Source organism: Lysinibacillus sp. VIII_CA, from assembly GCF_049943995.1.
Classification (GTDB): domain Bacteria; phylum Bacillota; class Bacilli; order Bacillales_A; family Planococcaceae; genus Lysinibacillus; species Lysinibacillus pinottii.
Window position 1 is genome coordinate 1 of sequence record NZ_JBNFXM010000003.1, and the last position, 57671, is coordinate 57671.

Annotated in this window: 56 protein-coding genes, 3 pseudogenes and 1 riboswitch (1 of these 60 running past the window's edge); of the genes and pseudogenes, 50 read left to right on the forward strand and 9 right to left on the reverse strand. The window is 36.7% G+C overall.

The window, feature by feature from the left end; all coding sequences use genetic code 11:
- The 5 genes and pseudogenes from ACP3VS_RS05395 to ACP3VS_RS05415 all read left to right on the forward strand — a co-directional run.
- Positions 1–435: pseudogene (locus ACP3VS_RS05395) on the forward strand (T7SS effector LXG polymorphic toxin); the annotation flags it as partial.
- 3 nt (positions 436–438) lie between these two features.
- A complete protein-coding gene (locus ACP3VS_RS05400) occupies positions 439–861 on the forward strand; it encodes a hypothetical protein (protein WP_426388439.1) in 423 nt (140 codons plus the stop codon).
- 1156 nt (positions 862–2017) lie between these two features.
- Positions 2018–2362, forward strand: a pseudogene (locus ACP3VS_RS05405) (deaminase domain-containing protein); the annotation flags it as partial.
- Between the two features lie 19 nt (positions 2363–2381).
- Complete coding sequence (locus tag ACP3VS_RS05410; protein ID WP_426388440.1) at positions 2382–2600, forward strand: hypothetical protein; 219 nt, start codon at positions 2382–2384, stop codon at positions 2598–2600.
- Positions 2601–2972: 372 nt separating this feature from the next.
- Positions 2973–3179 (forward strand): annotated as a pseudogene (locus ACP3VS_RS05415) (transposase); the annotation flags it as partial.
- A 123-nt stretch (positions 3180–3302) separates the two neighbouring features.
- Here the strand turns inward: ACP3VS_RS05415 and ACP3VS_RS05420 are convergent.
- The 3 genes from ACP3VS_RS05420 to ACP3VS_RS05430 all read right to left on the reverse strand — a co-directional run bounded on the left by ACP3VS_RS05420 (position 3303) and on the right by ACP3VS_RS05430 (position 4863).
- Complete coding sequence (locus ACP3VS_RS05420; protein WP_206700958.1) at positions 3303–3638, reverse strand: histidine kinase; 336 nt, start codon at positions 3636–3638, stop codon at positions 3303–3305.
- Positions 3639–3763: 125 nt separating this feature from the next.
- Positions 3764–4357, reverse strand: a complete 594-nt coding sequence (locus ACP3VS_RS05425) for a C39 family peptidase (RefSeq protein ID WP_426388442.1) — start codon at positions 4355–4357, stop codon at positions 3764–3766.
- Positions 4358–4527: 170 nt separating this feature from the next.
- Entirely contained in the window at positions 4528–4863 is a 336-nt protein-coding gene (locus ACP3VS_RS05430; protein ID WP_426388443.1) for a hypothetical protein, read from the reverse strand.
- Between the two features lie 1236 nt (positions 4864–6099).
- On the opposite strand from ACP3VS_RS05430, the gene ACP3VS_RS05435 reads away from it, so the two are divergent.
- The 11 genes from ACP3VS_RS05435 to ACP3VS_RS05485 all read left to right on the forward strand — a co-directional run bounded on the left by ACP3VS_RS05435 (position 6100) and on the right by ACP3VS_RS05485 (position 20145).
- Complete coding sequence (locus tag ACP3VS_RS05435; RefSeq protein WP_426388444.1) at positions 6100–6543, forward strand: SMI1/KNR4 family protein; 444 nt, start codon at positions 6100–6102, stop codon at positions 6541–6543.
- A gap of 155 nt (positions 6544–6698) precedes the next feature.
- Complete coding sequence (locus ACP3VS_RS05440; RefSeq protein ID WP_426388445.1) at positions 6699–7121, forward strand: hypothetical protein; 423 nt, start codon at positions 6699–6701, stop codon at positions 7119–7121.
- 337 nt (positions 7122–7458) lie between these two features.
- Positions 7459–8406 carry an ADP-ribosylglycohydrolase family protein gene (locus ACP3VS_RS05445; protein ID WP_426388446.1) on the forward strand — a complete coding sequence of 316 codons (948 nt, stop codon included), beginning with the start codon at positions 7459–7461 and terminating at the stop codon, positions 8404–8406.
- A gap of 26 nt (positions 8407–8432) precedes the next feature.
- Positions 8433–8807, forward strand: a complete 375-nt coding sequence (locus ACP3VS_RS05450; protein ID WP_012295114.1) for an SMI1/KNR4 family protein — start codon at positions 8433–8435, stop codon at positions 8805–8807.
- A gap of 261 nt (positions 8808–9068) precedes the next feature.
- Entirely contained in the window at positions 9069–9227 is a 159-nt protein-coding gene (comX, locus tag ACP3VS_RS05455) for a competence pheromone ComX (protein WP_031417376.1), read from the forward strand.
- On the forward strand, positions 9200–11554 hold the full coding sequence (locus tag ACP3VS_RS05460) for an ATP-binding protein (protein WP_051890862.1): 2355 nt from the start codon (positions 9200–9202) through the stop codon (positions 11552–11554). Before comX ends, ACP3VS_RS05460 begins: the two co-directional genes overlap by 28 nt.
- A gap of 241 nt (positions 11555–11795) precedes the next feature.
- The gene (locus tag ACP3VS_RS05465; protein WP_012295111.1) at positions 11796–14666 is read left to right on the forward strand and encodes a hypothetical protein; all 2871 of its coding nucleotides are present in this window, start codon (positions 11796–11798) and stop codon (positions 14664–14666) included.
- A gap of 144 nt (positions 14667–14810) precedes the next feature.
- Positions 14811–16112 (forward strand): hypothetical protein, encoded by a 1302-nt coding sequence (locus ACP3VS_RS05470; RefSeq protein ID WP_012295110.1) that lies wholly within the window; start codon positions 14811–14813, stop codon positions 16110–16112.
- Between the two features lie 324 nt (positions 16113–16436).
- A complete protein-coding gene (locus ACP3VS_RS05475; RefSeq protein WP_426388447.1) occupies positions 16437–17660 on the forward strand; it encodes an MFS transporter in 1224 nt (407 codons plus the stop codon).
- 22 nt (positions 17661–17682) lie between these two features.
- Positions 17683–19098 (forward strand): M20 family metallopeptidase, encoded by a 1416-nt coding sequence (locus tag ACP3VS_RS05480; protein ID WP_031417383.1) that lies wholly within the window; start codon positions 17683–17685, stop codon positions 19096–19098.
- Between the two features lie 84 nt (positions 19099–19182).
- Complete coding sequence (locus ACP3VS_RS05485; protein ID WP_036162080.1) at positions 19183–20145, forward strand: glutaminase; 963 nt, start codon at positions 19183–19185, stop codon at positions 20143–20145.
- Between the two features lie 34 nt (positions 20146–20179).
- Here ACP3VS_RS05485 and ACP3VS_RS05490 read toward each other — a convergent pair whose 3' ends face one another.
- Entirely contained in the window at positions 20180–21517 is a 1338-nt protein-coding gene (locus ACP3VS_RS05490; protein WP_031417385.1) for an amino acid permease, read from the reverse strand.
- A gap of 163 nt (positions 21518–21680) precedes the next feature.
- Positions 21681–21756, reverse strand: a riboswitch (glycine riboswitch).
- Between the two features lie 424 nt (positions 21757–22180).
- Positions 22181–22567, reverse strand: coding sequence for a rhodanese-like domain-containing protein (locus tag ACP3VS_RS05495; RefSeq protein ID WP_031417387.1), 387 nt, complete (start codon positions 22565–22567; stop codon positions 22181–22183).
- Positions 22568–22771: 204 nt separating this feature from the next.
- Here ACP3VS_RS05495 and ACP3VS_RS05500 point away from each other — a divergent pair, with 204 nt between their 5' ends.
- The 6 genes from ACP3VS_RS05500 (at position 22772) to ACP3VS_RS05525 (ending at position 29693) form a co-directional block, all read left to right on the forward strand.
- A complete protein-coding gene (locus ACP3VS_RS05500; RefSeq protein ID WP_031417388.1) occupies positions 22772–23602 on the forward strand; it encodes a lipoate--protein ligase family protein in 831 nt (276 codons plus the stop codon).
- 188 nt (positions 23603–23790) lie between these two features.
- Positions 23791–26361 (forward strand): vitamin B12-dependent ribonucleotide reductase, encoded by a 2571-nt coding sequence (locus ACP3VS_RS05505; protein WP_031417389.1) that lies wholly within the window; start codon positions 23791–23793, stop codon positions 26359–26361.
- 694 nt (positions 26362–27055) lie between these two features.
- Complete coding sequence (locus ACP3VS_RS05510) at positions 27056–27340, forward strand: hypothetical protein (RefSeq protein ID WP_031417391.1); 285 nt, start codon at positions 27056–27058, stop codon at positions 27338–27340.
- Between the two features lie 479 nt (positions 27341–27819).
- On the forward strand, positions 27820–28758 hold the full coding sequence (locus tag ACP3VS_RS05515) for an alpha/beta hydrolase fold domain-containing protein (RefSeq protein WP_426388448.1): 939 nt from the start codon (positions 27820–27822) through the stop codon (positions 28756–28758).
- A 246-nt stretch (positions 28759–29004) separates the two neighbouring features.
- Entirely contained in the window at positions 29005–29211 is a 207-nt protein-coding gene (locus ACP3VS_RS05520) for a helix-turn-helix transcriptional regulator (RefSeq protein ID WP_012295098.1), read from the forward strand.
- Positions 29211–29693, forward strand: coding sequence for a hypothetical protein (locus ACP3VS_RS05525; protein WP_036164106.1), 483 nt, complete (start codon positions 29211–29213; stop codon positions 29691–29693). The genes ACP3VS_RS05520 and ACP3VS_RS05525 overlap by 1 nt, the downstream gene beginning before the upstream one ends.
- A 131-nt stretch (positions 29694–29824) precedes the next feature.
- Here ACP3VS_RS05525 and ACP3VS_RS05530 read toward each other — a convergent pair whose 3' ends face one another.
- Positions 29825–30796: a DUF1385 domain-containing protein gene (locus ACP3VS_RS05530; protein ID WP_012295096.1), complete on the reverse strand. Its 972-nt coding sequence runs from the start codon at positions 30794–30796 to the stop codon at positions 29825–29827.
- 109 nt (positions 30797–30905) lie between these two features.
- On the opposite strand from ACP3VS_RS05530, the gene ACP3VS_RS05535 reads away from it, so the two are divergent.
- From ACP3VS_RS05535 to ACP3VS_RS05605, 15 genes are all read left to right on the forward strand, one after another.
- Complete coding sequence (locus tag ACP3VS_RS05535; protein ID WP_012295095.1) at positions 30906–31331, forward strand: hypothetical protein; 426 nt, start codon at positions 30906–30908, stop codon at positions 31329–31331.
- Positions 31332–31394: 63 nt separating this feature from the next.
- Positions 31395–31829 (forward strand): type II 3-dehydroquinate dehydratase, encoded by a 435-nt coding sequence (aroQ, locus tag ACP3VS_RS05540; RefSeq protein WP_031417397.1) that lies wholly within the window; start codon positions 31395–31397, stop codon positions 31827–31829.
- 2 nt (positions 31830–31831) lie between these two features.
- Complete coding sequence (locus ACP3VS_RS05545) at positions 31832–32893, forward strand: M24 family metallopeptidase (protein WP_012295093.1); 1062 nt, start codon at positions 31832–31834, stop codon at positions 32891–32893.
- A 17-nt stretch (positions 32894–32910) separates the two neighbouring features.
- Complete coding sequence (gene efp / locus ACP3VS_RS05550) at positions 32911–33468, forward strand: elongation factor P (RefSeq protein ID WP_031417398.1); 558 nt, start codon at positions 32911–32913, stop codon at positions 33466–33468.
- Between the two features lie 206 nt (positions 33469–33674).
- Positions 33675–34682, forward strand: coding sequence for an NAD(P)H-dependent flavin oxidoreductase (locus tag ACP3VS_RS05555; RefSeq protein ID WP_012295090.1), 1008 nt, complete (start codon positions 33675–33677; stop codon positions 34680–34682).
- A gap of 90 nt (positions 34683–34772) precedes the next feature.
- Positions 34773–34982 carry a hypothetical protein gene (locus ACP3VS_RS05560; protein WP_012295089.1) on the forward strand — a complete coding sequence of 70 codons (210 nt, stop codon included), beginning with the start codon at positions 34773–34775 and terminating at the stop codon, positions 34980–34982.
- 5 nt (positions 34983–34987) lie between these two features.
- Positions 34988–35365 (forward strand): hypothetical protein, encoded by a 378-nt coding sequence (locus tag ACP3VS_RS05565; RefSeq protein WP_325881644.1) that lies wholly within the window; start codon positions 34988–34990, stop codon positions 35363–35365.
- Positions 35366–35377: 12 nt separating this feature from the next.
- A complete protein-coding gene (locus ACP3VS_RS05570; RefSeq protein ID WP_031417399.1) occupies positions 35378–36289 on the forward strand; it encodes a stage III sporulation protein AE in 912 nt (303 codons plus the stop codon).
- Between the two features lie 207 nt (positions 36290–36496).
- Positions 36497–36916, forward strand: coding sequence for a hypothetical protein (locus tag ACP3VS_RS05575; RefSeq protein ID WP_031417400.1), 420 nt, complete (start codon positions 36497–36499; stop codon positions 36914–36916).
- On the forward strand, positions 36917–37471 hold the full coding sequence (locus ACP3VS_RS05580) for a SpoIIIAH-like family protein (protein ID WP_325881643.1): 555 nt from the start codon (positions 36917–36919) through the stop codon (positions 37469–37471).
- Between the two features lie 199 nt (positions 37472–37670).
- Entirely contained in the window at positions 37671–38168 is a 498-nt protein-coding gene (accB, locus tag ACP3VS_RS05585; protein ID WP_012295084.1) for an acetyl-CoA carboxylase biotin carboxyl carrier protein, read from the forward strand.
- A gap of 13 nt (positions 38169–38181) precedes the next feature.
- Positions 38182–39549 carry an acetyl-CoA carboxylase biotin carboxylase subunit gene (gene accC / locus ACP3VS_RS05590; RefSeq protein WP_031417401.1) on the forward strand — a complete coding sequence of 456 codons (1368 nt, stop codon included), beginning with the start codon at positions 38182–38184 and terminating at the stop codon, positions 39547–39549.
- A gap of 376 nt (positions 39550–39925) precedes the next feature.
- On the forward strand, positions 39926–40516 hold the full coding sequence (locus ACP3VS_RS05595; RefSeq protein WP_200990483.1) for a hypothetical protein: 591 nt from the start codon (positions 39926–39928) through the stop codon (positions 40514–40516).
- Positions 40517–40691: 175 nt separating this feature from the next.
- A complete protein-coding gene (locus ACP3VS_RS05600; protein WP_036162060.1) occupies positions 40692–41018 on the forward strand; it encodes a nucleoside triphosphate pyrophosphohydrolase in 327 nt (108 codons plus the stop codon).
- A gap of 127 nt (positions 41019–41145) precedes the next feature.
- Complete coding sequence (locus ACP3VS_RS05605) at positions 41146–41556, forward strand: Asp23/Gls24 family envelope stress response protein (protein WP_012295066.1); 411 nt, start codon at positions 41146–41148, stop codon at positions 41554–41556.
- A gap of 91 nt (positions 41557–41647) precedes the next feature.
- On the opposite strand, the gene ACP3VS_RS05610 is transcribed toward ACP3VS_RS05605, so the two are convergent.
- From ACP3VS_RS05610 to ACP3VS_RS05620, 3 genes are all read right to left on the reverse strand, one after another.
- On the reverse strand, positions 41648–42817 hold the full coding sequence (locus ACP3VS_RS05610) for an MFS transporter (protein ID WP_197150118.1): 1170 nt from the start codon (positions 42815–42817) through the stop codon (positions 41648–41650).
- 176 nt (positions 42818–42993) lie between these two features.
- A complete protein-coding gene (locus ACP3VS_RS05615; RefSeq protein ID WP_036164103.1) occupies positions 42994–43830 on the reverse strand; it encodes a MerR family transcriptional regulator in 837 nt (278 codons plus the stop codon).
- 15 nt (positions 43831–43845) lie between these two features.
- Positions 43846–44010 carry a DUF2197 domain-containing protein gene (locus ACP3VS_RS05620; protein ID WP_012295063.1) on the reverse strand — a complete coding sequence of 55 codons (165 nt, stop codon included), beginning with the start codon at positions 44008–44010 and terminating at the stop codon, positions 43846–43848.
- A gap of 211 nt (positions 44011–44221) precedes the next feature.
- Between ACP3VS_RS05620 and nusB the strand changes: the two genes are divergently transcribed.
- The 13 genes from nusB to ACP3VS_RS05685 form a co-directional block, all read left to right on the forward strand.
- Entirely contained in the window at positions 44222–44605 is a 384-nt protein-coding gene (nusB, locus tag ACP3VS_RS05625) for a transcription antitermination factor NusB (RefSeq protein WP_012295062.1), read from the forward strand.
- Positions 44606–44636: 31 nt separating this feature from the next.
- A complete protein-coding gene (gene folD, locus ACP3VS_RS05630; protein WP_012295061.1) occupies positions 44637–45491 on the forward strand; it encodes a bifunctional methylenetetrahydrofolate dehydrogenase/methenyltetrahydrofolate cyclohydrolase FolD in 855 nt (284 codons plus the stop codon).
- 131 nt (positions 45492–45622) lie between these two features.
- Entirely contained in the window at positions 45623–46438 is an 816-nt protein-coding gene (locus tag ACP3VS_RS05635; RefSeq protein ID WP_012295060.1) for an undecaprenyl-diphosphate phosphatase, read from the forward strand.
- A gap of 231 nt (positions 46439–46669) precedes the next feature.
- Positions 46670–48028 (forward strand): exodeoxyribonuclease VII large subunit, encoded by a 1359-nt coding sequence (gene xseA / locus ACP3VS_RS05640; protein ID WP_031417408.1) that lies wholly within the window; start codon positions 46670–46672, stop codon positions 48026–48028.
- A complete protein-coding gene (gene xseB / locus ACP3VS_RS05645; RefSeq protein WP_008179899.1) occupies positions 48025–48258 on the forward strand; it encodes an exodeoxyribonuclease VII small subunit in 234 nt (77 codons plus the stop codon). Before xseA ends, xseB begins: the two co-directional genes overlap by 4 nt.
- Positions 48259–48261: 3 nt before the next feature.
- Complete coding sequence (locus tag ACP3VS_RS05650) at positions 48262–49143, forward strand: polyprenyl synthetase family protein (RefSeq protein WP_012295058.1); 882 nt, start codon at positions 48262–48264, stop codon at positions 49141–49143.
- 161 nt (positions 49144–49304) lie between these two features.
- Positions 49305–51206 carry a 1-deoxy-D-xylulose-5-phosphate synthase gene (dxs, locus tag ACP3VS_RS05655; RefSeq protein WP_012295057.1) on the forward strand — a complete coding sequence of 634 codons (1902 nt, stop codon included), beginning with the start codon at positions 49305–49307 and terminating at the stop codon, positions 51204–51206.
- Entirely contained in the window at positions 51206–52024 is an 819-nt protein-coding gene (locus ACP3VS_RS05660) for a TlyA family RNA methyltransferase (RefSeq protein WP_012295056.1), read from the forward strand. The genes dxs and ACP3VS_RS05660 overlap by 1 nt, the downstream gene beginning before the upstream one ends.
- Positions 52025–52124: 100 nt before the next feature.
- On the forward strand, positions 52125–52574 hold the full coding sequence (gene ahrC / locus ACP3VS_RS05665) for a transcriptional regulator AhrC/ArgR (protein ID WP_426388495.1): 450 nt from the start codon (positions 52125–52127) through the stop codon (positions 52572–52574).
- A gap of 33 nt (positions 52575–52607) precedes the next feature.
- Positions 52608–54299: a DNA repair protein RecN gene (gene recN, locus ACP3VS_RS05670; RefSeq protein WP_036164101.1), complete on the forward strand. Its 1692-nt coding sequence runs from the start codon at positions 52608–52610 to the stop codon at positions 54297–54299.
- A gap of 124 nt (positions 54300–54423) precedes the next feature.
- Positions 54424–55371 (forward strand): SpoIVB peptidase S55 domain-containing protein, encoded by a 948-nt coding sequence (locus tag ACP3VS_RS05675; protein ID WP_036162057.1) that lies wholly within the window; start codon positions 54424–54426, stop codon positions 55369–55371.
- Positions 55372–55763: 392 nt separating this feature from the next.
- Entirely contained in the window at positions 55764–56555 is a 792-nt protein-coding gene (gene spo0A, locus ACP3VS_RS05680) for a sporulation transcription factor Spo0A (protein ID WP_031417414.1), read from the forward strand.
- Positions 56556–56817: 262 nt separating this feature from the next.
- Positions 56818–57671: the 5' portion of an S-layer homology domain-containing protein gene (locus ACP3VS_RS05685; protein ID WP_031417416.1), read on the forward strand. 139 nt of this gene lie beyond the right edge of the window; the window shows 854 of its 993 coding nt (coding positions 1–854); the start codon lies at positions 56818–56820; its stop codon lies beyond the right edge, outside the window.

The following is a 57671-nucleotide window of genomic DNA, read 5'->3' on the forward strand; positions in this document are numbered from 1 at the left end:
AGTCCGAAGCCGTCTAATACCCAACCATCACAAAATGGCTCGAATAAAAAGCCTACTGAGGATAAGGGTACGGGTAATATCGGGAATCAGACCAGAGATCAGGCCAGACATACTGCTCAAAATCAACTAAAAAATGGAGAAATTAGTATGTCAAATTTGGAATCAATGATTCCTTCGAATATTCCAAATTCATTTAAACCAACCGATACTATTACTGATGGAGCAAAATATGAATTTACTCTTGCCGATGGACAAAAGGCTATTATTCGGTGGCATTCTCCAGATCCTATAGCGGCAAGCAAATATCCAGGATCAGCATCAGGTTCAAGATGGACTGCACAGATAAAAATCGGAAATAAACAGCTAAAATCAGACGGAACATGGACAAAAAATCAATCTTTAAATGAGGTTCATATTCCAATAGAAGGGAAATAAAATATGGATATAAATGAAATTGAGAATCTACCTGATAGAATACCAAATGGAACACTAATATCAATGTTTCAAAATGCATTAGATCAATTTAGAAATAATAAAATAGAAAAAGATGGTTTTTTATTAATCCTTAGTCAACTAACAGACAGGCAAGTTATGACATACGAGTTATTAAGAAGTGATATACGAAATGATATTGATAGAACTCTCTCTAGATTATGGAATACAGATTCCTATGATGAAGTAGATATTATTCTTTCTATTGTAGTAAATCTCGGTCTAGAAATTTGCTTTAATAAAATAAAAGAATCACTGGAACAGTATAAGGATATAGATAAATCAATCCTAGATGAAATACAGGAAACAATAGATGAAGTAGGCGAGAATATCTCTAATCCGTATTATAGTTTGGAAAAATTTAAATAGTCTGTCACTAGTGTGGAATACCGTAAAATCCAAACTTACAATGTTTAAAGTCTTGATATCTTTGATCTAGGGAAGATAGTAATTAAAGATCCATTTTAAAGTATACAAATTGCTGAGGAGTACATGGATTAAATTTGAGGTACAAATAATGATATTTTGTATCAAGAGAGATTAATCTTGGTTTCCAAGCAAACACCTTGATTGGCTAAATGCCTTTCAAGGTTTTTTCTTAACCCAAAGAAGTTTGTGGTTAAAAAGTAATCTGATATTTGATTCGAAAACTCATGAAGGCTGGGCTATCAAGGAGTTCTATGTAAACATTGGTCTAGGAAGAAAAGTGTGAGAATTAGGCGAGATGACATTTTATATGCAGGAGGTAGTTTTGTATGGAATAGTGACTAAATAAACGATAATGACAAAGCTCTTGGCGACAAGGATATAAATAGTTTTTTAATTGTGTACAGTTAAAGATATCCTTGAATTTGAATTAATAACCCATGAAGGCTAGACCATCAAGGAGTGCTATTTTAACAATAAAGCAATAAGAGCGAGAATAGGCGAGATGACATTTTACTTACAAGGACCACTTATGGATGTCACAAGCAACAACACACGAGATTAAACAAGCTAAAGGGTTTAAACGTTACACTTGCCATGTGGTAAAAAAGATGTCATAATGTCAATACTAAAATAACTTATAAAACTTGCAAATATTAATAAACTTAGAAAATTTATAAACTTAGAAAATTTATAAACTTAAAGCACTTGATTGTCTATAACAGGCGACAAGTGCTTTTTTTGCATGTTTAAATACGTAAATTTAAAAAATTACCATTTAAGAGCATCAGTAAAATGCGAATAAAGGTCTCTTAGGCAGTGTAAAAGAAAAAGTCAAAAAGCAACTGCGTCAGCAGCTACGATCACCTCAGCAATTGGAGTTGGAACAGTGGAAGAAACACAACAACTTCAAGTCCGAAACCATCTAGACCCAACCATCACAAAATGGCTCGAATAACAAGCCTGATGAAGCGAATAAGGGGACGGGTAATCTTTCATATGCGCAAAAAGTAGATAAATATCAAGAAAGGACCCAGGTTATCCGTGATAATTTACCATCAAAATATAAGAAATATGGTAACGTTGGGTAGCAGATGTTAATATTTCTGGACTTAAGTCAGAATTTAAAGCGCATAGTAGAATTCATAAAGAATATGAAGGTGGTTTTTCATATGTCATTGGTGAAGGTAAATTTCCAGCTAAGTCAGTTAACCATACAGGAGAAACAGATGCGCCAATTGCGTTCTTAAAAGCTCATGATACTGAACGTAAAATCCTTGAAGATATATCAAGGCAATTAGGCGATGATAGGACTGTAAAGGGAACAATTGATTTATTTACGGAGTTACCTGCTTGTGGAAGTTGTACAGATATAATTTTGCAGTTTAGAAAAGAATATCCGAATATCAAATTAAATGTATACTCGGAAGAATTTAAAGATTAGAAGGGAATGTATAAAATCAATGTTGAGTAGTTATGAAGAGCTTAATCAATATGTCATAGAAGATTTTGATGAATTTTTAAATGAAGGTTTACCTATTTCACAAGTAACTGAAAAACTTCTTGAAGAATACTATAGGGGGATAGTGAAAAGTAAGGTTGAGAAATTAGTTATTTATTTAAGAATTGCACTTTTGAGTATTGAAAGAATTTATCTTCGTGAAGAATTAAAGCTGAGTTAATGAGTATGATAAATGAACTCGAATCAATACCTACTAAAGAGGAAATAGGTTCTGAAAATACAAAACAAGTTTTATTAGACATCGAAAGATTTAAAAAGAAATCTAAGGATGTTAATAAAAATTTATAGTATAGTAAGGAAAAATTAGAATTAGTTGAGGTAATAAACAATGCGGTGCCTTCTTATACCAACGTGTCCATGTTTTTATTTGAGTGTCATGACGAATATTAAGTTTCTCTAATATCTACTTTCTAGGAATACCCGGTGCAAACAAAGCCGTAGTAAGTACTGTAACACCTAACGGATACGGGAACAATTGGGAAAAACAAGCCATCGCCGAATCCTTTACTTCGGCTACTTTTGTTTGGAATTTATTTCAGAAGAAAAAACGAGTACCATTTATCGTCAGCAAAATTGACGTGGAACCAGCTTTTGGATTCTTGAAGGCTAATTTGGGTTCACTCGATTTTCTGTACGAGGAAAATCAAGGGTAGAAAAAGAAATGGGCCTCGCATTACTGGCCGTGAATTTAAGAAAGGTCACAGCCAGTAGGTATGGAGACAACATAAAAAATAGATAAACACTAATTTGAATTCATTCAAATTAGGATTTATCATTTATTGAAGCTTGTTATGTCCCAGCCTCTTTTTCGTGTGTATATTTAAAAATTTGAAATATACACTTTTTGCACCGTCATCTAGCTTTAATCATCTTGATTTTTATGATGATTTTTACGATTAAGCTCAGAAAGATCTTTTATAGAAATTAATGAATAGTCATCTCTAATTTTCACTTCAAAAAAGTAATAATCTTTAGTTACTACATCTTTTACTTCTATTTCAAACAACGCCATTCCTCTTCGGTAATTGTTTTCTTCAGATTTTAAATCTTCTCTACCAATGCCATAGTTAGTTTCCATATAGTTTTCCACATAGCTGTATACTATAGCGTTTCGAGATTTAGAATTAAAATAATTGTAACTAACAAAAATAACTACTATACAAAATAATAGATTAAAGATAATTATCTTTTTTTTCATTTTCCTCTCCTTCCCCCATATCAAGACTATATTTATTAATAATTACAATTTGTCAAACTATAAAAATTCGATTTTAGTGTCTTTACCTACCAATTTAACAATAAAGAAATTTTATAATAATACAATTAATTATTAATTGAAAAACTTACCATTGTTATAATTCCAGAGTGAACGTTATAGTTTATATCAGTTACAGTACTATTAGTACCTAACGATTGAACTCTTAACATTGTACCTGTTGAAGCGTAGATATATCCAAGTCCAGGTGTCCAGTGATAATCATATTCATAACTTGCATTAGGCTCCCATTTAGAAAACCATTTATCAAACTTTACTGCAACAGGTCTATTATTATCTATTTCAGTCTTATATGAGAAAAAATTATTAAAACTACTTGTTGTAGCTGCATATCCTCTTGCAATCGCTTCATTTTCTAGACCTGAACGCATCCCATTTACACTCATACCATAGAAAGTGCCTCCACGATTAGCATACATGCTATTAATAAATGCCCCTTTAGTTGAATATCCACTGTTCCAAACTTGTAATTTTGATTTACCTTTTGAATCATGCCAGTATTGTAAAATAACGGCTATAGTAGTAGGACCACATGCAGAAGTTTGGTAACTTGATTTAACATCTTTATCATATTGAGAAAATATAGGAGATGACAATAATTTCGAACCGTAACCATCACCCATAGAAGCTTTAGGATTCATCAATTGAATGTCTAAATCATGTATAATTTCATCTGTGGATAGATATTCATCTTCCGATTTAATATAGTCTATAATTTGATTTGTATCATCAGCACTAACTATACTAAAACCACCAAAATAGTAGTAATTGTCATCCCCTAATTTAAAGACATCTCTATTACCTTCTCTACCTAAAAGAACGGTTGAATTTTCTTTTGAATTGGAAATAATAGCGAAATATCTTGACCACTTAAACTTTCTATACCATAATATTTTGCTATGTTTATTCCATTAATATCAAAAACTTCTCTTTCCGACGTAATATTGAAGTCTGACGCCTCTAAAAAATATCCAATTTTCATATAATCATTCAATACAAAATTCGATTCAGACGAAACCACTGACTGATTTTGTTCTTCAACATTGGTATCCTTATTTTCTTCAGCATTTGCAGTAGATACTGTTAAAATTGAAAATAATAGTACAACAAAAAATATTCCCATATACCTCTTGGAATTATGAAACATTTTGAGCCCTCCACCTTATAGATTTTTTTTAAAACCTTAACTAAAATCGAATTTAATAGTTATAATCTTAATATTACTTTTTTTACATTAAAAGTAAATTAAGCGTTTATTGTATTTACGTTCTCTTCTTTCTTCAATCATAATCTCCATTCCAACTAAAATAGACTTAAATTTAAAATACAACTCATAGCTTGAAGTACTTGAATTATTAGAAAAGACGTATTTGGAGTGCAAAATAACGCTTCAATCAGATGCAATTTATCGATTAAAGCGACAGAAATAGGAGGGATACTAGTGAAAATGAATAGTGTTAATTTTCCAACCTCATTACTACAAGTAAAAAATATATCAAGGAGTGCTATTTTAATACTAATGTAATAAAGGCAAGAATAAGCGCGATGAAACTTTACTTTCAAGGACCAATGTGGATTTACGATGAAAATGGAGAGTTAGTTAATAATAATATTGCTAGTGAACATATAAATAGCCATCGATTGTTAAAGCATTAGATGCAATTCAAGAAACGCTATAATGTAGAGAAAAAGGAGCCACATCCTTCTATTCCGGGTGTAAACGATGTGAACTATAAGATAGCAAAACAAGAACGTAGCGTATTTACAAATGAATTCAAAGCAGCAACTCATAAAAAGACAGCTACGATGAAATGTGTTTACTGATGAACAAATGTATAAATATGGTCAAGAGGCAATGGATAACGGTACTGAATATTTAACAGAGGTGGGCAATAGGTAATACAAGGCACATCAAATAGATTAAAATTTGAAGTGTGGAAAAATTCAACTACAGGAGAAATAGAAAGAGTAAACCTAGTGTTTTAATAGGAAATATAGTAATTTGGAGGGAGGTAATCATTTAGATTAATTTATGAATTATTCACAAAACTAAAATTGTATTAGAGAGCATGATGTTCACACCTTATATCTTCTTACATTGAAAATAGTATAATACATTTTTTATTTTCCTCAATCAATCTCTCAGAAAATACCCTCTCATTCTCTTTTCCACACTTCGATAAAAGCCTCATGTTTATAGAGCAGAAAATAATTGAGCATCTTAGGGAAAAGTACACTGCTATCATAATAATATTGAGGTCATTTCTCACAAGGCGATTTGTCAAAGTTGTAATGTATTATTGGTCAATTTCAAAGGATTTTCCAAACATTAATATTACGAGAGTACAAATATTAGATGAGTAGAATATGGAGGAGATTTAGTATGAGCTTTAATAAAAGTAGTAATATAGAGGATTTCTTGGCATCCTTAGAGAACGACTCTTATCCAATGAAACCCTGCAGTAAGGATGATATATTAAAATTAGTAAAATTATCTCCAACTCGAACACTTCCTAAAACTTATTTGGATTTTATGAATAAAGCTGGTGATGGAATTAAATTTTTAGTTGGTACGGATTATTCCATGAAGTATATTTTTGATTTAAAAGAGTGGGCTATTGAGCTTTTGGAGGAAAATAACTCCATAAAAATACTCACAGATAATCAGTTTATATTTATGATGAACCAAGGATATATGTTCTGGTTTTTTAATCTAAATGATGGGGACAATCCAGCGGTATATTGTTATGATGAAAGTGTAGAATTAGATGATTTTAATAAGGTCAGTGATACTCTATCAGATTTTTTAATTTCCCTATACCATTGATAGAAATATATAAACTTAAAGCACTTGATTGTCTATAACAGGCGACAAGTGCTTTTTCATATTTAAATACGTAAATTGAAAAGCTCGCTTATTTAATTAGTGTACTAAGTGTTAAATTTTATACAAGTATTAGCATACAAGGGGAAGAAAATGCGATGGAAATAGAGGTTTCGATAGATAAGTTCATTATAGATTATAAGGATGTACCAGATTCAGCATTTTTACGTGTTTATATGGTCGGAGTGCAGAAATATCAAGTGAAAATGAAGATTTATAGTGGAACATATAGCTATGAGCTACACATGCGGAAAAGTGACGACGTATACATTCATATGTATTTTAAAAACTTTAGAGAAACAGAAGGTCACTTATATACCCTAAGGATTGAGACAAGGCCAAAGAATTACTCACATTTCAGAGAAATACTAGAGATGATAGGAATACAAGCAAGCCAAGTAGAATTTGTAAGCTGTGATGTAGCGTATGATATACAAACAGGCTTAGAAAATTTAGTGGTGATACCGACAGACGCATGGAGGAATATGACACACATTGATACCAATACGATATTTTGGTAGAAGCGACCAGCGTAAAAGGAGTAGTTACTGTAGAATTATGACAAAAGACTAGAGTTAGAAAGGAATAAAGGAATTTATTTAGCACATGAATTAAGTCGAATAGAAGTTGTGTATAAGGTAATAGAGCAAGTATTTGCTTAAAGACCTAATCAAACATCTGCCGAAATAGAATGGATATTATTTTGCGGCGATAGTCATAGATTGGGAAGAATTGAAGAAAAAATATCAAGAACGGAGGCATTACTATCAAGTTAGGACAGAAGGTGGGGGAAATTCGCATCTGCAATTATAGTCTACTTTATAGTATGTTAGGTAGAGAAGGGGGACATGTAATCCTATGGTAGATGCAAAGATGAAAGAGCGATTGTTTGCCACTTTATATGGTGGGATAGTTGGTGATTTGATGGGCGTACCTGTCGAGTTTAAGAAGCGGGGGACTTTCCATGTAGAAGATGTGATAGGGTATGGAACTTACAATCAACCACCAGGAACATGGTCAGATGATACTTCTTTAACGCTATGTTTAGTCGAAAACATGATTGAAAAAGGCGATACAGGAAGCTTAATGGATAAGTTTGTACGATATATGGAGCAAGGCTATTTGACACCTTTTGGGGAAATGTTTGATATTGGCATCACGACTGCTGAAGCTGTGTCAAGCTATAAAAAGGGAGTTGTGCCTGAGCAATGTGGAAAAACGGGCGAGTTTGATAATGGCAACGGAACGCTGATGAGGATTGCACCTTTAGTGTTTGTATTGATGAATGAAGGTGATTTTAACAAAAGAAAAGCGTTGGTCCAGGAATATACCATGATCACGCATGGTCATCCACGTTCAATAGTAGGGTCTATCATTTATATTGAGTTATTATTAAGTTTATATCGAAATAATTCACTGGAGCTTGCATTAAATGAGGTATATAACTTGCTGCTAAATAATTTACAGCGTGAATTGCATACAGAGTTAAATGCCTACAGTAGAATCTTTGATGAGAACTTTTTACGTATCTCTGAAGACGAAATTTATTCAAGTGGTTATATTGTCCACTCACTTGAGGCAGCCATATGGAGTGTTGGTCATGCAGCTACCTTCAAAGAAGCTATTTTAAAGGCAGTCAATTTAGGAGAAGATACGGATACTATAGCGGCAATAACGGGTGCTTTAGCGGGTATGTGCTATCAAATGGAGGGAATTCCAGCTGATTGGTTGAACGCAATTGTAAAAAAACAAGAGATTGATGATTTAATCGAAGCTTTTTATGAGTTTTGTTTGGTAAAGAATTGAAGAATCTTCAAAGAGGAGGTGACAAAATGTCTCCTTTACATAATATTGTTACTGGCAATCCTCCAGCAAGTGAGCATGATATTCTGCTAATAGAACAGACGATGGCTATTCATCTTCCACAAGAATATAAAAATGTACTGAAAGAGGCCAATGGTTTTGCACTTACGAATGGTGTTTTAATATATGGTACCGAGGAAATAATGGAAAGAAATGAGACTTGGGAAGTGAGTGAATATGCAAAAGGCTATGTTGCCATAGGGGATGATGGTGGCGGAATGGTCTTTTTAATGGCGTTAGAGAAAGAAGCTTGTCAGGTTTTTGTTGTGGATGTTGGCGATATGAACCCGCAGCATGCTATATTGGTCTCTTCCCAATTAAACAGGTGGCTACAAGAAGGTTAATACGGATTGAAAAAGTATAAAATGAAGAAGCTTGTTCCTAGCATTAGGAGCAAGCTTTTTCTATGTCAAACTATGGAGAACTAAGCAAATTCATTACATATTCTATTATATTATTGTATTTTTTAGAAAATTATGTTGAATTGTAGGTGAATGATGGTATAATCAATTTATAGTTACAAATATGGTTAATAATTCCTTTGTGTAGAGGTTTTATTGGATAATAATAGTAACTATAAAAAACTAATGAAATGGAGCGATTTTATGATTAACATGGTTCAATATTTAGAGCAAAATCCGTCGTTGGTAACATTGTTAAAAGAAAAGAAAGCTTCTCTTGTTGGTGTAACAGAACTGGAACAAAAGGCAATTTTGGATTCGTTTGATGAAGATGTATGTTTAGAAAGTACAATTTGGTATTAAATTTTAATTATAAAAAATGGTTTTGGCTTGCTGTAAGTACATATTTGGTAATTGGGCTTTATTTACTAAATGTTACATACAGCAAGCCTATTTTAAGTATGGATGTTCAAAACGAGAATGGACAATGGATTTTAATAGAGCCATATTATAAAGAATGGGCTGAAAAACATAAAATAAAAAAAGGCGATATTATTTTAGAAGTTGATGGAAAACAGATTGATAGTCTCCGTGATTTAAAGTACGAACCTGTAATTCGTGCCGCTAGAGAATTGACAATAATGAAAGATAATGGGGCTGTTATAAACCTAAATATTAAGTTATATGATATACCTGAACAATTTTTTTATGTTTTAATAGTTCCTTTTTGTTATTTCCTTCTTACGTTATTTATCACTTTATATTTGTATTATAAACAAAAAAATACAATTCTCTTAAATTTATTGATTCTTTTTATCTTAACGGTTTCCTTAGCTTATGTTAGTAGTGGAGCATCTGCTAGGTTAAATCTTTTAGGAATAATAATCAATCGAAGCAGTATGCTACTTTGTTTAGTTATACTATTACACTTTTTAAAAATATATTTTGAGTTTATGGATTTAAAATGGTTGTTTACTAAAAAAATTAATTTGTTTTATACGATTCCCATTGCAGGTGTGGTATTAAGTGTCTTTAGCAATCTGTATCCCTCTACTCATTTTGAAAATTCGTTCATTATTTTAAGCCTTTTTTTCTTTTTATTGCTGGTGATTCTAGGAATAATAATACTAGGATACATCAAATATAAAACGCCCCAGTTAAAAATATTGTTAAGTAGTATTATCATTCCATTTTTGCCGTTTTTATTTCTTTATGCACTACCTGAAATACTATTTCATAAACAATTATTAGAAGCTGATATATGTTCTTTATTTCTCATGCTCATTCCTTTAAGCTTCTTGTTCACACAACTTACAGAACGTATATTTGATATGGAGTACTTTATATCGAGAATACGCTATTACTTTAATTTCTCATTTGCTTTTACCATTTGGCTTTTGGGTGGTTTGTATTTATTGACGGATTTATCGATTACACGTATGACGGAGCTATTCTTTTTTACGTTTCTCTCCTTAATGGCGTTGTTTTACATTAAGGAGCGGGTTGATTATCGTAAGCGAAAGATTTTGTTTTCTACGAAAGGTGACTATATCCATCGCTTATATACGACCGTCGATAGTATAGGCAGAGTTGTGAAGATCGAGGATTTATTGGAGAAGTTTGTCCAGGAAGTTGTGCTCCAGCTTGAGATGGAGAGCGTTTATGTTCTCACGTATGATTTTCAAACACACCAAGTTACATTAACGAACAAATCCAAGGAATACAATCAACATCAAATTGATGAGGTTTTACTTGAGCGATTAGTTTTAGGGGATATTAAAAAGACAGATCATTTCTATATAGCCTTTATTCATCAAGATGCAAATTATAAAAGAATCCTTGTGGTGGATCATAATAAATCTATTTATCTGAAGGATGAGGAATTGCTATGGCTGGAATTGTTGCTGTTATATTTAAATAACTTTATTGAAAATACTAAAATGGTCGAGGACCTCTTAGATCAGTTAAAGCATATGAAAGAGGCAGATAATCGTCAGCTGCCCTGGCTCAATAAATTACTTTGGCTCCGTTTTGAGGAGGAGAAGTATCAGTTAGCCCAAGAGCTTCATGATACGATATTACAGGAGCAGCTTCATATTGCCAGAGAAATGGATGTCCTGATGCACATGAAGGATTCAGAAAATATACCCATTAAACTGAGGAAGCTCCACGAGCATATGATTACCTCTCTGAATGATTTACGAGGATACTGTGAAAATTTAAAGCCCCCTTTGTTAGATACATTGGGCTTAAATGCTGCACTTGAGAAGCTGATTCAAAAAATTCAAAAACGGGCTAATTTTGTATTGTTATATACTATAGATCGACTTTACTTAGAGGATGAGCGTTTAAATTTAATGATTTATCGACTGTTTCAAGAATTATTAAACAATGCGTTAAAACATTCCTATGCCAATACCGTTACCATCTATTTATTAAGCACGGAAGAAGGCTTTGAAGTTTTGTATAGTGATGATGGGGTAGGGTGTAATTTAGATGACATTATGCTGGCCGAATCAATGGGCATTCAAGGTATGCAAGAGAGGGTTCAGGCTTTTAATGGGAAATTCACATTAAACAGTAAGGTAGGAGAAGGGATGATGATTCGTATATGCGTAAGTGAAACTCAACAGCCGTATCCTTATGCGTATAGTACGCTGAACCGCCCTACTTATATGATTCGAGGATAAGTAGATGAACAGAAGGCATATATCCAATACAATTTTCACCTTTTAATCTCTTCATGTTTTTTTATGAATGTGGATTAGAAGGCTTTTGTTTTTTGAGTATAAACTAATATCAAAATATTGTTATTGTAGAGATAAGAATACAGGAGAATATACACTTTTTTGAATTCTTTCCCCTGAATAAAGGAAATCAGGGAGATGTGGCCGATATAATTCAATAGAAGGATTGAGGAGGTCAACTAATTTGAATAAAAAATTATTTTTAACAGCAGCAGCACTACCCGTAGCGCTTATTGTACCGGCTGTTGCAAGTGCAGAGGAAACGGTGACGGTCACGGGGCAGAATATTGTCAATGAAACATTAACGGTTCATCAATTACCCAATAATGCTATAGTTAATGCCTACCAATGGTATTATCTAGAAAAGGTGGCTAGTGAAGACGGTTCAAAAACGTCCACGAATAAACCGATTGCAGGAGCTACTTCTGCTTCGCTAAAGGTGCCAGTAGAAGCAGCGGGTAAAACTATTTTTGTGGAAGCCACTACAACTGAGGGAAAAAAATATCAAAGTGAACCAAGAACCATTAATGCGTTGAATCTTGCTATTACAACGCCAACGTTAGAGGGTTTTTCAACTTCAGATTTTGTTGCACCTGGCGAAACGGTGAAAGTAGCAGGTATTACTGTTACGGATAAGGCAGGAGCGACATTAACAAGTGGTCAAATTACATATAGTTATCAATGGTTTTATCAGCTAGGTGAGGGTGAAAATTCCTTTACTATTATTGAGGGAGCTTCAGGTAGCACCTATACCATACCGAAAGATGCGATAGAAAAGGGCATCAAAGATATTATTGTTAAAGTCAAAGCTCAGGTAGGCACTTCTTTTGTGGAATCTCCACGTTCTGAAGTGATTTCTATATCAAAAGAACCAACAGATACATTAACAAATGATATTAAGAATCTATTAGTGAATGATAACAAATACAATGTTACTGATATAAAGTCTTTCGAAGAAAAAATTAAGGCATTAGAAAGTAAGTATCAGGCTTTATCAGAGCCAGCTAAAGGGAATGTGTCGAATTATGCTGTCCTCAAACGAGCACTTGCAGATGTGGACCTTATCAATAAGTTAAATGAAAAAGTGGACAAGGTGGGTGGAATTAACGACAAAGATTTGCCTACCTACATTAAGGAGATTGAAGCGGCATACGATAAGTTCGATTTATTACAGCGTAGCTTAGATGTCAATGATGCTTTATATACGAGCATTAAGAACCTTTTAAATGAGCCAAATGATCTTGAGGAAATTAAAGAAGTCAGAAGACTTAATCTGGCCATCGTTAATTTATTAACCTACACAAATGGTATTGCCCAATATGTCCCTTCTGATAAGGATTCCTTGCAAGGTGTCGTGAATACGATTGAGGCAGATATCGCCAAATTATCCCAAAATTATCGTGGCGCTATTCAAAACCTAACGATTCTTAATGAGGCTAAAGCAGATATTAAAAAAGTGGAGCAATTTATTAAATCATTTGATAAATTATCATCCAATAATACGCCGAACAAGCAGGTCACGGTTGCCAAGTCTATTCGTTCCAACTATGAAAAATTAACGTATAAGCAATTAAAATTGGTGCCAGACAAGTACGGACAGCTTTTAGCGACAGCAGAGAGTGCGGAAGAAAGTCAAATTGCCACATTAAACAATGATATAGATAGCTATATTGGGGATGATATTTATCCAATAAACCCATCTGCTAGTTCTTGGCAAAGTCATGTCAATAATGTGGCTCGTATGGTAAAAGAATATAAGAGCTTAACAAAAGCATCAGCAGCACAAATAGAGGGATATGACAGTCTTATTACTTTACAAAAGGATTTAAAAACGGCTGAAAAAGTCATAAAAGATATGGATGCTTATCAAAAGCTTTCTGGCGTAACGGGTGTAACTGAAAGTAAATTGAATTCAAGCTATACGAATACATTAAAAGCTTATAATAAACTGACGTCTTTACAGCAATCGCTTGTCTATAATGCTGAAGAGTTTTTACTAAATACGCCAAAAGTTTCAGTGGATGGGAAAGTACCTGCTGATAAAGCTGCGGCAGAGGCATTGAAAGCTGATATCGCCAAATTTGCGGATGTCACTAAATTTACATTCAATCAATTAGAAAAAGCTGTTGATACGGCGGCGCAGTCCTATAAAAAGCTGTCATCTGGTGCAAGAAAATATGTAACCAATAACTATTTACTAACAGGTGCTCAGAAGGATATTACAGGTGTCAAATCTTTCTATAAAAAAATTCAAGCCGCTAAAGAAGAAACAGATGCAGCTAAACAAGCTAAAAAAATAGAGTCTGTGCAAAAAGCGTATGCTAAATTACCTGCTAATCAACAGCATTTAGCAAAAGAGCAATACGAAGCATTGTTAAAGAATCAAATTATTGATGAAAATGCACCAAATATAAAGCAATTGAATGATGAAATAGCTATGATTGTTGCCAATGATCAATATTTAGTGTCAATAGATAAAATTAATACACTTTCTAAGCAATACAGTAGCTTAAGCTCAAGTGATAAAAAGCTAATTACCAATTATGATATTTTAAAAGCGGCCATCGCAGATGTGAAAAAAGTAGAGTCCTTTATGAAGACCTATGATAAATCGTTTAGCGCTAACCCAAGTACTGTTATCAAGGCTTTTGAAAAGCTTACGTCTAAGCAAGTGAGCCTTATTCATTCAGATATCCAAAAATTAATTAGCGAAAAGCAACAAGGTCAACAACAAACGAATGAAAATGCTTTGACATTAATTGAATCAATCAATTCTCTCCTCGTCAATGGTGAGTATATAGTTGATCTAGAGGGTAAAGTAAAAGAAATTCGTACGGCATATGATGCATTGAGCGCTAGTGATAAAAAGATCATCAAAAACTATTCGAAGCTTACGCAAGCCGAAACTGATTTGAAGAAGGTTGCCGATGTCCATGCATTATACAAAGAGGATGGCGACGAGGCGGCTCGTAAGGCCTGGCAATCAGCTTATGGGAAGCTTTCCAAAAAATTAGAATTACTTTATAAAAACATGTATCCACAGGATATGAAATGAGGTAAGCCCCGAGAAATTCGGGGTTTTTCTTTATAAATTTTTTTATTTGTCTAGTAAATTGGTTGTCCGCTATACTATGAACAGAAGAGTAAAGAAATTTTTTACATAACCATTGTAGTTTCACAAAGAAGGTAGGAACAATAGATGTATAAAATAGGTGTTGTGGGTCCTGTCAAATCCGTCAATAGAATTATCGCTTTAGCCAGAGAGATTGAACAGGATATGGAATTTATTCCGTATATTTATTCTATTGCGACAGAGACAAAGCATCTTGTGGAGACATATAACCAAGATGTGGATTTCTGGCTGTTTTCTGGCTACATCCCTTATAAGATAGCGTGTCAAACAACAGTTTCGCACGATAAATTGGCACATATCATTTTTTCGGAGGCGGCTATTTACAGAGGATTTTTAGAGCAATCCTATCGACAAAAGAAGTTTATTGAAAATGTTAGTATCGACCTTATCCCTTCTCCCTCACAAATGGCTTCAGAGGGTTTAGCGGAGATCCAAAAAAATGTGAATAACATGTATTTAAAGGAATTTGATGTAGCGATTGATCCAAAAGAGTTGTTTGATTTCCACTATACTCTTTGGCAGGAGGGAAAGATTGATTTTGCTATCACTTGCTATCCTTCCGTAGATGAGGAGCTGAAAGGTCGAGGGGTTCCTTCCTATTGGGTATCTCCTACAAAAACAGAGATTTACCATACAGTCCAGCTGTTTACCGAAAAAATCAAAACCTCCTACTATAAAGAAACCCAAATTGGTGCTGTGATGCTTGAAATCAAGGACTTCGATTCCTTAAAGGAACGTATGAAGCAAGGGTATCGTATTCAATATTTAGAGCTACGTACCAAGGAACATCTACTGCAACTTTGTGAACAAATTGACGGTTCCCTCATTGAAGAAGGGAATGGAAAATATACAATTTTTAGTACAAGGGGAGCCATTGAAGGGCAAATTAAATTTCTACAGGAAAAAATGTATCAACTATCAATTGAAATGGAGGCCAAAGTAACAGCAGGTATTGGTTTTGCGCAAACCGTATTCAATGCGGAGCTACATGCTCATCGTGGGCTTAGACAGACCAAAGAAAATGAGGCCGTCGATATTGTGATGATTCAGGATGACGGTACGATTATTGAGTCGGTTGGACATATAGAAGAACTGTCTTATTCTTACCGAGCAGAAGACCCTGATATTTTAGAAAAGCTAAAAAAGGGTAATATTAGTATTAAAACGTATATGAAAATCCATGCGCTTGTGCAGAAAATGCGCTGGAAACATTTTACGACAAAGGATTTAGCGACACAGCTTCAAATGAGTGAAAGAAACGCACAGCGTATTGTTGCTGATTTATGTAGTGTGGATTTAGCAAGAATTTGTGGTGAAGAGTTACAGCATACGCGTGGTAGACCAATAAAAATGTATCAGCTTGTCTAGAAACTAAAAAGATGCTCCAAACCAGCCCATGGTTTGGGCATTTTTTTTTCTCAAATTTTAGGATTGAAAACAAAGGTCAGTTCATGAGTTGTGAGCTTTTTGAGGAAATCATTCATAGTGAAGGATGCGATTATCTATTAGAAATTTTCAAAAAAATATTGTATTTTTTGACTACTTTGATTATTATACGAATATATAACGAAAATGTCGGTATATAAAAGGGGTTTTGATTTTACTAGATTTACAAGGGGGCAAGAATCTTAAAGAGTAATCGTAGCGGTGATGCAATCACTGCCATAAAAAGGGATCATGGGAGGGATATAAATGACAACAAATGACGTAACGAAAAAATCTAGAAATGTCATCCTTGCACTATTATTTTTAGGCTGGTCTTTAGGGAACTTAGATCGCTATATTATGAACTACGCGGTCGTTTCAATTACAGGTGATTTGCAATTGGATGCATCTTCGACGGGTATCATTTTAAGCGCTTTCTTTTTAGGGTATGCCATTATGCAAATACCAGGAGGCTGGCTAGCTGATAAATTTGGCGCAAAACGAATCTTACTAATGGCAGTCATCATGTGGTCTATTTTTACGGGACTAACGGCTATTGCCTGGTCTTTAACAGCAATGATTGTTATTCGTTTCTTATTCGGCATTGGAGAGGGTGGATTCCAGCCGTCTAGCTCTAAAATTATTGCCACGATTTTTCCGAAAGAAGAAAGAGGAAGAGCGATGTCGATTATGCTTACCTCTGGTGGGATTGTTTCGCTAATTGTACCGCTGTTAGCCGCATATTTATTAGGAACAATTGGCTGGCGTATGGTGTTTATCATTATCGGGGCTATTGGAGCCATTATTGCTTATTTATATTGGAAATACATTCAGCTACCAAAAGCTGAAACAGCAGATGCTGCTGAGACAGGTAGTCCGACAGTCAAGGTAAGCTTTAAAGAACTATTGAAAACACCGCTGATGTGGAATTTGATTATTGCTTATTTCTGTATTTATGCGGTGAACTGGGGATTAGTATCGTGGATTCCAACGTATCTTCAAAAAAATCGTGGACTAGATTTAATGTCCATTGGTTGGGCACAAACGATTCCTGCCATTACAACAATTATTGGGGTGTATGGTAGTGGCTATATCATCGATAAGCTTCCAAAAGGAATGGAAAAGGTGTTAGGCTCCATTTCCTGTGCAGTGATCGGTATTTTACTGTATTTAATGTTTACTGCGAAAACGGTGACATTATTTATTGGCTATCAAACAGTTGTTTCTATTTTTATCGCATTTGTCATCACGCTACTACCCGTAATCGTTTTAAAGAAATTGCCTTCGTCTATAACAGGCTCAGCGATGGGGATTGCGAATACAGGCGGACAGCTAGCGGGGTTTGTTACGCCCATGGCTATTGGTTTTATGGTCGATGCCTTTAATGGTTCCTTTGATGCAGCCTTTTGGATGCTGATTGGATTCGCACTCATTTGTATTGTGTCGCTTGTGACGCTAAACGATCAAAAGGGAGCATTATTGAAAGCATAAAGAACAAATTGGAGGGACAATTATGAGATTTCAAGAGAAAATTTCTACATTGATTGAGGCAAAGAAGGAAGCGAGTGTGGCCTTAAGCGATGCGATTTGGGCAGTACCGGAGCTTCATTTTCAAGAGAAACAATCGATGCAATATATGAAAGAGGCACTAGAAAAAGAGGGTTTTCAAGCTGAGGTTGGCGTGGCTGGTCTTGATACGGCGCTGGTCGGAACATTTGGCTCAGGAAAGCCAGTTATCGCCTTTTTAGGGGAATACGACGCACTCCCAGGCTTGAGCCAAAAGGGTGGTGTTACCAATCATGAGCCTCTAGAGAATGGCGGAAGCGGTCATGGCTGTGGCCATAATTTGTTAGGAACAGGAGCATTTGCAGCAGCTGTTGCAGTAAAGGATTATTTAGAGCAACATCAGCAATCTGCAACCATCCGTTTCTACGGTTGCCCTGCCGAAGAAAATGGATCTGGTAAAGCTTATATGGCGAAAGCTGGCTTATTCGATGATGTAGATATCGCCATTTCCTGGCATCCTGGTACTTTTTCAACGGTGATGACTTGTAGCTCTCTTGCAAACTATGCCGTTACATTTAAGTTTACAGGTAAAAGTGCTCATGCAGCAGCTGCTCCTCATCTTGGAAGAAGTGCTTTAGATGCTGTTGAGCTTATGAACGTTGGGGTAAACTACTTACGAGAGCATATCATTCCAGAAGCACGAGTGCATTATGCTATTACAAACTCTGGTGGTTCATCTCCGAATGTTGTTCAACCATATGCCGAAGTTACCTACTTAGTGCGAGCACCTAAAAAGCAACAAGTGCAAGAAATCTATCAGCGCGTTGAAAATATTGCAAAGGGTGCAACGCTTATGACAGGCACTTCCCTAGAAATTGATTTCGAAGGTGCTGCTTCTAATTTAATAACAAATAAGACACTTTATGATGTCATGTATCAACAAATACTTGAAATTGGCATGCCAGACTATACAATAGAAGATGAACAGTATGCTCAGGCTATTTTCCATACGTTTTCTCCTGAAGTACAAGCCTCATCATTGGTCGGTCTACATAAAGGCGATGTACAACAATTACAAGGAAAAGTTATTGCTGATCATATTCCTCGTATACTCCCTGAATTTATTATGGGTGGCTCTACTGATGTGGGAGATGTCAGCTGGAATGTGCCAACTGTTCAATGTACAACAGTATGTATGGCATTAGGAACACCATTGCATACTTGGCAAGTTGTTTCTCAAGGTGTCACGCCAATCGCCCATAAAGGTATGCTACAAGCTGCTAAAATTATGGCGTGTACAGCGATTGAGTTATTGGCTAATCCAGTACTAATTGAAGAAGCTAAAAAGGAATGGCAAGAACGTCTTGATGGGGAGACGTATAAATCGTTAATTCCGGAGGGGACAATGCCTCCAAAGCTATAAAAGAATAGCAAAAATATGGATAGAGTCTTCATAGGAGAACTATGAAGACTCTGTTTTTGCACATTTTGAAAGGAGTCCACAGTAATGACAACACAACCTAGTCACGATCAGCTTGTGGCACAATGGGTAACACAGTTTCGCTCTGCTGCTAAAGAAGGACAGTGCGCTAACTATATCCCTGCATTAGCTAAAAAAGACCCGAATCAATTAGCTATAGCTATTATCGGAACTGAAGGGCACGAAATGAAAGCCGGGGATACGACTGAACTATTTACGCTTCAGAGTGTTTCTAAAGTAATCACCTTTATATTGGCCTGTATGGACAGAGGATTGCCATATGTATTAGAAAGGGTAGATGTTGAGCCGACAGGGGATACATTCAACTCCATTATTCGTTTAGAAAGTCATCAACCAGGAAAGCCCTTTAATCCAATGATTAATGCTGGGGCGATTACTGTTTCCTCTATGATGATGGGAAATTCACCACAAGAGAAAATTGACAAAATCCTGCATTTTTTAGAGCAAATCATAGGCAAACCTTTAAGTATTAATGAGGAAGTGTTTCAATCAGAGTGGCAAACAGCGAACCGTAATCGAGCACTAGCCTACTACCTCAAGGATTCTGGTTTCTTAGACTGCCCAGTAGAAGCGGCTCTTGAGGTTTACTTAAAGCAATGTGCGATTGAAGTCAATGTATCCGATTTAGCGATGATTGGTTTAGTTATTGCCAATGATGGCTATCATCCGCTATTAAAGAAAAAGTTATTTCCTAAACAAGTGGCGAAATTAGCAAAGGCTTTAATGGTGACATGCGGTATGTACAATGCTTCAGGAAAATTTGCAGCATTTATTGGACTTCCTGCTAAAAGTGGTGTCTCCGGTGCCATTCTTACAGCTGTGCCTGGCCATGCAGGACTAGATTCACCCTTTCCTGCTGGCTGCGGGATAGGTATTTATGGACCAGCCATTGATCCAATCGGGAATAGTGTCGCAGGTGTCCAATTACTGAAACATTTAGCGACAGAATGGGATATGACCATTTTTTAAAAAGTAGAAGATGACTTCAGAGCTTAGTCTGAAGTCATCTTTTTTTCATTTTATATAGAATAAATAAGGCAATAAACCAAATAGGTGTTAGTAGCAGAGCTGTACGTGTTGCCTCGGAAATAAACATCACAATTAATAGAAAAGTAAAAAACGCAAGCACTACATAGTTGATAAAAGGTGTCAGCGGTGCTTTAAAGCTTGAGGCCTCATGAAGGGCACGATTTTTCCGTTTATAGATAATGTGAGAAATGATGATAATACTCCACACCCATATGAAGCAAATCGCACTAATAGTCGTAACGATACTAAAGGCATTCTCTGGCATTAGCTTACTTAACAGCGCCCCCACAGAGACAACAATTGCGGAAATAACTAGCGCGTTACTGGGAACACTATTTTTATTGAGCTTAGCAAAAGCAGGTGATGCTTGTTTATTTTTACCAAGATTAAAGAGCATGCGACTTGTTGAAAATAAACCACTATTACCAGCAGATGCGGCTGAAGTAAGCACGACAAAATTAATAATACCTGCAGCAATTGGAATACCTGCTAACGTAAATACTTGGACAAATGGGCTGCTTGCGGCAGACATTTCATACCATGGGTTGATACATAGGATGACAAATAGTGCCCCTACATAAAAGAGTAAAATTCGAAACGGTATTTTATTAATAGCTGAAGGAATGTTTTTTTGTGGGTTTGCAGTCTCGGCTGCCGATACGCCTACTAATTCCACACCGACGAAAGCGAAAACGACCATCTGAAAGGCCATTAAAAAGCCATATACGCCATTTGGAAACAGGCCGCCGTGAACCCAAAGATTATCTACTGAAACTGTTCCAGAGCTTGTTTGAAAGCCTGTCACTAACATAATAAGCCCAAGGATAATGAGTGCCACAATGGTAATCACTTTAATGATTGCAAACCAAAATTCTAACTCCCCAAATAGTTTGACCGTCAATAAATTCAGTAGTAGCAATAATACTAAACAACCGATAGCGGGAACCCATTGGGGAATATTAAACCAATACTGTGTATAGACTCCTACAGCAATAATATCTGCCATCGCTGTCATGATCCAACAGAACCAGTATGTCCAGCCTGTTACATATCCTGCCCATGGTCCTATGTATTCGGAGGCAAAATCCGTAAATGATGTATATCCTGAATTCGATAATAATAGTTCGCCCAATGCACGCATAACAAAAAAGAGTGCCGTTCCGACAATTAAATAGGCAAGAATGATGGAAGGCCCTGCTAACGCAATGGCTTTCCCGGAGCCTAGAAATAAACCGGTTCCTATTGTTCCACCAATGGCAATAAGCTGCACATGACGATTTTTTAATTCACGTTTTAATTGTTGCTGTTCCACGTTAATCCCCCCAAAGATGCATAAAAAATGATGACTGGAAAAATAAAAAGAGACTAGTTGTGACACTAGTCTCGGAAAAACGTCAGAATAACAAATACCATTTGACCACGGATGCTTCATCAAATCATCTTAATCTTTGTGTGGCATCGCTTAAAAAAGCTGTTATTACTCCTCTGTCCTTTTGCCTGAGATAGTGAACCCTTCGGCGACGCAAATGCGCTCTCTCCAGAACTGCTCCTGCTATAGTTTGATCCATAGCATTCATAGCTAATTAATTTTTATACTTAATATTATTTTAAGATATTATATATCCTAGCAGTGCTATTCCAATTATTCAACTATAAATTTATATTATTTTCAGAAAAATAGAAGAATGCAGTGCATACATGAAAAATACTAACGAAAATTAGTATTTTTGGACATACAAAATTTCTCCTATTATGTGAAAATGAATAAATTTGAAAGGCTTCTGGGAAGAATGATGAAGACCTTCAAAGTAGGTTCAAATAAGGTGGGACGAGGAAGCGGATGGCATAGTATGAACAAGCACCATAAATAGACACTTAAAATTTTGCAATAGATATAATATAGTAGAAACTCTGAATTTTTTGTATAAAAAGAAGTCGTCTCCTAGTTCTTTGAGACGACTTTTTTAGGGAAATATTAATATTTTTTGGTTTTTATTTTACCTGTCCAAGTTTTGAAACCGCCTTGAAGTTGGTAAATTTGGTTGTACCCACGTTTTTTAAGAAATAGTGCAGCACGTGAGCTACGGCCTGTATTTTGACAGTATAAATATACTGGTAAATCTGGGCGAATTTCTTTATAACGTTGACGTAGTGTTGTGGAAGGAACGTTTCGTGCTCCAAGAATGTGACCAGCATCAAATTCTTTTTGTTCACGAACATCGATTAGCTGTGCTTTACGATAGCCTTCAATAAATTGTTCTTGTGTTAAGTTGGTTACAGCTTTTTTGAGTCGTAGTGCATTAATACCGATGTATGCAATTATGACTACTAAAACGACACCGATTGTGATAAGTATGTCCAAGATTTTCTTACCCCTTTCTATCTTCTTTATTATTATAAAAGATGCGCTAGCGATAGTCCAATGAGTTTGATAAAATTAACTAGATTGTGGCGAATTCGTCTATCTCGCTTCAAAAGCAACAACTTGAACGGTAACGTAATCTTCGTTAAGGTTGAACCACAGGTGGGGCCTGAGGTACTTTTATAAATTGTAGGAGATGAACAAATGACAACTTGGTATTTTTTAAATTCAGGGAAATGTAGTCCGTCTTTTAATATGGCACTAGATGAAGCATTACTTGATTGGCATAGTGAGGGGTTAATTCCACCAGTCATTCGTTTTTATGAGTGGGAACCAGCAACACTATCAATTGGTTATTTTCAGCAGGCCAAAAAGGATATAAATTTAGACGCTGTACGAGAACAAGGCTTAGGCTTTGTACGTCGACCTACTGGTGGACGAGCTGTGCTGCATGAGCATGAGCTTACATATAGTGTCATCGTAACAGAAAGCTATCCCGATATGCCAGAGTCCGTGACAGAGGCGTACCGTGTGCTAAGTGAGGGAATCTTGCAAGGTTTCCACAACTTAGGAATGGATGCCTATTTTAGTGTCCCGGATACAGAGGAAAAAAGAGCAGACTTAAAGAGTCCAAAAAGTGCTGTATGCTTTGATGCTCCAAGCTGGTACGAGCTGGTAGTCGAAGGGAAAAAAATAGCTGGAAGTGCGCAAACACGTCAAAAAGGCGTTATATTGCAGCATGGTGCCATTTTATTAGATTTAGATCAAGAGAAGCTATTATCGGTCTTTAATTTTTCGAGTGAAGAAGCGAAGGATCGTATGCGCAGAAAATTACCGGAGAAAGCAGTAGCGATTAACAGTCTTGTGGATGAGCCTGTGACAGTTGAACAATGTGTGACAGCTTTTCGAGATGGATTTGCAAAATCGTTGCAAATTGAATTAAAACCATTTACACTTTCTGAGGAGCAGTTAGAATATGTCCGTGCATTAGAAGAAAAAAAATATGCATGTGATGAGTGGAACTTCAAAAAGTAAAAAATGGTATAAAAAAAATATTTTTAAGCTTTCAATCCTTGCTATTACAAGTAGTTCCGATTCTATTGAAAAAAGCAAGAGTTGAATTGAAAATCTATATATAGTATCTTTTTTAAAGACATATACACAATATGTAGTGTTTAACAACACATGATATTGTGTATTTATTTTGTAAGGGAGGCAAAACGATGGTACTCACAAATCATCAACCCGATGTAAACAATCAATTTGAACAGTTAAACAAAGATATCGAACAATTCCCGCAGGTACACCCTGTAACGCCTGATATGCACATCACGCACAAAGGTGTATCTAGACTTGTCATGATCGATCGCTACTCGTTTAAAGACACAGAAAAGAAAACACTGAAAGCTGGTGACTTTGTTGTTTTAACGGTCAAAGCTGATCCAAAATTCCCTGCACGTGGTTTAGGGACCATTCAAAAGCTGGACATGACTACAAAAACAGCAGATATTTTAATTGAGGAAGATTATCGTAGCGCTTTAGACGATCCAAAAGAGCAAGAAACGGGTGTGATTACGCGTTCAATTGACGTGCTAGAGAAGCCTCTTGAGATTTTTTATGAACAAATCGCTAAACGAAATGCAACAGGACTTGCAATTGTTGAAAAAACGCCAGAAAAACGTCAAGAATGGTTTGAAAAATTTTATGATCAATTAGTGTCCTTAAAATTCATTCCTGCAGGACGAGTGATATACGGAGCAGGGTCTGAAACAGATGTAACATTCTTTAACTGCTACGTAATGCCTTTTGTTGCTGATTCACGTGAAGGTATTAGTGATCATCGTAAGCAAGTAATGGAAATTATGAGCCGTGGTGGTGGAGTAGGAACAAATGGCTCTACATTACGTCCACGCAACACACTGGCACGTGGTGTAAACGGCAAATCATCTGGTTCTGTTTCTTGGTTAGATGATATTGCTAAATTGACACATCTTGTAGAGCAAGGTGGCTCACGTCGTGGAGCACAAATGATTATGCTTGCAGATTGGCATCCTGATATTGTGGAGTTTATTATTTCTAAAATGCAAAACCCACGTATTCTTCGTTACCTAATTGAAAATACAACGGATGAAACAATCATTCGTCTAGCCAAAGAAAAATTAAACTTCAAGCCGCTTTCTATGCAAGAAGAAGCTATGTATCAAGGCATTGTAAACTATAAAAGTATTGAAGGTTTAGGTGGATTCGATACAGCCATTATTCGAGAGGCTGAAAATAAACTACGTGATGGTGGCACATATACCGTTCACAATCCAGAGTTTTTAACGGGTGCAAACATATCCGTAACATTAACAAAAGAATTTATGGAAGCTGTTGAAAACGATGATGATTTCGAACTACGTTTCCCAGCGGTGGAAGAATACTCAAAAGAGGAAATGAGTGCTTATAATACAGAATGGCATAATGTTGGTGACGTTCGTGAGTGGGAGAAGATGGGCTATAAAATCCGCACATATCGCACGATTAAAGCGAAAGAATTGTGGAATTTAATTAACGTATGTGCAACTTACTCCGCAGAGCCAGGAATTTTCTTTATCGACAATGCCAATGATATGACGAATGCAAAGGCATATGGTCAAAGCGTTGTAGCGACAAACCCATGTGGGGAACAGCCACTTGCGCCATATTCAGTGTGTAACTTGGCAGCAGTAAACCTTGCACAATTTGCTAATAAAGACAACCAAACTGTAGATTACGAAGCACTACGTGAAACGGTTCGTGTAGGTGTTCGAATGCAGGATAATGTTATTGATGCCACACCATACTTCTTAGAAGAAAATCGTGTACAAGCACTAGGTGAGCGTCGTGTCGGTTTAGGCGTAATGGGCTTAGCTGATTTACTTATTTATTGTGAGAAAGAATATGGTTCTGAAGCAGGTAATGCTTTAGTCGATGAAATCTTTAAAACAATTGCTGAAACAGCGTATGAGGCGTCTACAGAGCTTGCTAAGGAGCGTGGTAGCTTCCCATTCTTAGTCGGTGCTACTGACGAAGAAACAGCTCGTTTACGTAAAGCTTTCACAGAAACAGGCTTTATGGAAAAAATGCCTGCTCATATCAAGGAGCAAATTTTAGCAACGGGTATTCGTAACTCCCATTTATTAACGGTTGCTCCAACTGGTTCAACAGGAACGATGGTAGGTGTAGCGACAGGTCTTGAACCATACTTCTCCTTCACATACTACCGTTCTGGTCGTCTTGGTAAGTTCATTGAAGTGAAAGCTGAAATCGTCAAAGAATACTTAGACCGTCATCCAGAAGCTAATGAGCAAGAGCTTCCAGAATGGTTTGTAACGGCAATGGAGCTAAAACCAGAGGCACATGCTGATGTACAATGTATTATTCAAAAATGGATTGATTCATCAATCTCTAAAACAGTAAATGCACCAAAAGGCTACACTGTACAACAAGTTGAAAAAGTTTACGAGCGACTGTATAAAGGTGGCGCTAAAGGTGGTACGGTCTATGTGGATGGTAGCCGTGATTCACAGGTACTTACGCTAAAAGCTGAGGAAAATGATATGGATCAATTATCATTTGAAGAAGAATTAGTGGAAGAACATACAAAACGTCCAGTCGTATTAGTGGATACGATTCAAGCACTAGAGTCCACAACGGTAATTGGCTCAGACGTAGGAAATACATGTCCGGTTTGCCGCAAAGGAACAGTCGAAGAAATGGGTGGCTGTAATACATGTACAAACTGTGGCGCACAGTTAAAATGCGGCCTGTAAATATTGTTTATACCACGTTATTGTAGCGTTCTATAAACAATTTCAGTCATAAAAATTTAAAGTAACCTCTTCGGTATGATGACCGTAAGAGGTTACTTTTTTATTTTTTCTGAAAATTATAGGGTATCTATATAACCGCAAATAACCCCTATATTCCAATAGCAGGTATTACAAAAGCCTTGTTGGATTCTGTTACTTCAACTGTTACCTATGAACAATGAAGTTCACAGATACAGGAGTAAAAAAACGAACTGAGTCCTTTCAGCTACTAGACCCTTCCGAAAATCATGAATATAAAGCAAGAACCGTGCAACTGGTTAACGAAATGGGTGCTTTTCCATCATAAAAAAACGTATTTATTTTGTAGAAGGACTATGATGAGGAATAAGAATAATGGTGGATAGTAGATGAAGAAATAACTAAAAAACTAATGGTTTAATTTGTAAAATTAGAATATATAACATTATGATAAAATCTTTATTAGAAATAATTACCAATTTAACATTTCTTAATTTTCTGTGGTGCAGTGTCGATTAGTCTTCATGAATCGCTACTCTAGTAAAATAGAGTGCCATCAAAAAAACGCTTATAGGGAGCATCGGGATTTACAAAAATAAGTACAAAATTCCGAAAAGAAGGTTTGGGAACATCTTAATTACAATTTATGTCTATATTGAAAAAAGGAGGTATCAATATGTGGTTCATATTCGGAATTATTGCTATAGTTGCAACCTTTATAAATCTTTATATGTATAAAACAGGTAAAGATTATAAGCTTGCGATGGCAATGGGGGTATCATTTACAGCATTGACACTTTGTTCAGAGTATAGTCTTGTATCTAGATGGGTAAAAGTGGAGGATTGGGCAGCTTTAGAGGATGTAGTACCTGGTATGGAAAGGGCATTATGGTTTTTAACAATTGTTTCTATCTTACTAAATATAGCACCTATACTTTTAGAACCGAAAAATAAAAAATAGACGCTTACTCGAGCTCATACCGATATGGTAAGCAGCATAAAGTTCTCAAACAACGCTTTGGGGACTTCTTTTTAAAAAAAAATCTTAATCCTAAAAATATGAAGGTAGAGGTAAACGATGCATGATAGGTCTATCAAGGCCTCAGGCTTTTGCTGCATGATTAAAATAAAAAGGCATCTGAAGGCTATCTGAACTCGTTCCTATACTTGAATTGCAGGGGCCTTAGTTGAAAACAATCTTTCACAATCGTGCAAATAAAAAAGACTGTCTTTATGAAGAAAGTTTGATTAAATGAAGGAGTCTATAGCCATATGTGGAATTAAAATATAAATGTCTGGTCAATTGTAATTTGTCATAAAGATTGGTTACAAAATCTATTTTGTAAAGTGCTTGAAGATGGTATTTGTTCACTTTAAGGGTTGTTTGTTTGAGTTTCTCGTACATCCACCTAGATGAACATGTTGAAAGGGGAGAAAGAAATGAGTGTAGTACTTTTTAATGGAGAACGTTCTGAAGAAAGTGTCCAATTTGAACAGTTGTTATTTTCCCAAAGTAATAAAGTGAGTTTTTCTAGTGTTGAAAATGCTAAACAGTATATCAAACAAAGGGCAACGGTGAATAATCAGCCCTATGTTATTGAAGATGAAGTTCAATTTTTAAGTGTTAAGGACGAACAAACTTTTCAGGATATGCAAGTTTTTACTTTAAATGATCAAAAGTCCTCGAAACAAAAAGTGATTCTCTATATTCATGGTGGCGCTTGGACGAATCAGCCTTTACCTTTTCACTGGCTGTTTATGGATAAAATGGCGCAAGCATTACAGGCAAAAGTTATTGCTCCGATTTATCCAAAAGTACCACATTTTAATCATAAGGATACGTACCAAAAAATGCTCAATCTCTATACTAGAATTTTAGAAACAATTGAAAGCTCCAGTCAATTAACTATTATAGGGGATTCTGCAGGAGGCAATATAACACTTGGTTTGGTCCAGCTTTTAAAAGAAAACCATTTGCCGCAGCCACAAAATATTATTTTATTATCTGCTTGTGTTGACCTAAGTTTAGAAAATTCTCTTATTCCTGAATATGAAGAAAAGGACCCAATGCTAGCTAGTGAAGGAATGGGAGTCATCACAAAGATATGGGCAGCTGATAAGGATTTAAAAGATCCATTAATTAGTCCCATTTACGGTGATTTTCAGGGTCTTGCGACAATCACCCATTTTATTGGTACCCATGAAAGCTTATATCCGGATGCTGTAAAATTTGATGAACAACTAACCGAGCAAGGAATTGATATAACAACCTTTGTTTATCCTAAAATGAACCATGTGTTTGTTGTAATGCCCATCCCAGAAGCTTTAGACGCTCAACAGAAAATTATTAATATTATTGATAGTAAAGGAATGAAATAGAGAAGGACACTAAATAAAAATAGTGTGACTATCCTAAGCGTGTTTTGATTTTTCAATACACGCTTTTTCTATGTCCAATTTGGATAGGGGATTTTTTTTCAGAAATCAGTCGACTCTAATCCTGTCCTATTTCATTGTTTAAACGAACATAAATATGTAAAGCTAACTTGACATATCAAAAGATGTAAAGTAAACTTTACTTATTGCTAAATGTATAGTTTACTTTACATTTGATGAGGAGGCATTATGAAAAATAGAATTCGTGAATTGCGGAAATCGAGGAAGATTACGCAGGAGGATTTGTCTAAATTAGTGGGTGTCTCACGCCAATCAATCATTGCAATTGAATCAGGGAAATTCAATCCATCACTAGAGCTTGCCTACAATATTTCAAAAGCTTTCAACTGCACGATTGAGGAAGTTTTTATTTTCGAAGAGGAGGGAATGGCATAATGGAATTTTCTATAGGCGGTATTGTTGGACTATACGGCGGGATGATTTGTGGGGTTCTTGGCTGGTGGTTCGGGAGGAAAAAAGCGAAGAAAAATCGAGGCTTAGATGAGCTACACGACCATATTTGGCAAAGGGCGAAAGCTTATTCATGGTATATGACGTTAGCAGCAATTTATATTTTCTTTTCATTAGTAGTGTTTGGGATTAAATTAAGCACTGCCATGGTTTTAGCTGTACTTTTATTTGTACACTTAGGGAGCTGGGCGATCATTGGGCTCATTTTGACTATCAACATGTACAGACCAATACCTTTTAAGCCTTCTTACGTGAAGTTAGGTATAAGCATCAATGTCGCATCACTACTTATTTTTACCATTATCTCGATTCTAACAAATAATTGGCTGTTTTTATTATTTAGTATTTTGCCTAGTATGATGGGTATATTTACTGCACTTACAGTCAATAGGAAAGAATCTAAATAAATTTAGTTGTCCTATTCATCCCTTTGGATAGGTTTATCGAGCTGCGATTATGGCATTTAAACGAAAAATGCAAGGCTCGCATCTATATAAAAAAGGCAGTTCCAACAACTTACGTTGGGACTGCCTTTTCCTTAATCATGATTTAATGTTGCTGCTATTTCTGGCTGTTGCTCTACTTGAAGTAGCATATTAAAGGATGCAATGGCAACTTCCACTTGATCATCCTTTGGTTCGCGAGTCGTTAGCAATTGAAGCCATAGACCAGGATAGCCAAGGAATCGTAATACAGGAATATTACGGCAAGCATTTGTTGCCTGTAATACTTCAAATGATATTCCTAGTACTACGGGAATTAATAATATACGATCTAAAATACGTAGCCACAGCGGGTCCGTTGGCACAAAGAAATATAAAAACATGCCGACAAAGACTGTGAAAAGAATAAAGCTACTACCACAACGGTAGTGTAGACGTGATTGTGCTTGGACGTTCTCCACTGTAATGTCTAAACCAGCTTCATAGCAGTTGATGACTTTATGCTCCGCCCCATGGTATTGGAATACTCGTTTAATGAGAGGCGTTAACGAAATAAAATATAAATATGTGAGCAGTAATAATAGTTTAATACCGCTTTCAAGTAAAATTTGACCCGTTTTTCCTTCAATCCATTTAGAGAAAAAATCAGCTATAAAAACCGGAATTAGTGTAAAGGCAAATTTTCCAAATAAGAAGGAAAGAATACCTACTACAGCAACGCCAAGTATCATTTGAAGTTTGGAGCCTTCTTCTTTATTTTCTTCTTCTTCGCCAGGTACCACATCATAACGATCCCCAGCAAATTGCATATGACGAGAACCTAAGCCTGCTGATTCAATCAGTGCGACCACGCCTCGAACAAATGGGATTTTTTTAAGCTTTTGTAAAATAGGTTTTTGTACTTTTTTAAAATGATAATAATCAATGGAATCATCGTTACGACGAATGGCAGTAACTGTATGATCCTTTCCTCCGAACATCACACCTTCTAATTGTGCTTGTCCCCCGTATACAGGTGAATTGCTCAAGGCTAACACCACTCTCTTTATATATTTCAACTGTACCATTGTACTAAATTTAGTCAAAAACCTCTACAGTTACGCATAGTAAATTTTCTATATGGCTACACTAATCGTACATTTTAGGAAATGATTAGTATGCAATGGAGGAAAAATTGTGAAAATAGGAACAATAACGGCACTGGTAAATGCTCTTGTTTTAGCATTGTGCTTAAAAGGCTTACATTATTTTAATCTCATTAAATGGCATCCGATTGGGTTTTATAAGAAATGGGGATGGTTTGAAGAAAGCTCTAAGCTATTTCATTGGACCTTCTTTATACTTCTTTTATTCATTATCGGATTATTGGTATATATGACAATGCGCTATGTCTATGTTATTCCGGCTGTCTTTTCTTCACTACTACTAGGGCTTTTTGTAACAATTACATTAGAGTGGATTGCATTAGATTTACCATTACAACTTTCTTCCTTTAAAAAGCTTTCGATTCCATTCATAGTTGTGGTGGTTTGTCTTTTACGGTTCTTGTTAGAAACAGCTAATTTTCATCAGCGGGAGCATACGGCGCAAAAAGGAAATTAGTTGCTGTATGCGCCTTGTATGATAAAATAAATGGCAAGTACATAGAAAGAGGCGAATAGAAGCGTGAAGTTATTATGTTTGAATGGACCTAACTTAAATCGACTTGGAAAAAGAGAGCCACATATTTATGGACATGAAACATTGGATGATGTTAAAGAAAATGTTCAAAATCTTGCGGCTTCTTTAGGTGCCACTGTTGAATTTCGTCAATCCAATCACGAAGGGGTACTTGTGGACTGGGTGCATGAAGCAGAAGACGAAAAGTATGATGGCATTATCTTTAATCCTGGTGCATATACCCATACAAGCATCGCGTTACATGATGCCATTGCAGGGATTACGGTGCCAGTAATCGAAGTACATATTTCCAATATCCATAAACGTGAGGCTTTCCGTCATCATTCCTATCTTGCTCCGGCCTGCCTTGGTCAAATTTGTGGACTAGGTACGAAAGGCTATGAACTGGCACTACGTACATTTATCGAGAGGGAGAATTGATTATGTTGAAATTACAAAAGCTACGTAAAGCACTTCAAGAACAAAATATCGATGGCATTTTAGTTACGAATGGGTATAACCGCCGCTATATGACTGGTTTTACAGGGACAGCGGGCGTAGCAATTGTGTCCCAAAATGATGCTGTTTTTATTACAGATTTCCGATATACAGAACAAGCTGCCACACAAATTCAGGACTTCCGAATTGTTAAGCATGAAGCGACCATTATTGAAGAGATTGCTACACAAGTAAAAAATATGGGCATCAAATTACTGGGCTTTGAGAGAGATACTGTAAGCTACGGCACATATGAACTGTATAAATCGAACATTCAAGCTGATTTAGTGCCGATTTCTGGGCTAATTGAAAAAATTCGCTTGATTAAGACGGAACAAGAGATTAATATTATTAAGGCTGCGTGTGAAATTGCAGATCACGCATTTACACATATTTTAGGCTTCATCAAGCCTGGTAAAACAGAGCTTGAAGTTTCGAATGAATTAGAATTTTTCATGCGTAAACAAGGAGCGACTCAGTCTTCGTTTGACATAATTGTTGCGTCTGGTCTTCGCTCAGCATTACCACATGGCGTTGCAACGGATAAAGTGATTGAAAAAGGCGACTTTGTTACATTAGACTTTGGTGCGCTATACAATGGCTATATTTCGGATATTACACGTACTGTGGCTGTTGGAGAACCATCTGAAAAATTAGTAGATATGTACAATGCAGTCCTTGCTTCTCAGCTGTTAGCACTTGAAAAAGTGGGTCCTGGATTAACAGGTATTCAAGCGGACGCTATTGCACGTGACTACTTAAAAGAAAAAGGATATGGCGAAGCATTTGGTCATTCTTTAGGACACGGTATCGGTCTTGAAGTACATGAAGGCCCTGGCTTATCGATGCGTTCTGATGCAGTGCTAGAGCCAGGTATGGCCGTGACGATTGAACCGGGTGTTTATTTACCTGGTATCGGTGGTGTCCGTATTGAGGATGATATTTTAATCACTGAGACGGGGAATGAATTACTCACACATTCGTCAAAAGAACTCATTATTTTATAAACTTTGGAGGAACACAAATGATTTCAGTAAACGATTTCCGTACAGGTCTAACAATTGTTGTTGATGGCCAATTATATCGCGTGTTAGATTTCCAACACGTTAAACCAGGTAAAGGTGCTGCTTTCGTACGTTCTAAATTACGTAACCTACGTAATGGCTCAGTGAATGAAAAAACATTCCGTGCTGGTGAAAAAGTAGAAAAAGCACAAATCGATAACCGTAAAATGCAATATCTATATGCACAAGGTGACGAGCATGTATTCATGGACCTAGAATCATACGAGCAAACTGAACTAGCTTCATCAGCAATCGAGTATGAATTGAAATTCTTAAAAGAAAACATGGAAGTTCATATTCAATCTTACCAAGGTGAAATGCTAGGTGTTGAATTACCAAACACGGTTCAATTAGAGGTAACTGAAACAGAACCAGGCATTAAAGGTGATACAGCTTCAGGCGGCACTAAACCTGCTACACTTGAAACAGGTCTTATTGTACAAGTACCTTTCTTCGTCAACCAAGGTGATGTACTAATTATTAACACAGAAGAGGGCTCTTACGTTTCTCGTGCCTAATTATTATTAATCCTCAACCTACTCTTTTTTATTGAAAGAGTAGGTTTTTATTTTTTTCTTATACATTTCTTGTGAAAGGACAGGGACATTGTGATAATGGATAGAGAAACGGTCTCTTTTTTTCGTGTCTCCCTCCAAGTTTCTACCATCAGATAGATGGTCATTATTGGGAGAAATGTCTACAATAATCATAAGGAGTGAGAGTTATGCTACAAACAATACTAGATAGTCAACATCCTATTATTCAAGCACCTATGGCAGGTGTAACATCACCTAAATTCGTGGTAGCCTGTACCGAGGCAGGGTTATTAGGCTCCATAGGTGCAGGTTACTTAGATGGTGAACAAACTAAGCAATTTATTCAGGAAGTAAAGAAGCTAACGACCAAGCCTTTTGCGGTCAATCTTTTCGTACAAGAGGAGCCACAAATTGATATCGAGGTCTTACAAAAGGCTCGCATGGCACTTCAACCTTTTTATGATGAGCTTGGACTGTCGCCTGTACAAAGCGTTGTATCCAAGGAAGTTTTTGCTGGACAAGTACAAGCGGTTATTGAGGAGAAGGTGAAGATTTGCTCTTTTACATTCGGTATTCCGTCAGCAGAGGTACTGAAACAGTTAAAGGAACATGGGGTATATACAATTGGGACAGCCACTACATTAGAGGAGGCTCAACTAGTTGAGCAGGCTGGCATGGATGCAGTGGTCCTACAAGGTGGAGAAGCTGGCGGTCATCGAGGTTCCTTTACAGCCCCGCTCCAATTAATCCCTTTATATGACTTGCTGCAACAGGTAGCAGGAAAAATAGCTATTCCTATTATCGCAGCGGGGGGCCTCGTGACGAAGAAGGATATTCAGAAGGCTTTAGAGAGCGGTGCACAAGCAGTTCAAGTGGGGACGGCTTTACTGGTGGCAGAAGAATGCGAAATTTCTCCGCTCTATAAAAATGCGGTGTTGGCATCAAAAGAGCAGGAAACAACCATTACACTCGCATTTACGGGAAAACCAGCAAGAGGCATAGCCAATGATTTTACTAAACGTATGAAGGACGCGACAGTTGCACCATATCCGTTGCAAAATTATTTAACGACAACTATTCGTAAGGAAAGTGCCAAACAGGGCAATGCCGAATATTTATCGATGTGGATGGGCGAAAATAGCCATCTTGTACAACATGCTGGTACGGTCCAAAGTATTGTAGATAAATGGCTATAAAATTTTTAGATAGAAGATCTCTATACAACTGTATAGAGGTCTTTTTTTTGGTAGAGCAACATATATTGCTGTACACGAGGGGGCGTAGGAATGGAATTACAAGACGTATTAAGAGTTGCTGGAGTGGGACTAGTAGTTGCGCTTCTTCATGTTTTCTTCGATCAAACGGGGAAGAAGGAATTTTCATTTTTCCTATTTTTCATTGCCTACTTATATATGACAGCAGAATTACTCCGATTTTTACGTCTATTTTTTAATGAAATTCTCACATTCTTCCAATGGCTGACATCTTCCGGGTAGGGTAAATGGAAATTGTTATCGTTGCTGTTGTCATGCTGCTTTTATTATTGCTAATAAAAGAAGTCATACAGCCACTCCACGCGCTAATAAGTGTGATGTTCTCTTTTTTGCTTTTTGGCATGCTGTTCTCGACACTTTTATTGCCCTTCGTCAAGCAACTTTTAGAAACGCTTGCGTTTTTGCCTTATGCAAAGGCTATCTTAATTAGTGCAAGTATGTTCTATGTCGGGCAATGGGTGTCATTGCTGCTTGTAGAACATAACTATAAAGTGCTCGGGAGCATTGTTTTTACAGCGGTGAAAATTGTTATTTTATTGTATTGGTTCAAAGAATTTTTGGCTGTATTACAGGAGGTGTCGGCCATTTTACAAAGGCTAAACTAAGGAGCGAAGCCATTGCAGGAGCAAATACTTTCGTTTTTAATCGACCCATTCTTTCTCTTGCTCAAGATGACACTGTTGCTTTGTAGTTATGTCATCATTATTTTAATTATCAATATGCTATTACCAGAATTTGAAAAAGGGACAAGAATCCTCTTTTTTCTAATTGTCTTAGCGACGATAGGACCAGTTGTTGTTAAATCTTTTACATTAATTGATGAAATTGCACAAGGACTAGCCCATTTATTTACGGCGTTCTATCCTATTTTGACCTCAAGCTTTATGTTATCTAGTAGTATTACAGCCATTGCATCCTGGCAGCCATTTTTGCTGTTTTTTGTACAAGTTCTCACCATTATTAGTAGTAAGTGGCTTATTCCAGGTGTTTTATTAGCCATTGTCTTTGATGTGTGCAGTGTGATTGTCAAGGAAATTTCTTTTACAAGAATCGCAGATTTAATTCGTTTTACCATTATGAGTATCGTTTCTGCCTCTGTTATTTGCTATGTCCTATTGATGACCGCAGGTGGGGTGGCAGCGTTTAGCGTCAATGCAGCTGTTGCTGAGCCGGTCAAAAAGTTAATTGAAGAAAATATTCCGGTTGTTGGTTCGTTTATAGTTGATAGTTTTTCGATGTTTCAGCATATGACACAATTTACATCCTCCCTTACAAGCATTAGTGCCTTTATTGCAGTTATAACCGTATCGTTTATTCCAACTGTTCAACTTGTTGTCAGTGCCTATTCTTTGAAAATGCTGGCAGCTATTTTAGAACCAATTGCCTTTGATGATATTTGTAGACTACTCGATCAAATTAGTAAATCCCTATTTACCTTATGTGCTGTATCATTTCTGATTGCTTTTTCATTTATGTTCTCTTGTTTTTTCCTCATTGTGTTCGTACAAGTTATGGCAGGGGGGAGATAAATTGATTCTTTTATTGGCATTGCTGTTTGTTTGTCAGATTTTTGTGTTTCTAACGGATGATAAGGAAATAATTTCGCTCACAAAATTGGTCATCACGTTAGTATTTTTGCAATTGCTATTAAAGATTCCATTTATCAATTCATAGGAAGAAACAAGCGTACATACACTTGAAAAAGAGAAGATGAAAGGAGGCAATGTACAAGTGATGTGGAAAAGACACGAAAAAAAACAACGTCATTAATGGTTTTAATACTGGTAGCTGCCTCCGTGGGTATTTTCATCATTTTGCCTATGTATCAAACGAATTCAACGAACGACAAAGGTTCACCGCTCTCTAATGAAGAAAAACTTGAGCAAACACTGAAAGCAATGCAAGGTGTTGGGGAGGTTAAAGTCTATTTTTATTATGGAGAGATGACAGATGATCAAGATGCCAATAAACTATTCAGCCAATATTTTCGAGGGACTGAGCAAGGCGCGAAAAACGTAACAGGAATGCTAGTTGTTTCAGAAGGTGCATCCGATATCTTTGTGAAAAATGAAATTCGTGCAGTCGTCAGTCAAGTGATGCAGTTGCCGATTCATCGAATTATTATCGTTCCAATGGAAAATAAGGAGGAAAAGTAAATGCGCGTACGTAGAAGAACAGTTTGGTTTATGACATTATTAAGTTTAGTAGCAGTCATTTCAGTGTATTATTTGGTTGATCCAGCAAAACAGTTCAATGGCCTTACTATTTTTACGGATGATACATTACAACAAACAGCTGTAAGTGGTGTTACAGATCAGAAAGCAACGAATGATGTGACACAAGAAGTTTCTTCACCGAGTCATTTATTCGAAGAAATGCGTATGCAAGTTAGTGATGAAAGAAGTCAACTTCGTGAGCAGCTAACACAAAAAATTGCTTCAGAAGAATCTTCCGCTGACGAAAAAAATGAGGCATTCAATGAAATGGATGGTCTTATTAAACGAGAATCAGCAGAAGCGATGCTTGAAATGCTCATTAAATCATTAGGTTATTCTGATGCATTTGTTCGCGCTGAAGGAGAGAAAGTTTCTGTTACAGTTATGGCTGAAGAATTATCAAAATCCCAAGCAAATGAAATTATATACTTAGTGAGAACAGAGATGGAAGGCGCAAATGATGTACAAGTAAAGTTCAGCGCGAATACTTATTAAAAATATAGAAAATAATAAATTTTTAGTTTATTCAAAGGGCGTTGTTATATATCAGCGTTATGAAAAGGCTTTCGCTTAGTAAAGGAAAGCCTTTTATTTTGTTCATATTTACTTAATTTTCATTTAACTGTTTCAAATTGATTCGAAAAAATATAAAATAGTTATTGTAGTAGATTTTATTTCATAAGGAGAGTTAGAAATGTTCAAAATTCAAGAAATTCGCGAAATTATTAAATTAGTAGATTCTTCTTCAATTGACGAGTTTGTGTATGAGGTAGATGGCGCAAAAGTTAAGTTAAAAAAGAATAATATTGTTGTGACAGAAACTGTAGCACCTAAAAAAGAAGTAGTAGCACCTGTTGTACAACAATCTGCACCAGCAGAAGCTCCTGTAGCAGCGCCAGCTAAAGTGGAAGAAGCACCAGCTGCAGCCGCGCCAGCGATTAACGACCCATCGCTACATAAAATTGTATCTCCAATGGTTGGTACTTTCTATCAATCACCAAACCCAGATTCACCAGCTTACGTAAAAGCAGGCGACAAAGTAGGGAACGAAACAATTGTATGTATCGTAGAAGCAATGAAATTATTCAACGAAATTGAAGCAGAAGTGCAAGGGGAAATCGTTGAAGTACTTGTGAAAGATGGCGAATTAGTAGAATACGGCCAACCATTATTCCTTGTAAAAGCTGAGTAAGGAGTGCAAATCCATGAAAAAAGTTTTAATTGCAAACCGCGGCGAAATCGCTGTGCGTATTATTCGTGCTTGTAAAGAGTTAGGCATTCAATCAGTTGCTGTGTACTCTGAAGCAGATGCAGACGCATTACATGTGAAATTAGCAGACGAAGCCTATTGTATTGGTCCGAAGCTATCAAAAGATTCTTATCTTAGCTTCCCAGCCCTACTTAGTGTAGCTGAAAAAACAGGTGCTGACGGTATCCACCCAGGCTATGGCTTTGTATCGGAAAACGCTGATTTTGCAGAAGCTTGTGAAAACGCTGGCATTAAGTTTATCGGTCCATCATCTGATTCCATTAAAATTATGGGTATCAAGGACGTAGCACGTACAACGATGGAAGCAGCAGGAGTTCCGCTTGTTCCTGGTACTGGTATTGTGCCAGATATCGAAACAGGTAAAGAATGGGCTGCTAAAATTGGTTATCCTGTAATCATCAAAGCAACTGCTGGTGGTGGTGGTAAAGGGATTCGTGTAGCACGTACAGAAGAAGATCTTGTCAAAGGTATTGATATTACGCAAAAAGAGGCTGCTGCTGCATTCGGTAACCCTGGCGTATATTTAGAGAAATTCATCGAGTACTTCCGTCACTGTGAAATCCAAATTTTAGCGGATGGCTATGGTAATGTCGTGCATTTAGGCGAGCGTGACTGTACTGTTCAACGTCGTATGCAGAAGTTAGTAGAGGAAGCTCCATCTCCAGCTCTTTCTTCTGAACGCCGAGCTGAAATGGGCGCAGCTGCAGTAAAAGCAGCTCAAGCCTGTGACTATGAAGGTGCTGGAACAATTGAGTTCATTTATGACTATCAAGAAGACAAGTTCTACTTCATGGAAATGAATACTCGTATTCAAGTAGAGCACCCAGTAACAGAAATGATTTCTGGTGTAGATCTTGTACAACAACAATTAAAGATTGCATCTGGTGAAAAACTTCCTTTCACTCAAGATGATATACAATTAAATGGTTGGGCAATTGAATGCCGTATTAACGCAGAAAATGCCTACAAAAACTTCATGCCTTCAGCAGGAACTGTTGATACGTATGTAACGCCAGGCGGCTATGGTGTACGTATTGATTCTGCTGTTTATGCAGGTTATACAATTCCACCATACTATGATTCAATGGTGGCAAAACTAATTGTACATGCCAATACACGAGAAGAGGCGATTGCGAAAATGAATCGCGCGCTAAGTGAATTTGAAGTATCTGGACCTGGAATTAACACAACCATTCCATTCCACCAAGCACTCATGAACAACGACGTGTTCAAATCAGCACAATTCAATACGAAGTTCCTTGAAGAGAATGATGTATTGGGTGTTGCAGAAAAAGTGAAGTAAGCCGTATCAACGGTTTAACCGTCTCGGCTAATAGTCGGGAAGCTTGCGGAAAAGTTGAGCGATATTTGTCAACGGAATAGAATTAGGAATAAAACAAAACGGAGTATCCGATTTTTAGACCCTTTAACGAAACCGATTCGTTAGGGGGTCTTTTTTGTGCATAAAATAAGCAGCGTATTAGTTAGTATCTCCGATTTAAATAATACTGATTCTATAAATCAGAAATATATAATCTAAAATATGAAATTAATGAACTACCTAATAACACTATTATTGCAAATTGATGTTTAATTTTAAAAATAATAGATGTATTACCTAAAACTTGTTACTATTCAACTAAATGATATTTAATAGTTGTTTAATTATGGAGGTTATTATGGATTATTTTAAAAGCGAGGCATTCGAGAAACATAGAAAAAATATTTATAACAAATTAGAACAAATACCATATGCTGAAAGTCCAGATGGTTGGACATTTAAGGGTAATTTTAGTATTGGTGGTCTTGAATATTTCGGGTTTGATGAATCATCCGATTTATTACTTGTCGTATCTAGTAATGGTAGAGGAATTATTGACCTAGCAAAAGCAGAGAAAATTACTCGCGATTATACAGATAACTTTGAATTAGATGAAACCTTATTAATTTGTGAAGGTTTTGATGTTTTAAAAGATAAATCAATTAAATTGGCAGGTAAATATGGTGGGAGCATACTGCCAATCAGTAATAGTTTCGGGGATTGTTTACAAAAAGTATCTCCTCTTTATCCATGTGAGGATGTTATTTATCAACCTGCGTTTGAGAATTGTCTTATTGAAGGACACAATAAAAATTGTGTTCGCATTTATAGAGGTTTTTTGTATTGTTTTGGATTTTCATTTAGTGGTAATTATTTTGTAATTGCAGATGACAGTGGTATTTTATTTTGGGAGAGGAATTATCATTTAAAGGTAAGCAATAACCTTTGAGAAATCAGAAGCTTTGAAGATAACAAAGAGCGGAGCATTCCTTTTTCCTTTAAAATGTTGACTAGCAGCGTTTTTTGACTTGAGATATTTCTATCATGACGTACAGAGCGGTTAAAGTAAATGAGAAAAGGGACTACAAAATATTTAAGTACAACAGTTGAAAAGGGAAATAGGGATGCCAGTATACAATAAACTCGTGAGAGATAATATGTTAGAAATCATAGATTCAAAAGGCTTAACTTATCGTGCACGTACACTAGAACCAATTGAGTTTTTAACGGAAGTGAAAGCAAAAATGCTCGAGGAAGCTAGGGAGTTTCGTGAAGCTACTACTGAACAAGAAGCGATTGAGGAATTAGTAGATATTTTAGAGCTAGTACATACAGCAATTAGTGTGCTAGGTGTAAGCTATGAAGAGCTTGAGTCCTTTCGTAAACATAAGAAAACGGAGCGTGGAGGCTTTGATAGCGGAATTTATTTAATAGAGGTTGAGGAACAATAAATAATCATTTCATCAAGCTTCTTTATAAATTAAAACGGCTTTCGACAGCCAAACCTTCCTTTTTATAGTATAATAAATGTAAGTACAGCATTTGTTTGTGATGTGTAAGGGAAAGGATGATATTTGTATGGCAGAGAAAGTAGGACAATCTTTCGTACAACCAACACCTTCTGGAAAAGAAGAGCTTGGAAAAATTGAAGTAGCGGCAGAGGTTATCGAAGTTGTGGCTGGAATCGCTGTAAATGAGATCGAAGGCATTGCTGCAACACGTGGTAATATTGCGACAGGTGTCGTGGAACGTTTCGGTAAAAAAGTACACAATAAAGGCATTAAATCAGGTGTAACAGAAACGGGTGAAATCGCTATTGATGTATTTTGCTCTGTGAAATATGGATATGCCATTCCTAAGGTAGCGAAGGAAGTACAAACACAGATACGCCAAGCTATTTTTAATATGACAGCACTGGAAACAGCAGAAGTAAATGTGCATATTACAGGGATTCACTTCGAAAAAGAAGAAACTGTGGCACATGAATAAAACGAATAGGATTGCCCAAAGATGATTCATTCATCTTTGGGCAATCCTTTGTTATTTGGAAATTCATTCATAATATTGTATCGCTGTAAGTTTATAATTCAATATGCTTTGGCTTTCTCCAGAATAACGCAAGGATGACACCTAGCACTAAAACAATTGTCGCAAAGTAATAGGGATAGTTCAAATTAATATCAAACAGTATCCCGCCTAAAATAGGACCGAAAATATTACCTAGGCTTGTAAACATAGAGTTCATGCCACCAACAAACCCTTGCTCATTACCAGCAATTTTAGATAAATATGAAGTGACAGCTGGACGAATTAAATCGAAACCGACAAAAATAAAGAATGTGACAAATAAGATGGCAAAATAATGATTGACGATGGTCATAGCAAATGTTAAAACGGCTGAGAGGATTAGCGAGTAACGAATGACATTAATTTCTCCCATTTTCTTTGTCAGCCAATCAAATAGTAATAATTGTGCCAATGCACCCACAATCCCACTGCCTGTAATGATAATGGCGATATCCGAAGGCGTAAAGGCGAATTTATGATCGACGAATAAACTAAATAATGATTCGAACGCTGCTAAGCCAAATGATAGGACGAAAATAAGAATAAATGGAATGAAATAAAGCGGGCTAAATACTCGCTTTGCACTACCTAACATGGATGTTGGTGTATCTTCCTTATCTCCAGCTCGTGTTGGTTCCTTTAATAATATGAAGGAAAAGATGGCTGCTACAAGGCCAAGGACACCTGCCGCATAGAATGGTACCCGCGTACCATATTCGGCTAAAAATCCTCCAATTCCAGGACCGATTATAAAGCCTGTACTAATTGCTGCACTCATATAGCCAAGAGCTTTTGGGCGTTGAGATAGTGTAGTAATATCGGCAATATAAGCAGTGACGGCAGGCATAATGAAGGCCGCACTGACTCCACCTAGCATTCGAGAGATAAAGAGTATTTCAATGGAACGTCCTAATCCAAATAAAAACTCTGAAAGTCCAAAAATAAAAAGCCCTGCAACAATCATGACTTTGCGGCCAATATTATCGACTAGCTTACCTGCAATAGGTGACACAATCAGTTGCGTAATGGCAAAGGCTGCAACCATATACCCAACGACGGAGCCCGAAATATGAAGCTCATTCATGATGGTTGGTAAAACAGGAATGACTAAACCAATACCTAAAAAGGCAATGAATAGATTCGATAGTAAAATTGCTAATGTTATATTTTGTTTCTTGCTCATAAAGTTCTCCTTTTATTCGTTCACGATACATGAAATTGACATTCTACTAGAATATTTCCATGTAATACGATAAACCCTATAGTAACTATAGGGTCAAAAGATTTGTTTTCAATTTTAATGTTTTTTATCAGTTTGGAAATTAATGTAGAGAGTTATACATAAAGGAAGATGATATCTTATTGTTTTTTGCGAACCTTTAATTCAACAATGAATTTCTTTTCATGCTCTATAGTAAGAGTAGCGGGCATATAGAGCTCATAAACTTGGGATTCAAAAGCCTCTGACTGAGCCATCACATAATTTCTTAATTTTTCATAAAAAGAAAAATAGGTATCCGGATGGTAGATAAATGCGATACATACAAATGTACCTGCAGGTATAATTGTTTGTTCAATGTTTGACGATAGCTTCGAAAAAATACGCTCTGTTAATAGCGGGGTGAAAATAGCATCATAAATAATTGCATTCACATCTTCATAGGGAGCGAGTGGATATATACAACCATAGCGACTATTTAATACACTGCCTTCTTTCTCAATAATTTTTGTAAGGGTTGCGTAATATGTATTGGTACTAGAAGTTGGTGTTAATTTGTTAGTTGTCACTTGTAGAATAGGCATCGCTTCCTCTACCTGTATATATACCTCACCAAAGAAGGGGATATCAATTTGTTCCTGTAATTGCTTTTTGGTTTTTAATAATGTGTTTTTTACTTCATTCAATCGTGAAATTTTATCATCAATTCTTAGCTCTTGCTGTGCTAAAAAGTCAAGCAGTTCTTCAGACGTTAATTTGAGCGCCTTTTTTATATCTTCTAGTGAAATACCGATATATTTAAGTGATTTAATGATGTCTAAATAAAAAACTTGACTATCTTTATAATAGCGATAATTGGTATAAGTATCAGTGTATGCAGGCTTAAATAAATCAATCTGATCATAATAGCGTAAAGTTTGAACAGATAGATTCGACAGTTTGGCAACCTCACCGATTGTATAATAATGTTCCTTCATACTTACTTGCCTCCACTAGTAGCTAAAGAAGTTTCGGATGGCATCAAAGCGAATTTTATGCTTGCACTCTTCGCAATAAAATAGGTGAGCTTTACGTTCTTTCATTTGTTTATATTGTGCTTCACCCTCTCGGAGCTTGAATGGTTTTTTACAGCTTGTGCAAATAGCTTCATATTGCATTGTGAACACCTCTGAAGATTCTTTCAATTTTCTTTATTATAACATTTTGTGATTTAAACAATCATTTTGGAATGCTTAACATGAATTGTTAGATGCGCAAAAAGTTTCTTGAAAAAGGTTTCAGATTATTGAAAACTTGCTTGAAATCGTGTTTCTCGGGCGATTTTATGCTATTATAAACCTTAATGCCACTTAAGAAGGAGAGCTTTACATGAAACGACATGAAGCACGCGAAAAAGCGTTGCAAGTTTTGTTTCAGCTAGACAATACAGATTTAACAGTTGAAGAAGCAATGGGTCATATTAAAGGCCAACCGACAAATGTCTTCTACGAAAAAATTGTTACTGGAACAGCTGAACATTTGGAGGAAATTGATGCTACATTAGAACAGCATCTTGAAAAGTGGTCACTTGCCCGTTTACCCAAAATTGAAAGAACTGTTTTACGCCTAGCTGTATACGAGCTGTTATACATGCCAGAAACACCAAAAAGAGTAGTACTAAACGAAGCAATCGAGTTATGTAAAACATTTGGCGATGATAGTTCATCTAAATTCGTCAATGGTGTACTTTCTAAATTTACAGAACAAGAATAATGTGTTGAATTGGAAGGAGTAACGAAGGTTTATGTCAAGTGCAATTATTAATGGTAAAGAGATTGGTCAAGAAATTCGTAATGCTGTAGCAGAGCGTGTAATTCGTTTAAAAGAACAGGGGTTAACACCTGGTTTAGCGGTTGTGTTAGTTGGGGACAACCAAGCTTCAGCTACATATGTGAGAAATAAGCAAAAATCTTGTGAAGCAATTGGTATGTATTCGGAACTGATTAAATTACCAGAAGAAACGAAGCAAGAGGAATTATTAACACAAATTCAACAATTAAATCAACGTGAAGATATTCACGGTATTTTAGTACAATTACCACTTCCAAAACATATTGATGAGGATACAGTCATCGCGACAATTGCTGTCGAGAAGGATGTTGATGGCTTCTCACCTGTCAGTGTTGGGAAAATGATGCTTGGCCAAGAAACATTTTTACCTTGTACTCCTTTTGGCGTAATGAAGCTTCTTGAGTATTCAGGAATTGAAATTGCAGGAAAACATGCTGTAATCGTAGGACGTAGTCATATTGTTGGTAAGCCAATGGGACAACTACTATTGCAAAAAGATGCTACGGTTACGTATACACATTCCAAAACGCCAGATTTACCTTCATTTACAAAACAAGCGGATATATTAATTGCTGCTGTTGGACGTGCAAACTTTATTACAAAAGAGCATGTGAAAGAAGGGGCTGTTGTAATTGATGTTGGCATTAATCGTGATGACAACAATAAATTATGCGGCGACGTAAACTTTGCTGAAGTAGATGGTATAGCGTCTCATATCACCCCTGTTCCAGGCGGTGTTGGACCGATGACCATCACCATGTTACTATTCAACACTGTGCAAGCAGCTGAAAATAAGCTTGCTAATTAAATAGCCTTTTCCAGAAGTCATCTCAATATCGTGTTGAGATGACTTTTTTTATGGATCGATGCCAGAACTTTTATGCTAATTTTGACGTCTAATGTAACGTTTGGGACATACATACTTAGTAGGAGGTTTTTATGGAAAATATCGATATTGTGTTAATTGTGAAGCATATCATTATTGGCCTTGTCCAAGGGTTTACAGAACCAATTCCCGTATCGTCAAGTGGACATGTGATGATTGCCAGCGAAATACTAGGGCTTGGTGAACAAGGGTTTACGTTCGCCATTCTAACCAATACAGCTTCGTTACTTGCTATTGTTTATATTTATCGTGAGGATATAGTGCGATTGATTTCCCATTTCTTCTTGTACTTGAAAACACGTGAGAAGCGCTATAATGCTGATTTTCGTTTTGCTTTGTATATTATTATCGGTTCAATTCCGGCGGGCGTTTTAGGAGTATTATTAAGTGATGTTATTGGAGACAATGTGAGCATGACGACAATTGCACTCATGTTGTTTGTTACGGGTGCGGCATTATGGTTGATTCGTAATATGCGTGGGAAGAAAAAAGATGCAGATTTAAGTACGAAGGATGCCATTATTGTTGGGTTAGGGCAAGCAGTCGCTCTCACACCAGGTATTAGCCGATCAGGTGCTACGATTATTTCAGCTATTGCAGTAGGTATGAGACAGGATACGGCATTACGTTTCTCCTTTATGCTTTATATTCCAGTAAGCTTAGGTGGGGTTGTATTAGGAATAACTGATTTTTTAGGTGAGCCTAATAAAGGTGCGTTAGCGCTTCCATATGCAGCCACTTTTCTAGCTACACTTATTATGACGTACTTTGCCATGCGTTGGTTTATGGGCATTATGAAAAGTGGTAAACTTAGCTATTTTACGTACTACTGTTTTATTGTAGGAACATTATTATTATTATTCTATTAAAATGTAAAGTCTCATAACAACTGTTGTTATGAGACCTTCTTTTGTTATTCATTGAATAGTCAATTTCTATTAGTTAGAACGTGTATGAATATGTTATAGTTGTTTTTTGATAGATAAAAGACAGGCATTTTTTCTAGCGAAACTGCATTTAAACGCGTCAACACCAGTAAAAAATGTTATGATAGGTGTAGTTTTTGTGAAAAACTTGATCTTAGTAAAGGAGCCGAAAACATGTCCTCTGCTTCTTATTTAACTGTAAAAGCATTAACAAAATATATTAAACGAAAATTCGATGCGGACCCTCACCTACGCGAAGTGTATGTGAAAGGCGAACTATCAAATGTGAAAATTCATCAATCTGGCCATATTTACTTTACATTAAAGGATGATGGGGCAAGAATTGCTGCCACGATGTTTAAAGCGGCTGCCACGAAATTAGCATTTGAACCAAAAGAAGGTATGCAAGTATTTATTCGTGGGGATGTAAACGTTTACGAAGGCTATGGGACTTATCAGCTATATGTCCAAGAAATGCAACCGGATGGTATCGGTAGTCTATTTGTTGCCTTTAATCAATTAAAAGAACAATTACAAAAAGAAGGGCTTTTTAAATTAGATTGGAAACAATCGATCCCAAAGTTTCCTGAAAAAATTGGTGTGCTAACATCAACAACAGGAGCAGCGATTCGAGATATTTGTACGACTTTAAAGAGACGTTACCCTCTAGCTGAAATTCTGATTTACCCTACACTCGTTCAAGGAGCACAGGCGGCACCAAATATTGTGCAAAATATTCAACGTGCCAATCAAGATGCTACGTGTCAAGTGTTGATTGTCGGACGAGGGGGAGGCTCTATCGAGGACTTATGGGCATTCAATGAAGAAATAGTAGCGAGAGCTATTTTTGAAAGTCGAATCCCTATTATTAGCGCAGTCGGTCATGAAACAGATACGACAATTGCCGACTATGTCTCTGATTTACGCGCACCTACACCAACAGCAGCCGCAGAGATGGCAGTACCAGATCAAACGGAGCTATTCCAGCGGGTACTTTCACAAAAATCTCAAATTCACCAAATGGTTAGGTCGCAACTTATGGCTGAACGACAACGTCTTAATAAGCTCCAACAGTCTTATCCATTGTCAATGCCAGAAAGACTTTATCGACCGTTTACTGAAAGATTGGCACAGCTCGAGTCAGGATTGCAAACAGCCATGCAAGTAGATTTGATGAAGAAGAGTGCACAGCTTCAACAATTACATAGTACGGTGGCACAACATTCACCAAAAAAAGCACTTGCTTTCCATCAACGGGAGCTAGAAGCGCGCATGCAACAGTTAACACGTGCTGCAACGTATTATGTAGCGAAGCAGCAACAACAATTTGAGGCAACCATTCGAACACTAGAAGCATTAAATCCACTATCCATTTTAACAAGAGGATTTACAGTCGCTTATAAAGATCAACATATGATCAAATCATCCACTGAAGTACAAGAACAGGATTATCTGACATTAGCTTTCCATGATGGGAAGGTTGTGGCTGAAGTGAAGGATATTTTGCCAAAGAATGAGGGGGAATCGTTGTGACAGAAAAGCAACAAACTTTCGCAGAGGCTATGACGGCATTGGAAGAAATAGTTCGCCAGCTAGAACAAGGCGATGTGCCATTGGAAAATGCGATTGATTTATACAAGCAAGGAATGGAGCTATCAAAGTTTTGCCATAGTAAGCTGCAACATGCTGAAGAGCAGCTAGTATCTATTGTCCAAGAGACAGGCGAAACAACAGCATTTGATCCACTAAAGGGAGAGAATTAGGAAATGAATGAGCCATTAAAGTACTTTATTGAAAGCAACATACCACAAATCGAAGAAACGATGTTTGCACTTGTTTCAAAAATTGATGCTCCAGTAGATTTAAAGGACTCCATGTTATATTCATTAAAGGCGGGCGGAAAACGTATACGACCACTTTTTGTATTAGCTGTCCTTGAGCTTTACCGAAAAAATTTACAGGATGGTTTAATTGTAGGGGCTGTCATTGAAATCATTCATACGTACTCGTTAATTCATGATGATTTACCAAGCATGGATAATGATGATTTTAGAAGAGGAAAGCCAACAAACCACAAAGTTTATGGAGAAGCACTTGCAACACTAGCTGGTGATGCATTAAACACATTGGCATTTGGTATTTTAGCGCGCATGGATGTAACGGCTGAAAAGCGTATAGAGCTTGTGCAGTTATTAAGCGTTGCCGCAGGTGCTGAAGGCATGGTTGGTGGTCAAGTACTCGATATGGAGGGTGAGCAGCGTCAGCTTGATTTAACGGAACTGGAACAAGTCCATGTCAATAAAACTGGTGCTTTATTAAGATTTAGTATTGAAGCGGGAGCCGTATTAGCAGACGCGTCTAAACAAGACCGTGCTACATTGAAGGAATATGCCCATCACATCGGCCTAGCTTTCCAAATCCAAGACGATATTTTAGATATCGAAGGGACAACAGAAGAACTAGGGAAAACGGCAGGCAAAGATGTAGCTAGTGATAAGAGTACTTATCCAGCACTTTTAACGCTAGATGGAGCGAAAGAAAAGCTTGCGGAGCATTATCAACATGCCATTAATGCACTCGATCAATTACCAATAGATGCTAGCTTGTTACGAGACTTTGCGGCATATATTGTTCATCGTAAAAACTAAGAGAAAATCAAGGCATTGAAGGAAAAGAATATGCTAGAATAGGTGGGAACGTTTACAAATTGTAAACAATGAAGTGCTCGTGCTTTTAGCATATTGATAACACTGCTATAATAGTGAAAACAAATGCGGTGAATATTTTATTGAAAAGGTGTGTGAGAAAGGTGGATTTAAATAAAATAACTAGTCCATCCTTTTTAAAAAACTTAAATAAGAAGGAGCTTGAGCAGGTAGCGCAAGAAATTCGTACCTTCTTAATCGAAAAATGTTCTGTCACAGGTGGACATATCGGGCCGAATTTAGGAGTAGTCGAGCTTACGATGATGTTGCATAAAATGTTTGACAGTCCAAAAGATAAGTTTTTGTGGGATGTTGGCCACCAAGCTTACGTGCATAAAATTTTAACAGGTCGTGCGAGTCAATTTGACACACTACGTCAGTTCAAAGGGCTTTGTGGATTTCCAAAGCGCGTGGAGAGTGAACATGATGAATGGGAAACAGGTCATAGCTCAACTTCCTTATCAGCAGCCATGGGTATGGCAGCAGCACGTGATATAAAAAAAGAACATAACTATGTAATTCCTATTATTGGGGATGGCGCTTTAACTGGCGGTATGGCGCTTGAAGCGTTAAATCATATCGGACATGCGAAAACGAATATGATTGTCATCCTAAATGATAATGAAATGTCCATTGCTCCAAATGTTGGTGCGCTTCACAGTGTTTTAGGACGTTTGCGTACTGCCAAGGAGTATTCAAAAGCCAAAGAAGAGCTCGAATCACTGATTAATAAAATTCCGGTATTAGGTGGGAAGCTTGCATCTACTGCGGAACGCTTGAAGGATAGCTTAAAATATTTAGTGGTGTCAGGGGTCTTTTTTGAAGAACTAGGCTTTAAATATCTTGGTCCTATTGATGGTCATGATTTTGAAGCATTGGAAATGACATTATCCCATGCAAAAAAAGTGAAAGGGCCAGTCCTGGTTCACGTGATTACGAAAAAAGGGAAGGGCTATAAACCTGCTGAAGACGATACAATTGGTAATTGGCATGGAACAGGTCCTTATAAAATTGAAAATGGTGCCTTTGTTAAGTCAGAGACAAAAGGCCCAGCATGGAGTAGTTTAATTGCAGAAACTGTTCGTAAAATTGCTCATGAAGATGAGCGAATCGTGACGATCACACCTGCTATGCCTGTCGGGTCAAAATTACAAGGTATTCAACAGGATTTTCCAAATCGTTTCTTTGACGTGGGGATTGCTGAGCAGCATGCAGCAACAATGGCAGCAGGTTTAGCTACACAAAATATGAAGCCATTTTTAGCGATTTATTCCACATTCCTACAACGTGCTTATGACCAAGTTTTACATGATATTGCACGTCCGAATCTAAATGTCTTTATCGGTATTGATCGTGCTGGTTTAGTTGGGGCAGACGGGGAAACACATCAGGGCGTATTTGATATCGCTTTCCTTCGTCATATTCCAAACATGACGATCATGATGCCTAAGGATGAGAATGAGGGGCAGCATATGGTGAAAACAGCTATTGAGTATGATGGAGGTCCAATTGCGTTACGTTATCCACGTGGTAATGGGATTGGTGTACCACTAGATGATGAGCTTGTGGCATTACCAATTGGTAGCTGGGAAGTTTTACGAGAAGGAAAAGACGCTTCCATTTTAACATTTGGCACAACGATTCCGATGGCCATGCAAGCAGCAGACATGTTAGCACAGCAAGGTATTGATATTGAGGTGGTCAATGCACGCTTTATCAAACCAATGGATAAGGATATGCTACATCGAATTTTATCTAATCATAAACCGATTTTAACGATTGAAGAAGCGGTTCTAAAAGGTGGATTTGGCAGCGGCGTATTAGAATTTGCTCATGACCATGGCTATCTTAATGCAATTGTTGATCGTATGGGTATTCCAGATCAATATATCGAGCATGGTAATGTCGATCAGCTGCTTGAAGAAATTCATATGACAGCAGAGGATGCGGTAGCGCGTATGCAGGTATTACTTCAACAAAAACAGCAAGTAGGTTTGAATAAATAATGACAAAACAACCAAAAGAACGCGTGGATATTTTACTAGTAGAGCGTGGATTATGTGAAACAAGAGAAAAAGCAAAACGTTCCATTATGGCAGGACTTGTTTTTTCAAATGAAATACGTATCGATAAAGCAGGAGAAAAAATTGCTATCGATTCCCCTCTACAAGTAAAAGGCTCCGATTTAAAATATGTTAGTCGTGGTGGTCTGAAGCTTGAAAAGGCCCTACAAATTTTTGATATGTCTGTAGAAGGGAAGCTGATGCTTGACATTGGCTCCTCTACAGGTGGATTTACAGATTGTGCGTTGCAGCATGGAGCAAGACATTGCTATGCGCTGGATGTTGGCTCCAATCAATTAGCATGGAAAATTCGGTCGGATGAACGTGTGACTGTCATGGAAAAAACTAATTTCCGATATACTACGGCGGCAGATTTATCTGAAGGGTTACCTGATTTTGCAACAATAGATGTTAGTTTTATTTCTTTATCATTAATTTTACCGGTGTTAAAGACATTATTGCTACCAGGTGGCGATGTCATGGCATTGGTGAAGCCGCAGTTTGAAGCGGGAAAAGATAAGGTTGGAAAAAAAGGTATCGTTCGTGATAAAAAAGTCCATCTTGAAGTATTAGAAAAAACGGCAGCAATGGCCACAGAAGTTGGATTTGTGGTGAAGGATGCTTCTTATTCCCCGATAACAGGTGGAGAAGGAAATATTGAATTTTTATTCCATTTAGTGAATCCTGTTGGAGAAGAAGACATTCCTGCATATACAGCTTTTAATGCACTCGTAGAAGAAGCGCATAATTCTTTAAAATAACACGTGCTCGCTTATAGAGCCGTGTTTTTTCTTGTGCTTTTTTGTTGAAAATGGTAGTGTGATTATACACATAATTAATTATTTATTAGAGGTGGCTATGATGAATAAAGGACAACGACATATACGGATTAGGGATATTATTGCTAATCATGAAATTGAAACACAAGATGATTTAGTCGATTTTCTAAAAGATGCAGGCTATAATGTGACACAAGCTACGGTATCCCGTGATATCAAAGAGCTACATTTGGTGAAAGTACCATTACAGGACGGCCGCTATAAGTATAGCTTGCCCGCAGATCAAAGATTTAACCCAGTACAAAAATTACATCGCGCATTAGCGGATGCCTTTATCAGCATTGATGGAGCTTCGCACTTTTTAGTGATGAAAGCTCTTCCTGGAAATGCGAATGCGATTGCATCCTTATTAGACCATTTAGATTGGCCAGAAATTTTAGGTACAATTTCTGGAGACGATACCATTTTAATTATTTGTCGAGATGAAAAGGAGCGGGAAAATACAAAAAATCGCTTACTAGACATGCTTTAAAAAATGGGGAAATGGATTCAGAGGTGACAATTAGTGTTAAGAGAGCTTAGTATCCGAAACTTTGCTATCATTGAGGATTTGACTGTAAGTTTTTCAGAAGGATTGACAGTGCTAACTGGGGAAACTGGTGCTGGTAAATCAATTATCATTGATGCTGTTCATTTACTTGCTGGTGGGCGGGGAAATACTGAATTTATTCGTCATGGAGCAAGGAAAGCAGAATTAGGTGGTTTATTTCAAATTTCGAATTCCACGCATCCAGTGCTGAAAAAATTAGAAGAAGCAGGCATTGAAATTGAAGAAGATACAGTTATTTTACGTCGTGATTTAAATGATTCTGGGAAAAGTATTTGCCGTGTAAATGGTAAACTTGTGCCATTATCAGTGCTGAGGGAAATTGGTGCGAGTCTTATTGATATTCATGGCCAACATGAAAATCAAGAGCTGATGGATGAAAAACAACATATCAATTTACTCGACCAGTTTGCAGAAGAACAGCTGTTGCCTATTCAAAAAACATACAGCGAACAATATGAAGAATATCGAATGCTGAAAAAGGACCTGGCTTCAATTTCTATTGATGAACAATTGATGGCACAACGCATTGATTTGTATCAATTTCAAATAAAAGAGCTAGAAGAAGCCAATTTAAGGCTAGGTGAGGAAGATGAGCTTCTTGATGAACGCCGTCGACTCATGAATTACAATAAAATTTTTGAGCGCTCTAGTGCTGCCTATGAGGCTATTCAGGGAGAATCAAAAGGTCTTGATTGGATTGGTAATGCAATGGGAGCTTTGGACGATGCAGCAACAGTGGATGAACAATTCAAAGAAGCTTCCGAGGCAGTGACAACGGCATTTTATGCGCTACAAGATGCGGCTTATCAGGTCAAAAATGTATTAGATGAGTTAGAGTTTGATCCAGCACGTTTAAATGAGGTGGAGCAACGGTTAGCTTTATTCCAAAATTTAAAACGCAAATATGGTTCGACAGTGGAGGACATTTTAGCGTATTTTGAAAAAATAAAAATAGAGTTAAATGAACTGCTCAATCGTGATGAAATTTTGCAGGTGAAAGAGCGAAGAGTGCTTGAAATGGAATCGGTGCTCAATGAGCTTGCTGCAGAACTTTCAACCGTGCGTAAAGCTGCTGCCCAACAGTTAAGTGAAGCCATTATGGCAGAGTTACGTGAATTACATATGGAAAAAGCTAAATTCATTGTCAATTTTGAAGAATTGTCATATTTCGATGCAAATGGAAAAGATCAAATTGTTTTCTATATTTCTACCAATGTTGGAGAACCACCAAAGTCCTTACCGAAAATTGCTTCGGGAGGAGAGTTATCACGAATGATGCTGGCGCTGAAAACCATTTTCTCTTCTTCGAATGGTATTACATCCATCATTTTTGATGAAGTGGACACAGGTGTTAGTGGAAGAGTAGCGCAGGCCATTGCAGAAAAAATTGCTGCAGTATCCATTAATTCCCAAGTGCTTTGCATTTCACACTTACCTCAAGTTGCAGCAATGGCTGATCATCATTACTTTATAAAAAAAGAAGTCGAACATGATCGAACATTTACTTCTTTATCAGAAATTGATCAGAAGGCACGGATTGAAGAAGTCAGCCGTATGATGTCTGGAACAGAAATTACTGCTTTAACGCTACAGCATGCAACAGAGTTATTAACCATGGCAGAAGAACGTAAAAAACAAATGCGTTAAGCATATTCCAGAAACAGTTGTTGATACTGTTTCTGGTTTTTTTCTTTTTGCACAAATATTTACCGCTTATAAGAATGCCACAACAACACATAGTAAAAAGACAAAAATGAAAAGGAGGTGTCGTATGAATCGTCGTTGGCGTCAATTAGTCATTTTGCCTATGCTCATCTTTTTGTTAGTGATGCCTATACAAGCTTTAGCCGCCAAAAAGCTTATACCGATGGGAGAAGCCATTGGAATCCAACTTCAATTATCGCATGTGTTTGTAGCGCATGATGTACTGTTAGCTTCCAATCAGTGGATGAAAGGCGGCGCAGTGATTGAAAAAATTAATGATATACCTGTAAAATCGCTGGCAGATGCCAAACAAGCTATGGCTAAAGAAGGCCAACAGAAATGGACGATCAATAATGACGGAAAACAAGTTACACTTGAATTACAAAATCAAGAAGCAGAGCACATCATATCCTTTTTAAAAGATGAAACAGATGGAGTAGGAACACTGACTTATATTGATCCAGAGACAAAAAACTATGGCGCACTAGGTCATCAAATTGTTGATTCAACCCTACAAGAAGCCCCTGTATTTAGAGCTGGCTCCATTTTTTTAGCTTCCATTCAACAAATCCGTAAAAGTATGCCTGGCCAACCGGGATACAAAATCTCCTCCATTGAAAAACATCAGGAACGTTTAGGGAGTATAGATAAAAATACTGTTTATGGAATTTTTGGCCGTTGGGAAGAAGGCTATCCACAAAGATTACCCAAAGCGATTGAAATTATGCATGAAAAGGATATAAAAACGGGGAAAGCGGAAATATATACGGCGATTGAAGGCCGTAAAGTCGAAACTTTTTCCATTGAAATAACAAAGGTTGAAAATGAACGACTTGAATTTATAGTATCTGACGAAAAGCTCATTGAAAAAACGGGTGGAATTTTGCAAGGAATGAGTGGCAGTCCTATCATTCAAGACGGTCGGTTTGTCGGTGCTGTGACACATATGTTTGTGGAGGAGCCGAAAAAGGGAGCAGCTCTAACGGTAGCTGAAATGTTAAGAAAGTCTTCCTAAAAAGAGGGATGGCATTTGGTAAAAATCCGCATTTTCCGCAGGCAGAACAGGTGCCGCTGGAGACTTGCGGATTTTTACCTTTTTGTTAAAAAGACCTTGAATTCAACAAGTATTTCTCATAATAACCTTAAGGAGTCATGATATTTAAAAAAACTGTAGTTTTATCTTATTTTTTTATCTAAAATAGGTAATAAGAGCATTTCGACAGTTTGCCATTATTTAGCGCAACTTGTCGATATTAAAAGAAAGTATCGGACTACATACTCATTTTTGGAAATGAAAAAGGTTTTTAAACAAAAATGTCGAAAATTCCACAGTGTGCCAAAAACGGCATTTAGGGGTTAGGTTAACGCTTTGGAGTGTCCAAAGCAAGTCCAGAAGGAGGAATTGAAATGACAAAGGTAAAAGTAGCGATTGCAGATGATAATCGTGAGTTATTAAAAACAATGGAGCAATATTTCCAGGGACATGCCGAAATAGAAATTATTGCGACAGCTTCAAATGGAAAAATTTGTCTACAAATGCTTGAGGAATTTACACCTGATATTTTACTTCTAGATATAATTATGCCTCATCTTGACGGCTTAGCTGTTTTAGAATCGATGTATCAAAATGAGAAAATGTCATCAGTCCAAGTAATTATGTTAACAGCCTTTGGCCAAGAAGATGTCATGAAGCAGGCTGTAGATTTAGGGGCTTCCTATTTCATGCTAAAGCCATTTGAATTTGACCAATTGGTACAAAAGATTTTACACTGTGCTGGACAGAAGGCGACACTTCCTAAAAAGACAAGCGTTTTACAACCAACAGTGCCTCAAAAATTAAATCAGCATCAATTAGACAGCACAATTACAGCCATCATTAAAGAAATTGGTGTACCTGCTCATATTAAAGGGTACTCTTATTTGCGCGAAGCCATTCAAATGGTATTCGAAGATATTGAATTATTAGGATCTGTGACAAAAATTTTATATCCGGAAATTGCAAAAAAATTCAACACAACACCATCACGCGTTGAACGTGCTATTCGTCATGCTATTGAAGTGGCATGGAATCGTGGCAATTATGAATCCATTTCGTCGATGTTTGGTTACACAGTCCATCATTTGAAATCCAAGCCGACGAATAGTGAGTTCATTGCTATGATAGCAGACAAAATCCGTATCGACATGATGGCTAGCTAAACGTACAGCTTTTAGCAATAAATGATAGAAAAACTGAAATAGCAATTATACTTCGAGTTTTTATAACGCCATTTTTAGACAGTGGAATCACTGTTTAGAAGGGCGTATTTTTTTATGCCTTAATCCCTTACTATAAAAATATTTCAAAAAAATTGGTTTGATGGTAATCTTATCTTATAGGGGTGATACTAATGTAATGCAATTTAGGTTTAGATATTAGTATTAAAGGGTGGATTCTAGAATAAAATGTGGAGGTATACATATGAGAAAAGTGTTATGTTCATTGTTTTTTGTATTAATTTTGTCTATTCTTTCATTTAATAGTTCAGAAGTGAATGCTGCAGAAAAGGTTTCAAATCGTGCCGAATCAATTGTTGAAATTGGGAAGCTTTTAGGATTGGATGGTACTCAAAGAGCAACACAATTTAAAGATGTTCCGAAAAGTCACTACGCAAGTGGTTATATCCAATCAGCAGTTGATAAAGGAATTGTAAGTGGATATTCTGATGGTACATTCAAGCCCTCGCAAGAATTAACTAGAGCACATATTGCGATTTTTATTTCAAGAGCTTTTGGTTCAAAATTACCTACAGGGAATGCTACGTTTAAAGATGTCCCTCGAGAAAATAGTGCATATAATGCGATTCAACAATTAGTAGCTGCTGGTATAACAGCTGGTTATTCTGATGGTACATTTAAGCCTAATAATAAATTGACTCAAACGCACCTAAAAGCTTTTATAAATAGAACAGAGCAATATATAAAATCTGGTAAAGTTTCTAGTAATCCAAATACATCCAACACCAGCAGAGGAAACGGTGCTATAAAGGGTACGGTTGTTTGGAAGTATAACGACTTCATTGGTACTTTAGGAGATACAGGTGCTACAGTTTATCTATTTTCAACAACTGCAACATATCCAAGTTACACTAAACAAGAATTATTCGATTGGCTTGATAATAAAACTGAGTTGAAAAATGTATATAGAACTTTAGTAGATAAGAATGGGAATTATAGTATTAATAGTATTCCCTCTGGAAATTATATCGCAGTAATCTCATCGAAAAATGCAAAACGGAATATTTCTGAACCTTTAAATTCGCATAGTCAGCTTAA

Excerpts from the sequence above, each read along its gene's own strand:
- ahrC (WP_426388495.1), top strand. The coding sequence starts at position 52,125 with ATGAATAAAGGACAACGACATATACGGATTAGGGATATTATTGCTAAT.
- ACP3VS_RS05555 (WP_012295090.1), top strand. The coding sequence starts at position 33,675 with ATGCTACAAACAATACTAGATAGTCAACATCCTATTATTCAAGCACCT.
- ACP3VS_RS05520 (WP_012295098.1), top strand. The coding sequence starts at position 29,005 with ATGAAAAATAGAATTCGTGAATTGCGGAAATCGAGGAAGATTACGCAG.
- ACP3VS_RS05510 (WP_031417391.1), top strand. The coding sequence starts at position 27,056 with ATGTGGTTCATATTCGGAATTATTGCTATAGTTGCAACCTTTATAAAT.
- nusB (WP_012295062.1), top strand. The coding sequence starts at position 44,222 with ATGAAACGACATGAAGCACGCGAAAAAGCGTTGCAAGTTTTGTTTCAG.
- ACP3VS_RS05480 (WP_031417383.1), top strand. The coding sequence starts at position 17,683 with ATGAGATTTCAAGAGAAAATTTCTACATTGATTGAGGCAAAGAAGGAA.
- ACP3VS_RS05660 (WP_012295056.1), top strand. The coding sequence starts at position 51,206 with ATGACAAAACAACCAAAAGAACGCGTGGATATTTTACTAGTAGAGCGT.
- accC (WP_031417401.1), top strand. The coding sequence starts at position 38,182 with ATGAAAAAAGTTTTAATTGCAAACCGCGGCGAAATCGCTGTGCGTATT.
- ACP3VS_RS05560 (WP_012295089.1), top strand. The coding sequence starts at position 34,773 with ATGGAATTACAAGACGTATTAAGAGTTGCTGGAGTGGGACTAGTAGTT.
- ACP3VS_RS05485 (WP_036162080.1), top strand. The coding sequence starts at position 19,183 with ATGACAACACAACCTAGTCACGATCAGCTTGTGGCACAATGGGTAACA.
- ACP3VS_RS05525 (WP_036164106.1), top strand. The coding sequence starts at position 29,211 with ATGGAATTTTCTATAGGCGGTATTGTTGGACTATACGGCGGGATGATT.
- accB (WP_012295084.1), top strand. The coding sequence starts at position 37,671 with ATGTTCAAAATTCAAGAAATTCGCGAAATTATTAAATTAGTAGATTCT.
- ACP3VS_RS05500 (WP_031417388.1), top strand. The coding sequence starts at position 22,772 with ATGACAACTTGGTATTTTTTAAATTCAGGGAAATGTAGTCCGTCTTTT.
- ACP3VS_RS05430 (WP_426388443.1), bottom strand. The coding sequence starts at position 4,863 with ATGTTTCATAATTCCAAGAGGTATATGGGAATATTTTTTGTTGTACTA.
- spo0A (WP_031417414.1), top strand. The coding sequence starts at position 55,764 with ATGACAAAGGTAAAAGTAGCGATTGCAGATGATAATCGTGAGTTATTA.
- ACP3VS_RS05530 (WP_012295096.1), bottom strand. The coding sequence starts at position 30,796 with ATGGTACAGTTGAAATATATAAAGAGAGTGGTGTTAGCCTTGAGCAAT.
- ACP3VS_RS05440 (WP_426388445.1), top strand. The coding sequence starts at position 6,699 with ATGGAAATAGAGGTTTCGATAGATAAGTTCATTATAGATTATAAGGAT.
- ACP3VS_RS05545 (WP_012295093.1), top strand. The coding sequence starts at position 31,832 with ATGTTGAAATTACAAAAGCTACGTAAAGCACTTCAAGAACAAAATATC.
- ACP3VS_RS05580 (WP_325881643.1), top strand. The coding sequence starts at position 36,917 with ATGCGCGTACGTAGAAGAACAGTTTGGTTTATGACATTATTAAGTTTA.
- ACP3VS_RS05450 (WP_012295114.1), top strand. The coding sequence starts at position 8,433 with ATGTCTCCTTTACATAATATTGTTACTGGCAATCCTCCAGCAAGTGAG.
- ACP3VS_RS05610 (WP_197150118.1), bottom strand. The coding sequence starts at position 42,817 with ATGAGCAAGAAACAAAATATAACATTAGCAATTTTACTATCGAATCTA.
- ACP3VS_RS05615 (WP_036164103.1), bottom strand. The coding sequence starts at position 43,830 with ATGAAGGAACATTATTATACAATCGGTGAGGTTGCCAAACTGTCGAAT.
- comX (WP_031417376.1), top strand. The coding sequence starts at position 9,069 with ATGATTAACATGGTTCAATATTTAGAGCAAAATCCGTCGTTGGTAACA.
- ACP3VS_RS05595 (WP_200990483.1), top strand. The coding sequence starts at position 39,926 with ATGGATTATTTTAAAAGCGAGGCATTCGAGAAACATAGAAAAAATATT.
- folD (WP_012295061.1), top strand. The coding sequence starts at position 44,637 with ATGTCAAGTGCAATTATTAATGGTAAAGAGATTGGTCAAGAAATTCGT.
- ACP3VS_RS05505 (WP_031417389.1), top strand. The coding sequence starts at position 23,791 with ATGGTACTCACAAATCATCAACCCGATGTAAACAATCAATTTGAACAG.
- ACP3VS_RS05565 (WP_325881644.1), top strand. The coding sequence starts at position 34,988 with ATGGAAATTGTTATCGTTGCTGTTGTCATGCTGCTTTTATTATTGCTA.
- ACP3VS_RS05435 (WP_426388444.1), top strand. The coding sequence starts at position 6,100 with ATGAGCTTTAATAAAAGTAGTAATATAGAGGATTTCTTGGCATCCTTA.
- ACP3VS_RS05400 (WP_426388439.1), top strand. The coding sequence starts at position 439 with ATGGATATAAATGAAATTGAGAATCTACCTGATAGAATACCAAATGGA.
- ACP3VS_RS05675 (WP_036162057.1), top strand. The coding sequence starts at position 54,424 with ATGAATCGTCGTTGGCGTCAATTAGTCATTTTGCCTATGCTCATCTTT.
- ACP3VS_RS05420 (WP_206700958.1), bottom strand. The coding sequence starts at position 3,638 with ATGAAAAAAAAGATAATTATCTTTAATCTATTATTTTGTATAGTAGTT.
- ACP3VS_RS05650 (WP_012295058.1), top strand. The coding sequence starts at position 48,262 with ATGAATGAGCCATTAAAGTACTTTATTGAAAGCAACATACCACAAATC.
- ACP3VS_RS05635 (WP_012295060.1), top strand. The coding sequence starts at position 45,623 with ATGGAAAATATCGATATTGTGTTAATTGTGAAGCATATCATTATTGGC.
- ACP3VS_RS05600 (WP_036162060.1), top strand. The coding sequence starts at position 40,692 with ATGCCAGTATACAATAAACTCGTGAGAGATAATATGTTAGAAATCATA.
- ACP3VS_RS05515 (WP_426388448.1), top strand. The coding sequence starts at position 27,820 with ATGAGTGTAGTACTTTTTAATGGAGAACGTTCTGAAGAAAGTGTCCAA.
- ACP3VS_RS05445 (WP_426388446.1), top strand. The coding sequence starts at position 7,459 with ATGGTAGATGCAAAGATGAAAGAGCGATTGTTTGCCACTTTATATGGT.
- ACP3VS_RS05460 (WP_051890862.1), top strand. The coding sequence starts at position 9,200 with ATGTTTAGAAAGTACAATTTGGTATTAAATTTTAATTATAAAAAATGG.
- ACP3VS_RS05410 (WP_426388440.1), top strand. The coding sequence starts at position 2,382 with ATGTTGAGTAGTTATGAAGAGCTTAATCAATATGTCATAGAAGATTTT.
- efp (WP_031417398.1), top strand. The coding sequence starts at position 32,911 with ATGATTTCAGTAAACGATTTCCGTACAGGTCTAACAATTGTTGTTGAT.
- xseA (WP_031417408.1), top strand. The coding sequence starts at position 46,670 with ATGTCCTCTGCTTCTTATTTAACTGTAAAAGCATTAACAAAATATATT.
- ACP3VS_RS05475 (WP_426388447.1), top strand. The coding sequence starts at position 16,437 with ATGACAACAAATGACGTAACGAAAAAATCTAGAAATGTCATCCTTGCA.
- ACP3VS_RS05470 (WP_012295110.1), top strand. The coding sequence starts at position 14,811 with ATGTATAAAATAGGTGTTGTGGGTCCTGTCAAATCCGTCAATAGAATT.
- ACP3VS_RS05620 (WP_012295063.1), bottom strand. The coding sequence starts at position 44,010 with ATGCAATATGAAGCTATTTGCACAAGCTGTAAAAAACCATTCAAGCTC.
- ACP3VS_RS05425 (WP_426388442.1), bottom strand. The coding sequence starts at position 4,357 with ATGAATCCTAAAGCTTCTATGGGTGATGGTTACGGTTCGAAATTATTG.
- ACP3VS_RS05605 (WP_012295066.1), top strand. The coding sequence starts at position 41,146 with ATGGCAGAGAAAGTAGGACAATCTTTCGTACAACCAACACCTTCTGGA.